Genomic DNA, 42683 nt, shown 5'->3' on the forward strand with positions numbered 1-42683 from the left:
GATGTAATGCGCTATAAGCGGTAATTCGTTAAAGCTCCGTATTAAGCATTGCCACGTATCATGGCCGTAACCCCGGTTCGGGTCAGCTCACGAATACCGTAAGGCTTCAACAGCTCGATCATGGCATCAATTTTTTCGGTATCACCAATGACCTGAACAATCAAGCTCGTCGTTCCAACATCAACTACGGCTGCTCTGAACGTTTCCACGACGCCCATAATTTCTGGCCGCTGAGGTGGTTCTGCCTTCACCTTTATCATCGCCAACTCCCGTGCAACCATCGGCTTGGAGCTAAGATCAATAACCTTGATGACATCAACCAGCTTGTAAAGCTGCTTCTCGATCTGCTCCAGATTGTTCTTATCTCCTATAGTCACAATGACCATACGAGATAATCCCGCTTCCTCCGATTGACCCACGGTAATGCTCTCAATGTTAAAGCCACGGCGACCGAACAGGCCGGACACACGCTGCAAAACGCCGGGATGATCATTTACCAGTACAGCAATGGTATTTTTAGTCGTCATTTTACTCGTCCCCCATCAGCATTTGATCAATCGTCGAACCTTGCGTCACCATCGGATATACATTCTCTTCCTTGCTGACCACAAACTCGACAACGACCGGTCCGGGTGTATCAAGCGCCTCCTGCCAAGCCCGACGTGCCTCTTCCTTATTCGTAGCACGCAGTCCTTTTACGCCATATGCCTCAGCCAGCTTCACAAAATCCGGGCTTCCGGCCAGATCAATATGGCTATAGCGATTGTCATAGATCAATTCCTGCCATTGTCGAACCATCCCCAGCACCTGATTGTTGATAATTACGATTTTGACCGGGATGTTATTGATTGCACAAATGGCCAGCTCCTGCGAACACATCTGCATGCCGCCGTCTCCGTTAATCGAGATAACCAGTCTGTCGGGATTTGCCATCTGAGCACCGATCGCGGAAGGGAAACCAAATCCCATCGTCCCCAGCCCACCGGATGTTACCCATGAGCGCGGCTGATTGAATTTATAATACTGCGCCGCCCACATTTGATGCTGACCCACGTCCGTCGTTACGATTGCGCCGCCTTTGGTCGTTTCATCCAGCAGCTCGACAACCCATTGTGGCTTAAGCACTGTATCCGAATCCTTATAAGAATAAGGCTTCTCATTTTTCCATTGTTGAATTTGTGCTCTCCACGCATCCGCTTGATTCGCACGTTTCACATCCTGGTTCAGCAATTCCAGTACCGCCTTCACATCCCCTACAATCGGAATATCTGTCGGTACGTTTTTGCCGATTTCAGCAGGATCAATATCAATATGAACGATTTTGGCGTGAGGAGCAAAGCCGTCCAGCTTGCCTGTCACCCGGTCATCAAAGCGGGCACCGATACAGATTAGCAAATCCGACTGTTGAATCGCCAGATTGGAGGTGTACGTTCCGTGCATCCCCGGCATTCCCGTCCACAATTCATGACCACTTGGGAAACCGCCCAATCCCAGCAATGTTGTCGTAATCGGAATTTCCGTTTTGCGAACAAACTCGTAAAGTGCCTCGTGTCCGCCGGAGTATACAACCCCGCCACCTGCCAGAATAAATGGGCGTTTTGCTTCAGCAATAGCCTGAGTCAGCTTGTCTAGCTGTATTTTGTTTGGCAATACCTTCGGGTTATAACCTCGCATGGTCACAGGTCCCGTTTGCGGAACAAATAGCGTTTGGGCTGCCGATATATCCTTCGGAATATCAATCAGTACCGGACCCTTGCGACCCGTGTTGGCAATATGGAATGCCTCATGAATGATTCGCGGCAGATCCTCTACATCTCTTACCAGATAGCTGTGCTTCGTAATCGGCATCGTGATTCCCGTAATATCGGCTTCCTGAAAAGCATCTGTGCCGATTAGAGAGGATATAACGTTGCCTGTGATGACCACTAACGGCACCGAATCCATAAAGGCCGTCGCAATACCAGTTACCAGATTAGTTGCTCCAGGTCCGGAAGTCGCGATACAGACGCCCACTTTACCGCTGGCACGTGCGTAACCATCCGCCGCATGAATGGCTCCTTGCTCGTGACGGGTGAGGACATGCTTGAAATCCTCAAAGCCGTACATGGCATCATAAATGTAAAGCACTGCACCACCGGGGTATCCGAAGACACAATCTACTCCCTCCAGCAACAGGCTACGGAGCAAAATTTCCGAACCTGTAATCACTTCAGGTTTCATCCACTTTTCACGTAATTCATCGGTTGACCGAACTTCAGGAATTTGTGCACTCATTGGTCATCCTCCTTTACAAAATTTACATACATCTGACATTTGTAAAAACAAAAAAACCTTCCATCCCTAGAACAGACTTGCTGTTACTGAGGGACGAAAGGCTATAGCTTCCGTGGTACCACCCGTATTTGCCCGATATTTCGCAATATCGAACCTTGGCAGGTACAGAAATCACAAGGGATCTCCATATCTGGCGTCTGTAACGTAGACCGTACGATTTTCCCTAATAGGTGATTCAGCGCACCGCTAAATATCATCGGGCCCAAATACTTTTCAGGAAAACAGCTCCAAGGTGAGCTCGTTAAAAAGGGATTTTGGTGAAGCTTGCAGCTAATGCCTCACTCTCTGAACAAAAGAGCCCTAATCACTTCGTCCTTTTCATTGCCGTTGAGTTCATGTCATTCTTTCAAATGTTTAGACACATTATATGTCCCCCATCTAGGATAGTCAATACCCAGATTTCATAAAAATTTATGTTTTTTCTCCGGGGTACCTCTGAATCGCACGCTTGCAAGAGGTATCCGCATATTATAAAAAAGACCACACGGCGAGACTGTGCGCACCTCCAAAGCTGCGTCTTGCCTGCTAAAAGGGTGGAAAAGGAGGCCCGCTTATGATCCGCAAACGCAGCGCCCAGGATGACAGCATGATCCTTCGCCTGATTGAGCAAGAGCTTGTTCCCCTATCGCATTTAAGCGCACAAGAAATGGACCAAATTCGTAAAGAATTACCCCGGCGCTTAAACCGGGGCATCACTTTTGTCGCTTGCAGGCCAGATAATGCGAAGCCTGTCGGCTTCATTCATGTTATGCTGCATGGAGAGCTGCTATATATTGATTTGATCGCAATCTCTTCGTCTTATCAAGGCCAGCGCTACGGAAAAAAACTGCTGGAGCATGCCGAGCAATACGGACGTCTACGACGCTGCAAGCGAGCAAAAGTCATGGTAGACGAAGACAATATCCGTGGAATCCGCTTTTATCTGCGCAACCAGTACCAAATGCTACGATACGTCTCCCTGAGCCGATGCCATGAACTTGAAAAGGCATTGTGAAAATGTACCTTCTACATCTCATAATCCCATTAGCCTAGAATACATTGGGGTAAGACGGATAACCTGATCCGGGGTATCCCCCATCTGTATATGGGCCGTACTGAGGGGCACCGTATCCCGGACCGCCATATCCTGGTCCCCCATAACCTGCTCCGTAACCGCCATATGCACCAATGTAAGGAGCCGTGCCGATGGCAAGCAAGTCAAACAGCACCAGGGGAATAATTGCCTTCGTCTTTACTTTTTTCTTACGGTTTGGCTGAAGAATCAGTCGGTTACCCGAAATGCGAATCAGCTTGCCGCTGACTTGGGAACCATCCTTGCGAGTAGCCAGAATGACTTTACCGACAAGCTTCTCCACCTGCTTTCTGGTTACTGCCTGTTTCATCGTATTTCCTCCTTCTTTCTCAACGAATGGACAGATTGAATGGCTCCTTGATAGCTCACCGCCACCACAAAACAGACTGGAGCTGACAGGGGCCGAGCGTCGTCCAATCTGCATAACACAGTCTATTCCATCCATGCCAGAAGCGTATGTTTAAATGCCTGCACAACCTAAAAAAATCCGGTACCTGCGAATGCAGATACCGGATTTGCGAACAAATACAATTTTCAGATTTCAATACAAACAGTGTTTAGCTGCCCATATACTATTAGCGATTGCTTGGATCATAGAGCTGACCCAAAGCAGCCGGAGCACGCGAACGCCCTACAGCCACTACCAGAACAATAATCGTCAGGAGATACGGCAGCATAAAAATAATTTCCTGGGGAATACTTTGCGACCATGCGAACAACTGCACATAGTTGCGAATGGCCTGAGAAAAGCCAAAAAACACAGCTGCGCCAAAAGCGCCGAGCGGATTCCATTTTCCGAAAATCATAGCGGCAATGGCAATATATCCTTGACCGGATACCGTATTATGCGAAAACATATTTGTCGTCGTCAAGGTGATCGTAGCTCCGCCAATACCAGCCAACGCACCGCTGATCATGACCCCGATATAACGCAGCCGATTTACCTTGATACCAACGGTATCCGCAGCGCCTGGATGCTCACCCACAGAACGCAACCGCAAGCCGAACGGCGTTTTATACAATGTAAAATATCCAATAATGACTAATAATATGGCCAAATAGGTCGTCGGATAGGCTTGGAAAAAGGCTTTTCCCAAAATCGGAATATCTACTAGATAGGGAATGGATATTTCGCTAAACCCCTGAATTCGCCCAGTATCGCCATCACCCTCAAATAAAAGCTTAACCATGTATAGCGTACTGCCTGCCGCCAAAAAGTTGATAACAATCCCGCTAATGACCTGATCGGCTTTAAACGTAATTGAGGCTACAGCATGAATCAACGAAACCAGAATACCGAATACCGCCGCCGACAGCACACCTACCCAAGCCGCAGAGGTTCCCCCCAGTCCTGCTTGTTCCGCATAAAATCCGCCTACACCCGCTGCAAACGCCCCGAACACCATAAGACCTTCCAGACCGAGGTTCGTTACACCGGATTTTTCCGAAAAAACTCCGCCGAGAGACGCAAATATAATCGCTGTCGCAAAAACGAGCGTTGTATGGATTAATTCACCAAGTGTTAACCAACTCATTTTACAACACCTTCTCTTTCTTCCGCTTGGAGTAGAGCGGCTTTACAACCCAACGTACAATTCCCTGGGCTGCAATAAAGAAAATAATCGAGCCGATGACAATCCGAATAATTTCGGGCGGCACATCCGCGCTAAAGCTCATCCCCGCAGAACCATACGTGAGCGTTCCGAACAAAACAGAGCCCAGCAGCACACCAAACGGATTATTCATCCCAATGAGCGCTACCGCGATACCATCAAAGCCGGTTCCCGGCGATCCTGCCATGACGGATTGATAATGGAATACACCCAGCACTTCAAAGGCACCCGCCAAGCCGGCAAAAACACCACTAATGAACATCGCTTTTACGATATTGCGATTCACACTCATACCTGCATAGCGGGATGCGTCCTGATTAAATCCGACAGCACGCAACTCGTAGCCTTGTTTGGTTTTCCACAAGAAAATATAGAAAAACACTGCTGCCAGCACAGCAATGACGGTTCCCCAATGAACCCGGGCATTTCCCATCATCTGTGACAGCCATTCAATCGAAATCGAAGCGGAAGGCAGAATATCCACGGAACGATTTTCACCTTCCATGAGTGCGAACTGGTTAATCACCAGGTTAGCCAAATACAGACCAATCCAGTTCATCATAATACAGGTGATAACCTCATTAACGCCACGCTTGGCCTTCAAATAGCCAGCAATTGCAGCCCATAGACCCCCGAATACCGCCCCGGCAATGATCGCCAGCGGCGCATGTATAATAGCAGGCAGTCCATGCAGCTTGATGCCCACAATCGAAGCAGCCGTCATACCCACCAGAAATTGACCTTCACCGCCGATATTAAACAATCCGGCACGAGCCGCAAAAGCAAATGCCAATCCTGTCAAAATCAGTGGAGTCATTTCACGGATAGCCTCACCAAAGTTGTATGAGTCTCCGTACACACGGCTAAATAGTGCAGAATATGCAACAATGGGATCGTAGCCGCCAATCAGCATCACGACAGCCCCCAGAAGAAGCCCCAAAATAATAGAGACCAGCGCCAGAACAAAGGAGTCTTTTGTAAATATTTTCAATAGGTTAGCCATTCTCTACTCCTTTCTTCACTGCACTTCCGGCCATCATCAATCCCAATTCCTGATCATTCGTTTCTTCCGGCAGCACTTCCCCGACAATCTTGCCTTCATACATGACAGCAATTCGGTCGGATACATTCATAATTTCATCCAACTCAAAGGAAATGAGCAATACTGCTTTGCCTTGATCCCGCTGGGCAATCAGTTGTTTCTGGACAAACTCAATCGCTCCAACATCCAACCCACGTGTAGGCTGGGCCGCAATGAGCAGGTCTGGGTTTTTATCGATTTCACGCGCAATGATTGCCTTTTGCTGATTACCGCCGGATAACGCTCTTGCCTTGGTATGAATATCCGGTGTTCTCACATCAAATTTCTCAATGAGACTTTTCGCCTGCTTATCAATAGCCTCTTTGTTCAAAAAGCCGTTTTTACTGTAAGGAGCCTGATAGTACGTCTCCAGAACCATGTTTTCGCTCATGGAAAAATCAAGTACCAACCCGTGCTTATGCCGATCCTCCGGGATATGCGAAACGCCTGCCTCTGAAATTTTACGTGGCGACTGATTCGTCATTTCTTGTCCGAGCAATCGGATGTGTCCGCCATCGACCTTACGTAGACCAGTCAAAGCTTCAATCAGCTCACTCTGTCCATTGCCATCCACTCCGGCGATTCCTAAAATCTCACCTGCCTTGACTTGCAGGTTCAGCTCATTGAGAACACTAATGCCATCCTTGTTTTTAGAGACCACTTGGCTCATTTCCAGCACGGTTTGTCCCGGCTGGGCAGCCTGCTTGTCCACTTTAAAGGACACACGGCGACCTACCATTTTCTCCGCCAGATCATTCGGCGTCGTTTCCGATGTCTTGACCGTGTTAATAACCTGACCCCGGCGAATAATCGTAACTGTATCTGCAATTTGCATGATTTCTTTAAGTTTATGAGTGATCAGAATAATCGACTTGCCTTCAGCTACCAGACGCTTCATAATGTCCAGCAGCTCAATAATTTCCTGTGGAGTCAGTACCGCTGTCGGCTCGTCAAAGATCAGGATATCTGCGCCACGATAAAGCGTTTTTATAATTTCCACACGTTGCTGCATACCGACAGATATATCTTCTATTTTGGCATTCGGATTCACCTGAAGGCCATACTGCTCAGACAATCGCTGTACTTCGGCGGCAGCCTTTTTATAATTGATTTTCAGACCTTTGCGTGGCTCCGAGCCCAGGACAATATTTTCGGTGACAGTAAACGGCTGCACGAGCTTAAAATGCTGATGCACCATGCCAATCCCCAAATCAATCGCCTTATTGGGGCTAGCAATCTGTACTGGTTTTCCACCGATTTCTATCGATCCTTCATCCGGCTGATACAGTCCGAAAAGAATATTCATAAGCGTAGATTTACCCGCACCATTCTCACCCAAAAGGGCATGAATTTCTCCCTTATGCAGCTTGATGCTGATGGAGTCGTTGGCAACGATGCCGGGGAATCGTTTTGTAATTTGCTTTAACTCAACGACGGGGGTCGCTGCATCCATGAGATCACCCTTATATACTTTATAGTATGTGCTCTAATGAGCTGATTTACCGTTATGATCTGTATAACTCCAGACGTAAGAACAAGGCTAGTCTTGTGAACCAGCCTTGTCGCCACCTTTATTCATCTTGCAAGCCAAATCTTATTTCGAAGGAACTGTAATTTCGCCCTTAATAATTTTTTGCTTGTATTGTTCTACGAGATCAAGCACGTCTTTAGGAACGTTTTTACTGGATGTATCTGCCAAGCCAATTCCGTTATCTTTCAGAGCCAGCGTTTCGATTCCGCCCTTAAATTTACCGTCGATAACTTCCTTGGATACGCGTTTTACGGCTTCATCCACACGTTTGACCATTGAAGTCAACGTTACGTCATCACCAAACTCAAGCGATTGGTCTTTATCTACACCGATAACCCATACTTGCTGACCTTGTTGCTTCCGTGCGAGCGCTTCGTTAAATACGCCTGTACCTGATCCGCCAGCTGCGTGAAAAATAATGTCCGCACCGCTGTTGTAGATCGTTGCAGCAGCTGCTTTACCCAGATCCGGCTTATCAAACGCACCTGTGTAGTTTACTTCCAATTTTGCATTTGGATTTACTGCTTTAATACCCGCTTCGAAGCCTTTTTCAAAACGTTTGATCAGCGGGCTATCTTGTCCACCCACAAAACCGATTTTGTTTGTTTTGGTGAGTTTACCAGCTACAACCCCCACCAGGAAGGAACCTTCATTTTCAGCAAAAACAACCGATTTTACATTAGGCACATCTACGACACTGTCGATGATCGCCAGATTTTTGTCCGGGTTGTCTTTCGCTACTTGTCCAATCGCATTTGCCAGATTAAAACCAATACCCCAAGTCAGGTTAAAACCACCCTTAACAAATTGGTTCAGGTTAGGAATATAATCTTGATCCGATTTACTTTGCAGGTATTTAGCCTTGGTACCTGTTTCTTTTTCAATGGCTTGCAATGCTTCCCATGCAGATTGGTTAAACGATTTGTCATTTACGCCACCTACATCTGTAACCATGCCAATTTGGACATTCGATGTTTTGGCAGAACCACCTGTATCTCCGCCGCTTGCGTTGGACGCGCCTTGATTTTTGCTACCGCAGCCTGCGAGAATGACCGAGATCGCTAGCAGCATAACCAAAGACATACTGAACATTTTCTTCATGCTGATACTGTTCCCCCTTAGTGTTAGATCCCTGGACTGTCTCTTTTTTCTGAAAATGGACACGTCGTCATACATGCCATTTACTGTCGAGACAGATCCTATAGAAGACTTACTTTAGAGATTATACAATTATGATCGCCTAAAATCCAGATGATTAATAACCTTGGGTCAATTTTTTTTGAAAATTGATTAATGTAAGCGCTACACCTATTGAAAAATCCATACATTCTGTCATCATGCGTCATGTTTATTCGTATTTTGAATGATTTGAACTTTTTTCATTTCGTTAAGTATGTACAAAAAAAGGCATCCCTACACAGCATACTGCTCGGGATACCTTTTCAACCACTTTCGCGGTTTCAACGTCTTCATTTCAATAATTAAGCGTTGATTTTGCCTTTAGCAACAGTTGCCAAAGAGTTGAACGCATTGATATCGTTGACTGCAAGATCAGCCAGGATTTTGCGGTTAATGTCCACACCAGCCAATTTCAGGCCGTGCATCAGTTTGCTGTAAGACAAACCGTTCAAACGAGCTGCTGCATTGATACGCACGATCCACAGTCTGCGGAAGTTACGTTTCGTCTGACGACGGTCACGGTATGCGTAAACAAGCGATTTCATTACCTGCTCGTTAGCTGTTTTAAAAATGCGGTGTTTGGAACCAAAATAACCTTTAGCAAGCTTCAATACTTTTTTATGACGACGACGAACGACGAATCCGCCCTTTACTCTTGCCATATCAAAAGACCTCCCAAATAATGTTTATGCTTAATTCATTGCCGTGCTGTGTGCTATTTCAGGTTAGCAAGACCTTGTTTCAGACGCTTAACGTCCCCAGGTGCCATCTCAGGGTTAGTACCCAGAACGCGTTTTGCACGTTTGGATTTGTGGGAAAGCAAGTGGTTTTTGTAAGCTTTGTAACGCATTACTTTACCAGTACCGGTAATCTTGAAGCGGCCTTTAAGGCTACTATGTGTTTTCATTTTAGGCATTGAACTTCCTCCTTAATTTGTCATTGACTCTTTGGAGCCAATATCATAATCATGCTGCGTCCTTCGAGCTTGGGTTGGCGCTCCACGGTACAAAGATCAGCAACTTCCACTTTCACACGCTCGAGAATTTTTTGACCCACATTAGCATGGGTAATTTCCCGACCGCGGAAACGAACGGAGCATTTCACCTTGTCCCCTTCATTCAGGAACTTAACCACATTGCGAAACTTGGTCTGGTAGTCATGCTCCTCGATGTTGGAACGGAACCATACCTCTTTGATGTCAACGATCTTCTGGTTTTTACGGGCTTCCTTTTCCTTCTTCTGTTGCTCATAGCGGAATTTTCCGTAATCCATAATCCGACACACGGGCGGCTTCGCTTGAGGCGCCACGTTCACGAGATCCAAGTTTGCGTCAATCGCCATTTGCAGAGCTTCACGAGTCGGTGTAATCCCGATTTGTTCCCCGTTAGCACCAACCAGACGTACTTCTCTCACTCGAATCTCATCATTGATCATATGTTCCTTACTAATAACCCTCCACCTCCAGAACCTGTTATTGTTGTATTGTGTTAAAGCACAAAAAAGGGATGACGACTATGCAGCCGACATCCCTGTCTGATACTCAATTCATCATGAAAGTTAAATTCACAAATCATTGGATCAAGACCAGCCGGCAATACCGGACAGGTGAGAAGTCGGACCTTCTACTTATAATCCATACTTTTCAATTAACATACTCGAACATCTTATCACGCAACTCATCAGAGTGTCAACACATTTATTCAAAGCAGTTGCCACTTAGGAGCTGCGATACACTCATGTCCTTCTGCACTTAGCCCTGCTTACTTTGAACTTCTTCCAGCCTAACGACACGCGTATGCTGGGTGTGGCTCCATTGCTTGTTGTTTTGCGTGAAGAACGCATAGAACGTAATCGGATACCACGAAATCAGATAGACAGGGAACAGCAGCAAATAAAGATACACTTTTTTGAACGTGACCTTCTCCAGAATCATCGCAATCACAAAGGTTGAAATGTTCAACCCAACTGCTATAACACCGGTCCAGGCCGGAAATTGCACATAGATATTTTCAATGTTAGGTCCCCCGAAGAACGCAATATCCACCCACATCGCTGCTGTCATCAAGAAAGTAAACAGTACGATATACACATTCAGACCATAGAGAGCCATATCGAATTTAATCAGACTTCTATGCTTGATGCTCTGCCACATCAGTGGGAAGAAATAACGGCGAGCGACTGTAAAGTGACCCTGCATCCAGCGCAGACGTTGTCTGGAGGAAGCTTTAAAAGTCAACGGCTTCTCGTCATATACCTTGGCATCATAATTGAATCTTGGATATACATTGCGTTGCGTACAGCGCATGGTAAACTCCAGATCCTCTACCAGACTCGTCGCGCCCCAGCCCATTTCCTTGAGCAGGTTCGTTTCAAAACACATGCCTGTACCACCAAGGAAGTTAGCCATGTTCAGGTTGTGACGTGACAGCTGCCACAGACGGTTGATGTACCAGTAAGATACTCCGTATGCCGCAGTAATCCATGAATCCTCAGGATTCTTCGTATCAATGTACCCCTGGATAACACGGGCACCTGTGCACAAGTCGTTGTTCATTTCACTTAAGAAATTCGTATGTGCCAAATTGTCAGCATCGAACATGACAATCGCATCATATTGACGTGGCAATGCCCACAATTCCTTGAGCATCCACTCAATGGCGTAGCCTTTACCACGCAAATTCGGATTCGTACGTTCACAAGCATTCATGCCGTGTGCGCGAACGATATCCGCCGTCTTGTCCGTACAGTTATCACAAATAACGAATACATCGTACAGTTCCTTAGGATAATCAAGCTGCTTCAAGTTCTCCATCAATGCTCCAACAACCTGTTCCTCGTTGTGGGCAGCGACCAAAATGGCAAATGATTTTTCCGGAGCCGCATGCTCTTTTCTTTTTTTGCGAACCAGACCGAACAAGGAGAATCCAAACTGATAGACCGCGATCAGCGCCAGAATAATCTGGAGCGTCACAAAAATGGCGTCTAACATAATCTCTTGTTACCCCCTTTTTATACCCCTTAAAAATCTTGCGTTTGTTTGTTTTCTATCTCTGTAGCGCAAGTTGCGGCGTTTTGGGCGCCTTTTTTTGTAGTTTTTGACCCGACCCTTGCTTTTCTCATTGACTGTGCGCAGTCCCCTTTTGGCTGACACAGGAACGCCATTACGATTTTCGTTGGTTTTCAATCTTTTGTCAAAGCCTATAAACCGTTCTCAGCAGCAAAAAAACACGACAAACTCCCGTTTGAACCAGGAATACGACGCTGATCCTTTCATACATGACGGTAGGTCTTATTTTCATCCATTTGCTAACTTTTTATTTCTTTAGTCCCTCCTTATTTGTGGTCCATTTAACAGCCACTTCTAAATACTCTATCGTATTAGACGAATGAACGCAAAGAAAGTTATACAATTCAACTTATACTCCATTAACATTTTTCTGTAGAATTGAACCAGATAAGTTGTAATTCTTGAAATGAGCAGCGTTTAAAAATATGATGAGAGTAAGAGAATAATGACTTATCACCTGATTCTGTCCAAGTGATTCAAAATATTTGCCGACCAACCCGGCACGGCAACCGGAGGAAACCAAATGCAACGTCTAGTCGTAAAACTTGTAAATTTGGAGCAGCAGTTGTTCAAATGGATCAACGGACGCTTACACAATCGTTTTTTGAACTTCTGGCTTTATTATCTTACACATCTGGGGGGAGCGACCTTTACAATCACCTCTACACTGCTTGTATGGCTGCTCGCTCCGCTTCCATGGAAGGAATCCGGTATGAAGGGGGCCATCGCGCTTGGAGTCAGCCACATCCCTGTAGCCATCGCCAAAAAGCTGTACCCGCGGATTCGTCCGTACCTGGCACTGCCAGATACGAATACGTTCCGTAATCCCTTGTCCGATCATTCTTTTCCTTCCGGGCATACAACCGCTATTTTTTCAGTAACCGTTCCTTTTATGCTACAGTCCCCCATGCTAATACTGCTATTGCTGCCCGTCGCGCTGATTGTGGGTTTTTCCCGAATTTACCTGGGGCTCCACTATCCTACGGACGTACTCGCAGGGGCGGTCATCGGCACATCAGCAGCAATAGGAACGGTTGCATTCTGGCCTTAAAGCCGATATGGTATGATTGAGAACATCCCAGCAGGAACAGGTGAAATGAGAGTGGCTAAAAAACGAGTGTTATTATTATCGGAAGGTTTCGGTGCCGGACATACTCAAGCTGCGTACGCGCTCTCAAGCAGCTTGCGCAAGCTTTCTCCGAATGTGCAGACCAGAGTGCTGGAATTAGGGAGCTTTTTGAATCCGAGAATGGCTCCACTCATTATTACAGCGTATAAGAAGACTGTCATATCGCAGCCTCGCCTGATCGGAATGGTTTACCGTCATCAGTATAAAAAATCATTAAACCGTCTTACAACGCTCGCTTTGCACCGTCTGTTCTACACACAGACCCGAAACATTCTTCGGCAGCTTCGTCCTGATTTGGTGGTATGCACTCATCCCATCCCAAGTGCAGTGATTTCACGTTTGAAGCGCTTGGGTGTACATGTTCCACTCTGTACCGTCATTACAGACTACGATGCTCATGGAACGTGGATCAGTCCCGAGGTGGATCGGTACTTTGTTTCTACGCCTGAAGTCATGCGTAAGCTGCGCACACGCGGAGTGCCTATGTCGAAAATTCAAGTAACGGGTATTCCGGTTCATCCGAATTTCTGGGAACATCCGGGGCACGACGAAATACGGGACCAATTCGGTCTTAAGCCGATTCCCACCGTACTCGTTATGGGCGGCGGCTGGGGTCTGATGAACGACGAAGTCATCCATCGCTCGCTTACACACTGGAGAGAAAACATTCAATTTATTTTTTGTCTGGGTCATAATGATAAAATTCGTCGTAAAATGCAGCTGGATTCCCTCTTCAATCATCCGAACATTCAAATTTTCGGATTTACGCGGGAAATCGACAAATTAATGGAGGTATCGAATCTGCTCATTACCAAGCCCGGCGGAATGACATGCACCGAGGGGCTGGCAAAAGGGATTCCGATGTTGTTTCACAAACCTCTCCCCGGACAGGAAGAAGAAAATTGTCAATACTTTACGGCTCAAGGCTTCGGAGAACCGATTACTTCGCTGGATGTTGTCGTTAAATGGATGAACCGGCTGTTACACGAATTTCCGGAAATCGTTCGCAAGCGACAGGATCACGTTCATAATGTAGCGCGATATTATCCTCTTCAGAGTGCACAGAGTATTTTGGATATACTGGAACCAAACAGGGTGCTTTCCTAAAAAGGAAGCACCCTGTTTTTTTATTTATTTCCCATACTTCTCAAGACGCATTTTTTCATACTCTTCCAATGCATATTTGCCAATCAACACCTCGACACGATGGATGTTCATGCCTTTGCCCATAAATTTATGCTCATACTCAGTCATGACATGCTCTTCGTTGATACCATCACGATGAAGGTTCAATGATATGTTCGTCATTTGCAGACCACTATCAGCAAACGAATTCAGCGAGAACTCAAACAGCGTCTCTGAATCGGTTTTGAAATGAATTTGCCCCTTGCTATTTAAAAGTTGCCGGTACTTGTCCAAAAAGCGCGGATGCGTCAAGCGACGACGCGCATGCTTGGCTTTAGGCCACGGATCGCTAAAATTTAAATAAATGCGTTCAATTTCCCCAGGTTCAAAAACATTTTCAATCTGTTCAATGTTCGCCAGCGCCAATTTGATATTAGGCGGCGTATCCACCTCTGTATCACTCCAGGCCAGTCGCGACTTTTCCGCTGCGCGACGCACCAGTTCATCATACATATCAAAGCCAATATAGTTGATTTCCGGATTCCGATAGCTCATTTGACTGATGAACCGACCTTTGCCCATACCGAATTCCACATGAATCGGACGATCATTGCCAAAAAGTTGCTGCCACTTTCCTTTATACTGTCCCGGCTCCAAGATCACCAGGTCCTGTTGCTCTTCCAGACTTTCCCGTATTCCTTTTCTTCCGCGTAAACGCATGTTACTCCTCCATATACTCTGTTATCAAGGAAAAAGGAATCTCACCCCCGCTTGAAGATACGGAAATGAAATTCCTTTTTCAATATATTTGGATTGGGGTCCAACTAATTTAATTGTTCATAGTCTACCCCATCAGCAGGTAAAAAATCAATTGTCTTTTGGCAAGCGGCTCTGATTTTTTGACGTGCGGCCGTTCCAATCTGGCGGTCTTGCCCAAAACGGACACCAGTCAGCGCCAGTGCCTCGTCAAAGGTTAACTCAACAGTAACTTTATCCATACGCGTTTTGTCCTGCGTATTCATAAAAGATCACCTCACGGGTTATTAGTGATGGAACCGACGTGCATTTACCCTAAAGCAGGCGATAGAAGCAGCATAGCTGCCCTGAAAAATAATCATTAGCCGATGGTTAACTTTTATTTTCAGGATCGAAAACAGTCCTTTTATAGTATGTCTGGTACCGCTTACAATATAACACATGGTGTAACCTTTTTCAATCCTCAATCCAATAAAATCCGCACTTTCTCTTGCCTTTCGCTCTCAAGTGATTCCCAATTCCGACTGATTTTTGTTACAATAGGGTGATCGCAAAAAAAAGGAGTACACCCATGAAAACAGATTTGTTGCCTGCTTCTATCCTGTGGGGAGATAAACGGTTCCATACGTGGAATTACGAAATGCGCGAGCAATTTCAAAATAAAGTGTTCAAAGTCATGCTGGATGCAGGCTTTACCTGTCCGAACCGGGATGGTTCCATTGCCAAAGGAGGCTGCACCTTTTGCAGCGCACGGGGATCTGGTGACTTTGCCGGACGCCGTCGGGACGATCTCGTCACCCAATTCAATACGATTCGGGACCGTCAGCATCTAAAATGGCCAAACGCCCAATATATCGGCTATTTTCAAGCCTATACGAATACGTATGCCCCGGTTGAGGAGCTGCGCGAATACTTCGAGGTCATTCTGGAGCAGCCCGGTGTTGTCGGTCTGTCTATCGCTACGCGTCCCGATTGCCTGCCTGACGATGTCGTAGATTACCTTGCCGAGCTAAACGAGCGCACATACCTGTGGATCGAAATGGGCCTGCAAACCGTCCATGAATCCACCTCGGAGCTGATTAACCGCGCCCATGACACTCAATGCTATCTGGATGCGGTGGAAAAGCTGCGCAAGCGCAATATCCGTGTGTGCGCACACATTATTTACGGACTGCCGCAGGAAACACATGAAATGATGCTGGACACAGGTCGTGCAGTGGCGGCTATGGATGTACAGGGCATCAAAATCCACCTGCTGCATCTCATGCGCAAAACGCCGATGGTCAAGCAGTATGAAGCCGGATTGCTTCGCTTTCTGGAAAAGGATGAATACGTCAAGCTGATCGTCGATACGCTGGAATTTTTGCCGCCCGAAATGATCGTTCATCGGTTGACCGGGGATGCACCACGCGATTTGCTGCTGGGACCCATGTGGTCGCTCAAAAAATGGGAAGTGCTTAACGCTATTGACGATGAGCTAAAATCACGTGAAACGTGGCAAGGCAAGTATTGGAGGCAGCCTTAAATGGGCTTCCTGTCTGTACTGAGCTATGCTCATCAATTGGTAGCTGCGCGAGTCCAGCCGGGCGATGCGGCTATAGATGCCACAGTCGGCACCGGAGCGGATACGCTGTTCCTGGCTAAGGCTGCCGGAAGACGGGGACGTGTCTATGGCTTCGATATCCAGCAGGAGGCGTTGCAGCTCGCTCGTCGTCGGCTGGACGAAGACGAATCCCCCTCACTGGCGGAGGTATCGCTATTACTGCAAGGTCATGAGCAGATGCGGGAAGCCGTTCCCGACAAGCTGCATGGCAAAGTAGCCGCGGTCATGTTTAACCTCGGCTACTTGCCCTCCGAAGGCGCTGATCCATCTGTTATTACGCATACCGACAGTACACTCGCCGCTCTTGATGCGGCACTGTATCTGCTGCAACCACGCGGTATTCTGACAGCCGTACTGTATCCGGGGCACGCCGGAGGCGGCGAGGAAGCCGAAGCTGTCCTTCAATGGGCCTCCGCCCTCCCGGTATCCAGTGGTCAAAGCATTATTTACCGCCAATTACAACGAGCTACTTCGCCTTACGTAGTGGCGGTTGAAAAGAAATAATGTCGCATATTCAGGTTATGAGCGGCTTTTTTAGCCGCCTTACATATATCTTTTTTGAGCGTCGTACGGGCTATTCACCCCAGTTTTATTGCCCCAGCGGCATGTTTCTGGTCGCACTCATTACTCATTATGGAGGAGAGAAATTATGCTAAAGCCATACCCGCTGCAATTTCAACCTGAGTTCAAAGAGAGAGTTTGGGGAGGACGAGCCTTGGAGCAATTCGGTTTAACCCCGCCGGAAGGGCATATTGGGGAAGGATGGATGATTGCCGATCATCCAAATGGAACCACAATGGTCATCAATGGCGAGCTGGCTGGCAAGGGGCTGGATGAAATTCGCGAAACCTACGGGCAGGACTGGCTCGGGGCCAAGGGCGTATCGGAAAAAGGCGGACGTTTTCCGCTTCTGATCAAGCTGCTGGATTGCAATGACGATCTGTCCGTGCAAGTGCATCCGACAGATGATTATGCAGGACTTCCAGCCGGAGAGCTGGGAAAAACCGAAATGTGGTATGTGCTTGATGCCAAACCGGATGCCAAAATTATTTACGGTTTGACCGAGGGCGTGACTCGGGACAGCCTGCGTACCGCTCTTGAGAGCGGAGACATCCTGGGCAGCTTGCGTCAGGTTCCTGTTGAGGCAGGCGACACATTCTTCATCCCTGCTGGAACCGTACATGCGTTGTGTGCAGGCGTTGTTGTTGCTGAAATTCAGCAAAATTCAGATACCACCTATCGGTTATATGACTACAACCGTCCTGGTCTGGATGGCAAGCCCCGTGAGCTGCATATCGAGGATTCCCTCAATGTGACCTCTTACGAGGGGGCTGGTGCAACAACAATGAAGACAGGCGGTCTACAGCCGGGTGAATGGCTTCAACTCGCAGCCTGTGATTATTTTGTCGTGGAAAAGGGTATCGTAGAGGGAAGCTGGGCGCTTTCCACAACCGATGACAGCTTTACCATTCTCGTGATTTGCGAAGGCAGTGGTACATTAACGTGGGACAATCATTCATCGTCTCTGTCCTGCAAAGCTGGAGATTGCTTCCTGCTCCCCGCTAATCTGGGTGGTTACACGCTGAATGACGGAATGACTGTCCTTAGATCTTATCTTCCTTAAAGCTTAAAGGGTGTGTTGTCTAACTTATGCTGGAATATACCTTCACCATCGCTGAAAATGACGGAACGGATCTTTTTGTCTACCGTTGGCTACCGGATCAGCATACGCCCGTGCGGGGAATCGTTCAGATTTCGCACGGGATGTGCGAGACATCCTACCGCTATACTGGCTTGGCTGAGAAGCTTACAGCTTCTGGCTATGGTGTATATGCCAACGATCATATCGGCCACGGACGTACCGCCGGTGATTCTGATAAGCTTGGCATGCCAGGGGCGAATGCATTCCAACGAATGGCAAGCGGTATGCTGGATCTGGGCGAAATTGCGGCCAAGGAGTTTCCGGATCAGCCTCGTTTTTTGCTCGGTCACAGTATGGGATCCTTTTTAACTCAGAAAATCATGTATGATGATAAGCAGCAGTATCACGGGTTTATTTTATCGGGAACGAACGGGCGGCGTGGTCTGCTGAAACTTGGAGAACAAGTTGCCCTGATGCAAGCCAAACTGCAAGGAATGGATCACCGCAGCATACTGCTCAACGCTATGGTCTTCGGCGGGTTTAATCGAGCCTTTCGTCCGGTGCGTACAGCGTTTGACTGGTTATCCCGCGATCCCGATGAAGTAGACCAATTCGTGCATGATCCGTTATGTGGTGCCATCTGCACGACAGGCTTTTTCCTTGATTTTTTCCGGCTTTTACAGGAAATTCATTGGCCCTCCTCACTCGAAAAAATCAATCCCAAGCTGCCAATTTATATTTTTGCTGGGGATCGTGATCCGGTGGGGTTGTTCGGTAAGGGTGTTCTATCGCTGGTGGATATGTACAGAAGTTTGAAGATTCAGGATGTAGAATATCGTCTCTATCCTGACGGCCGACATGAGATGCTGCATGAAACGAACCGCAACGAGGTCATGACCGATATCGTGGATTGGCTGGATTGTCATGTCAACACAGCAGCGACCTCCGTTTCTGTTATGTCTGGAGGCTCTGAAACATCCGGTTAATCCGCATTGTCCAGGTCCTCCTCGCTGGAATAAAAAAGGGAACCTTCAAAACCACGATTACAGTGGACTTGAGGGTTCCTTTTATTACCATGCATTCCGTTCTCTTAGAGAAGTAATATGAGCTATATTGATCACCCCCCAGTGAACGCAACACAACCACCCACCGTTCATGCAGCCCTTCCAGCAATCGCAGAGAAGGCTCCAGCGGAAGCTCCCTTGCATCCGGTATTTCGGCCCAACGCCCCTCATCATATGGATTAATCGTGGGTGTATCCTCTGTTAGCGCCAGCTTGAAGCGAATATAACCGTTCATATGACTGTCTGCCAAATGATGGACAACCTGCCTAACCGTCCAGCCTCCTTCGCGATAAGGCGTGTTCAACTGTTGCTCGTCCAGCCCTTCGACCGCCTGACGAAGCTGAGAAGGCAGTTCAGCAATATCTTGAGTCCATGCCACAAGCTGTTCTTCTGTAATCATATCCGGAACGACAAATGGCCCAATCGGGTAGCGCAAATCATGATCCAAAACAGTCCCCCACCCTTCTTTCGCATCTGAGTACCTACTACCTGTAATCTTATGTTATAACGATGCAGGAAAAAAAGCAGACCCACAAGAGCCTGCTTCTTCATAGACGTAAAAATTTATTACATCTGTTAATTTATTTTATCCTTCCAGCAACAGCGATTCCGGATCTTCCAGCAATTCTTTGACCGTTACCAGGAAGCGAACCGCTTCGCTACCATCAATAATCCGGTGATCGTAGGACAACGCGATATACATCATCGGACGATTTTCCATACGTTCCTCGTCAATGGCAATCGGGCGAAGCTGGATTTTATGCATTCCCAAAATACCCACTTGCGGTGTATTCAGGATCGGCGTAGACAGCAGGGAACCGAAAATACCTCCATTGGTAATGGTAAAGGTTCCACCTTGCAGATCTGCCAAAGAAAGCGAATTGGAACGTGCTTTGCCAGCCAAATCTGCAATGCTCTTCTCGATTTCGGCAAAGCCGAGACGATCAGCATCCCGTACAACGGGTACGACCAGCCCTTCCTTCGCAGATACAGCAATCCCGATATCATAGTATTTTTTCAGTACGATATCATCGCCGTTAATTTCCGCATTTACAGTAGGGAAACGCTTGAGCGCACCGACCACTGCCTTCGTAAAGAAGGACATAAAGCCCAGCCCAACATCGTGCTTCTCCTTGAACTTATCTTTGCGGCGTTTGCGAACATCAAGGATTGCGGTCATATCCACTTCATTAAAGGTTGTAAGCATAGCGGCCGTTTGCTGTGCCTCAACGAGACGTTTGGCAATGGTCGCTCTGCGGCGGGACATGCGCTGACGTTCTACCGGCTTGCTGTACTCTGTCTGAGATGGAGATGCAGCAGGCTTATTCGCAGCGGGAGAAGCAGGTGCAGGTGATACAGCACGCGAAGCATCGACGCTGTTCGCATGCGTTTTAACGTCCTCCTGGAATACGCGTCCCAATGGGTCCTTCCCCTGTACCTGCTCCAGATCAATTCCGCGCTCACGCGCCAGCTTCCGGGCAGAGGGAGATGCCATCTGACCGTTGCCGTCACCATTGGATGTAACAGGCTGTGCAGCCTGTTCCGCCGCTGACTTGCCACCGCCTGCTGTGGAAGCAGGCGAAGCGGCTACACGCGTTGCCTCCAGCGCTTGGGTCGCTGCTGCTTCTCCGGCACTGGATGATCCTGCGCTAACGCTCCCACTGCCGCTTCCGATTAAGCCTACAGCTTCACCAATAACCACCGTTTCCCCTTCCTGACGAAGGATTTTCTGGACTACACCAGCTTCCTCTGCGCTAATTTCCAGATTGACCTTATCGGTTTCCAGCTCCAGTAGAACATCTCCCTGCCCTACGGAATCCCCTTCCTTCACAAGCCATTTGGAGATTGATCCTTCCGTGATGGATTCTCCCATTGCCGGCACTAAAATATCGCTCACAGCCGCTACCTCCCAAGTGTAATATTGTTTTTGGAATCCTGCTTCAACGCTGATTGAATAATTCGCTGCTGCTCTAGGCTGTGTACTTGCTGATAACCGCTCGCTGGACTGGAACGATCCGGTCTGCCCGCATAGCGGATTTCCGCTCCTTGCGGCACAACATTCCGCAGACGAGGCTCAATGTAACTCCAGGCACCCATGTTTTTCGGCTCTTCCTGTGCCCATACGAATTCCTTAACATGCTGGAAGCGGCTGAAAATATTCCGAATTTCCTCTTCCGGGAAAGGATACAACTGCTCAACACGAATAATGCGCAAACGGTCCTCCGCTTCATCCTTGTTCTTCTCCAACGCTTCTTCCAGATCAATGGCAATCTTGCCACTGCACAGTACAATCCGTTCTACACGATCCGGGCGTGCACCCAATCCGGGCTGCTCCAGCACGGGACGGAATGTTCCTTCGCTGAACTCGGAAACAGGCGAAGCGACACGATTGTTACGAATGAGACTCTTCGGTGACATCATCACAAGCGGACGAGCTTCCTCACTCTCGCTTAATGCAGCCTGACGGCGCAGCAGATGGAAATACTGCGAGGCACTGCTCAAGTTAGCGACAGTCCAGTTATTTTGTGCAGACAGTTGGAGGAATCGTTCCAGACGTGCGCTTGTATGCTCCGGTCCTTGCCCTTCACTACCATGCGGCAACAGCATTACCAGACTGGATTTCTGTCTCCATTTGGCGCGGCCAGCGGAAATGAACTGATCGAAAATAACCTGCGCACAGTTGGCAAAATCACCGAATTGCGCTTCCCAAATCACTAACGTTTCAGGAGAGTACACGTTATAGCCATACTCAAAGCCAAGGACAGACGCCTCAGACAACGGGCTGTTATGAATACTGAACGAAGCACGTGCTTCCGGCAATGTGTGCAAAGGACAATGCGTATTGCCCGTTTCAGGCTCATGCAACACGAGGTTACGGTGAGCAAACGTTGCCCGCTCCGCATCCTGACCCGTCATACGGATCGGTTTGCCATCTGCCAGAATCGTAGCCAGAGCCAGCGTTTCCGCCAAGCTCCAATCCACCTTTTCACCTTCGTTCAGAGCCGTTTTTCTACGCTGTAAAATACGATCCAGCTTCGGATATACCTGGAAGGCTTTTGGCCATTTCAGCAGGTTTTCATTAATCTGACGCAGCTTTTTCAACTCTACAGCCGTACGAACCACAGAATCCTGACCCCGTTTTGCCTTGGAAGGAGCAATTGCAGGCTCCTCTTCCGGGTTATTCTTCACATGCTCATGCGCTTCCTTAAGTCGATTTTGTACCTTTTCGATAAGTCCAGTATTAAACGCTTCATCCACGATTCCTTGCTTAATCAATTTTTGAGCGTACAATTTGCTAACCGTTGGATGGTTTTTCACCTTGCTGTATACCAGCGGTTGCGTTGTTTCTGGATCATCGGATTCATTATGACCATAACGACGATAGCCGATCAGATCAATCAGGAAATCCTTCTTGAAACGGTTGCGGTATTCGCCTGCCATTCGAGCTGCTGCAATACACGCCTCAGGATTATCCGCGTTCACGTGTACGATCGGAATTTCATAGCCTTTGGCCAGATCGCTTGCATAGCGGGTCGAACGTGAATCCACGCTTTCCGTTGTAAAGCCCAGACGATTGTTAACAATAATATGAACCGAGCCGCCATTACGGAAGCCGCGCAAATTCGTGAAATTGAGTGATTCGGCCACAATGCCTTCACCTGGAAAAGCTGCATCGCCATGCATGATAATCGTTGCCGCCTTGCTGACATCCAGCTTCGGATAGCCTGCTTCACTGCGATCCTCCTGCGCTGCGCGGGAAAAGCCCTGCACGACCGGGTTCACGTATTCCAGATGACTCGGGTTATTCGCCAATGTCAGACGGGCCTGTACCGCTTCCCCATCCTTTACAAAACGATTGGCACCCAGATGATATTTTACATCTCCGGTCCAGCCATAATTAATCCCTGTCGAGCCTTCCGACGGAATCATATCCTTATTCGGAGAATGATGAAATTCAGAGAAAATCTTGCTGTAAGGCTTGCCCAGTACATGGGCCAGTACATTCAGACGACCACGATGCGCCATCCCCATCAGCACGTGGCTCGCACCTGCATTCGTCGTAAGACGGATAATCTCGTCGAGTACGGGTACAAGGACATCATTACCTTCGATGGAAAAACGTTTCTGTCCGACAAACGTTTTATGCAAAAACTCTTCGAACTGCTCCACCTCTACCAACCTGCCTAGCAACGCCTTGCGTTCCTGTGTGGTGAGTGGTTTGGAGGACCAGCCGGATTCAGCATAGCCGTTCAGCCAGCGGCGTTCCTCCTCGTTATGAATGTGACTAAATTCATAGGCAATCGGGCCTGTGTATGCTACACGTAAGCGTTGGATAGCCTCCCAGCCGTTAAGTGTTCCAGCAGGAGCGTTATCCCATATTAAAGAGGCCGGAAAAGCCTTTAGGTCCTGTTCAGTTAAACCGTAGGATGCCGGATCAAGCAAGCGTGTATCCTGCTCGGCATCCAGTCCCAGCGGGTCTATTTGTGCAGCCAAATGTCCGTATTCACGGATGTTCCACACCATTTTCCCGGCTGTAACCGCTTTCTGTAATGTGTTCGAATCAAGATGTCCCTGAGCGCTTGCCGGGGGGCCTTGCAATTTGTAGTCTATCATGGAAGCAGCCGAGTATTCGGATTGCGGCGGCTCACCCCATTGATCAAACAGCTCGCGGTAAGCCGGATCAACTGTTCCGGGGTCCGCTACATACTTTTCATACTGGTCCTGCACATAACCTAAATTAGGTCCATAATAACTCTGCCAAGGTACCTGTCTGCTGCTCTCTTCCATTGTCATCTCGTTCCCTCCGTCAAATTTTGAAATTCATAGCTGGACGGAAATCATTTTCATTTCAGTTTTCGCAAAATTCTCAATTTAAGTTGTTCACAATATGCTCACATTATATGAAATCCTTCGTCAAAAGTCGAATTTCACAGTTCCTATCCTTCCTCCATTGTATAAACTTTTCCGTCAATGAGCATTTCCTTTTTCTCAACATACCAATGCGTAAATTAGATCAATCGGGTTATTTGGTATGAAAACAAGCGCCAGAGGCGGGTTTGTCCCCCAGCCTTGGCGCTTTTATCGTACAAATCATAGTATGAGGAACCGAATTGGGCAGTTTGCAGACGACTGTACATTCCACCCGCCGCCATTTGAATTAGAATCGGAGTACCTATCATATGTCCTTCACATCCATTTATCTAAAAATCACGTAATTGATCAAAAAGCTCAAACAACTGATCTCTGTCAACCAGAGTATTCCTTGACTCACCAAGCTGCTGCTCCACTTGATCCAACCCGGCACGTCGATCCATTTTGTATTCCGTCACCAGCGATTTTAATGTTGCATTCACTGTATTGATGTCCATTTGTTCATCCAGTGCTCGTACAGTCGCCCGCATTTTTTATACAGTTGGGCGGCTTTTTTGGCATTGGCTACTGTGATCTGCTCGCGTCCACGGAATGGGGCTGGCAGTTGGACCCGATTGGCCTGAGAACGGTTTTGAAAGAATTGTATGATCGTTATCAATTGCCTTTGTTTGTGGTAGAAAATGGGCTGGGAGCCAAGGATACTGTCGAAGAATACGGCTCCATTATAGATGATTACCGGATTGACTATTTCAGACAGCATATTGAACAACTAAAAGAAGCTATCCTGGATGGCGTTGAGGTGATGGGCTATACCAGTTGGGGAGCAATTGATATCATCAGTACATCCACTTCAGAAATGTCCAAACGCTACGGATTTATTTATGTGGATCAGGACGACGAAGACCACGGAACCCTTAACCGCAAAAAGAAGAAAAGCTTCGACTGGTATAAAAAAGTAATCGCCACAAATGGCGAGGATTTAGCCTAATTTAGATTAGAGACTGCCCCCCATTTGTGAGTCATGAATCAAACACCTGGCAAGTTAACCAGCCAGTCGTCGGATATCAACCGACGGCTGGTTATTTAGTTTATGTTGCGCCTCATGCTACGCCAAACGAGTTTAAAAACAACTCCCCAACCCAACCTATATGATTACCTTTTACAGCAGAGTTTTTTAAAAGACAGATGGTCCGATACGATGCAAACTCAAATTTTAATATGACATTAAAGTCACTTTTCTGTACAAAATTCCTACCTTTCACTATTATTTTAATTAGGCATCTAAAAAACCGCTTTGAAAGCGAAAGGGATGGGACTGTGACTGGATTAAAACAAGTACTCAGAAACAAGAATTATGTCAGGCTTTTCCTGGCAACGTTCGCCTCACAAATGGGAGGAATTATTGGGGTTACTGCATTCATGTTTTATTTGTTGAAACGGTTTACGAATCAGCCATACTATGCAACGCTTGCCGAATTAATGTATTCGCTCCCGATGCTGGCAGTATTTCTCATGGTTGGAGTGCTGGCAGATCGGATGGACCGACAAAAAATTGCTGTTAATTGTGACTGGATCAGCGCTTTTTTATCCTTATGCTTACTTATTTTTGTTTGGGTTGATTCGATTCCTTTGATATTTGCCTGCCTCTTCATCCGTAGTGCTGCCTCCAAATTTTTTTTCCCAGCTGAAAGTGCCATTATACAGGGAATATTAAACAAAGAGGATTACACCATTGCAGCAGGCCTCAATCAAATGATGGGGAGTCTATTCATGTTGTTTGGAGGAACTCTGGGGGCCGTCATTTATTGGCATTTTGGAATTACTGGAGCGATCCTCATTGATGCTGTTTCTTTTATTGTGTCTGCACTGCTCATTCGTTCCTGCAAAATTCCAAAGGAAGTACGCCTTCCGAACGGGGCACATCAATTTAAACAATTAAAAATCAAATTGGTCATGCACGACTTTAAACAAGGGTTTCTTTACATATTACGCAACAAACTATTGATTTGGTTGGTTTCAGGATTTTTTATGTTCGGTATTTTGAATGGTGGATTTAGCGTTTTACCGATGTTTATTCTTAAATATAAGCTAGCTCCAGGCAACTATGAGCAGTATATGGTATGGACAGGTATTATTTTTGGAGCTGGTGTGTTGCTTGGTACCTTAATCGCTTCTCTTATCTCCGCCAAGCTAAAGCTACACCAAATGATTGCTGCGGGAGTTCTGGTAGCCGGAATGGGTATGTGTACTCTTGGGTTTGTGAATCACCTCTATGTATTTATGATTATCAACTTTGTCATTGCACTCATACTTCCGTTCATTAATATTGGCATAGGAGGATGGCTGCCTTGTATTGTAGATCCTCAAATGATGGGACGTGTGCAAGGTTTAATTAATCCGCTAATGATGCTGTCCCAATCTCTTACATTGGGTTTCATTGCTGTAAGCTTTCCTTCATTTATTCCAATTGAAGTCTTATTTTTATTAGTCGGGGTCTGTACCGTTATTGTAGGAATATATTACACTATTGTGCTCCCCCGTTATGCTGATTACGGCACTTCTTCTAACGCCCTTCAGGAATCTTTATAGGCAGATTAAAAGAGTTCTAAGTTGAATTGCCACTTCTGTCTCCATATCCAGTGCAGAGGTGGCTTCATCATAGCTCCCCTCAAATGCTCCACAAGCACGTACATTTTGGTAGATACAAAAAACGGAGATCATAGGAGCTAACCATGCAAAGCAAAAAAGTGTTAATACCCGCAGCATTACTTCTTTTAATACAGTTAAGCGTTCCTGTCAGTTGTACCTTTGCACAGAATAACCTTGTCATAGATCAAGAAACGAAAGAGAGAATCAAAGAACAATATGACTTGGAAGAACCTCTGTCACCTATATTAGAGCAGCAGCAAAACATTTTATTCGGAGGTGATTGGGGCTTTAGTCCTTCTGCCGATGCCGCGATGCTGGAATTGATCATATGGATTCGGAATCCGCTCATTTTCATCAGTCAACAACTGGTACATTCACTGAAATCATAAGCCGTTTTCTATTCGGTAAGTTCCATGATATAGAGCATAAGGGTCATTTATTTTGTAGTAAGTTGTCTGCCACTTGGGGTCACTTCATCCTTCTTATTGAAAAGGTTTAATTCAATGGGTCCCCTCCCATGTAGCCACAGCAGTTCATCGAATAAAAATGTCAGTCCATCCTTGGCGCGTAAGCGTTCGATGATCTCCGTGACAACTTGCATAACTTCCCCTTGTACACCCTCCTCCGCTCTCTCCGTCCAGGTAAAGATGCGTATGATATGATTGCTCCACCTTCTTCACATGGCACAAACACAGTGTGCCATTCTCGAGGTAAAAGAAGTATTGATGGTCATAAAGAACCCCTTCGCATATCTCATACATATGAGGTGAATCATACGGCCCCTGAACCATGGGATACCCGTTCCAATCCCATTACCCATCCTGTCATAAATCCTCGCTCCATTCGTCTATTCATTTATCCAATGATATTAAAGACTAAAGAATTCATTAAAATATTTAAAACGTTGTTATGAGCATTACTACTTATTGTATTTGTGTTAATATCCTTTCTTCTACAGATGGTTTGTTCTAAACTAGGTGTCTGGACGATAATTTATTGCTAATTGTAAAACGTTTTGGTACGATAAGCATATTACTACAACGTTCACAAATAACATCCCAATAAACTCAATGCACATTACAGTGTTACTTTTATTGTTTTCAGTATATATTTGACAGCGTATATTGTCAATACTTCGATGTTATTTTTTAACACTATAGAATGCATTTAGCTGGAGGAAAATATGATAAAGATTCATCTTTCCCGTATTATGGGCGAAAAACGAGTAAATATTGCCGAGCTTTCCCGCATGACTGGATTACATAGAAACGGAATCACCAAACTTTACAACGAAGAAACAGACGGTGTGAAATTTGATACGCTAGATAAAATTTGTAAAGCTCTAGACTGCCATGTTCAAGATGTAATTGAGTATGTAGAGAATGAGGCAGATTTGTAGAGTGGACTGGAACAAAAAGATATTGTTTCTATTACAGGGATTAATCGAAATACGGTTAAAGCTTTGGCCTCCAACGCAAACGCCCGGATTGACTTTCCAACCTTGAATACACTTTGTAGAACCCTTGGCGTACTCCCTGGTGAACTAATCGAATACTTGCCGGAAGACGACGAAGAGAGCCGTTAATTTGCTTACGGCTCTTTGTTCTTTACAAGCTAGATGAATGTGTACTTATAAATGCTAGATGCCCCCTGTTACAATTCCAAATACGAGCCACTACTTAGTAGGTTCATCGTCTATCCCTACCTATTCAGTGGTTTTAGATGTAAACTCTCCACATATGATAAAATCATCTTCCATTTCAAAGATTCCCTCCTACTTCCCTATCTTATTTCGAAGCAAAATTCACGGTGACACCACCTGATACCAAAATCATTAATAGATCCATAAAATATTGCTGTGGTGAAAATCTATAGTACGTCTCTTTTTGATCCCACTCTTCCTCGTATCTTTCCAAAAAGTAATGCGCGTTTTGCCAATGGATCGTGAACGGTCTCATAGCTCCAAACCCTCCACAGAGACAGTCTGATATACTGTCCAAGCTAAATCCATAGTACCCTCCGGGTCCATTAATCGCTTCACCAAGTGCTATAAAAAATGTTGTAAAATCCAATATGTATTCGCCGTTTAAAGTGTAGACTTCTCCTCGTTTATCCAACCTGTGAGAATGATTAGACGCAGAATGTATCCTAGTCACGTTTAGCCACCCGGCCTTGTTCTTCTTTAGAGAAGCCTTGCCATATATTATTTTCAAGCGGCTGAGTTCCCTTTAAATACTTCCATAATCTTAATTCCCCAGGGGAAGGCTTAGTTTCAAGTATACCCGTTAACTCCAGATTGAAGTTTCCTTTATTATAATCCAGTTTATGGATTATGTAGGATTCAGAAAGGTGATAATAATAGCTTCCAATCCCTTTTTCTTCATCATTTAAAATAGCAATGTACAAGTTGTATACAGATTGTTTTGTCTTCGTTATGTTTTCTATGAAGCCTTCATTAAATACAAATTGTTCAAAAATCACCTTTTCATACGTTTCAACGATGATATCACCCGTTAAGCCAACCACATCTCTACAATAGCCAACTGTAAGCCCACTTTCATCGTCAATGACAGCAAATCTATATTTCATATCACACCTCTTTTTGTCTAAATTTCCTTAAAATAAAAGTGGGCTATAGATTATATCTTGGAGTTAATCCATAAACAATTCCCCTCATTACAAAAAGACGAAAAGAATCCTTAAAGTAAAAATATTTTAATCGCTGTATAATTAAACCCTTCACTTTATCCATTGATTTTATATAAACAAAATGTTATATTGTCTACAAAATAAACAAAATTTAATCGAGGTGTTTATTAAAATGGATCATTCCGAGCTATTTTGGAATGCTGGAGTTGAGGAACTGAAGCGTGGATATATCCGTCAGGGGGAGCAGGTGGTTTGTCTACTGGACGGACAGCGCTACGAACAGGGAATCATATATCAGGATCGAGGGGTATTTTATGACGCGGAGCGGTATATGCGTCTTCATATTGAGCGGACGTACGGTTCGGTCTTTGACTATTTGATCGGCCTGGACAAAAAGCTGACTGGACTGACGGATCATCAGAATGGATTGCTCCAGTTATTTTATCAAGGCATGGGCGATGCGGATATTCAAAAGGAAACCGGAATCGGCAGCGCATCTACCATACGCAATCATCGCTTTGGTCTCAAAGAAAAGGAACGTCAGGCCAAGGTATTTCTCACCTTAATGGAGCTGTTAAAGGAGAAAGACCGTCACGCTCCCACTATCGTCGAAGTACCGGTACGGGCACGGATGATGGATGAACGCTACAACATTACCGAAGACGAAAGACAAAAGGTTTTGGCAAAGTATTTTCCAGATGGTACACAGGGTCGCCTGAAAACCTTCAAAATGCAGGAAAAGCATAAATTGATTGTACTGCGTGAAATTGCGGGACGTTTTGAGATAGGACGGACGTATCATGAGAAGGATATTAATGCTATTTTACAGGAAGTGTATGACGATTATGTCACGTTACGAAGATATATGATTGAATATAGTCTACTGGATCGCAAGCCGGATGGCAGTGAATATAGGTTGAAGGAATCTTGAGGCGCGATACTTGAAAACGAAGGAGAACTCAACATGAATCGAAGAAAAGAACTGGTGCAGCAGTATATGGAGATCAAGACAGAGGCCGGAATCTACTGCATTCGCAATACACACAACGGGAAAATTTTTGTCGCTGGCACACCAAATTTAAAATCACTGAACGGTCGTCGGTTTGAACTACAAATGGGAACTTGTCAGAACCAACAACTGCAACAGGAATGGAATGAATATGGCGAAGAAGCATTTGAGTTTGAGGTGTTGGAGCTTTTGAAGAAAAAAGATTCGGAATTCTTCGATGTCAAGGATGCACTGGCCAAGCTGGAGCAGACCTGGCTTGATCGGCTTCAGCCTTACGGAGAAAAAGGATATTTGTAAAATTACCAATACGTACAAGTGCCCTTCTTGGGTAAACCACTTTTGAGCAATAACCGTCTGGAGCCTTCGTTATCTGGATCAATGAAGGCTTCGATACGGTGAACCTGCGGCAAATGAAATCCATAATGAATCACTGCCTTCATCGCTTCTGACATCAGGCACTGTCGCCAGTATTCGGATGCCGGCTGAAGATACTAATTCATCAGCCACCAGCCGATTCCGACCATCACCCCATTGATTAAAAATAATAAAATACATGCCTTCCACTTATTTATTCCACTTATTTGAAAAAATCCACTCACCGTACTACGACACATATACACCGTAAACAGCAAATTCCACACAATACGCATACCGTACTTTACGTAATATAGGGCAGGACTTAGATGCACGCCCCCCAACATTGGAGGTACATCCGGAATAAACAAGATCGCACACGCATAACGCATCGTTTCATATGTAAAATAAAATACAGCCAGCCACCAGGCCCACTTCTTACCAAATAACATGCCGACACCGGCAGTTGCCCCTGACAAACCGAGCAAAGCGATGAACCCTTGAAACATCCCCCTGCAAATTCCCAACAACGTAGAAGCCTCATTCAACGCATTAAGTGTCAACAGCTGTGTCACCAGCAGAAGAGCTCCATTAAAAATCAGTAAAATGGCTGCAATACTTACACCCAAAGGCCGTTCAAGAACCATGTTCGTTACATAATCCTCTACTTCTTTTTTCGTATACAGATCCGACACTTCTTCTACTCTCCTAACCCAATCATATACTTCCCCATTTATGGACGAATACAATAACAGTGTGTTTTCGCCTCATTCAGATATATCGGCATTTAGGAATATATGGTTTAGATCGTTAATAGAATCCCAAATAGAGTAATATCAATCCTTATAATACCATTCCAAGATGAACTCTGACAAATATATATTATGAATGTAATCGTGTTATTTTCGTGGCTTCATAACCTTTAGATGACTGGATATGCTCTACTCGATAACCAGCCTGGATATCCAAAAGCTTTTCCATAAAAGGAAGGTACGGACTGTAAATAAAGCTTCCTCCCGGCCGGATTGCCCTAAGCAATTCCATATATTTGTGGGCGTATTCATGAATATTGCCGTCCGATTTCAAATGATGATGTATAAAATGATTGGAGAACGCCATATGAGAGATAATCGTTCCCCATGCGCCTTCCTTGAAGGTTGTCTCCAGCCAACCGATCTGTTCCATAAGCCTCGATGCCAAGCGAACGCAAATAGCCGACCAGCCGTGCCTCTGCTCCGCAGCCTACATCAAGAACAGGCTCCTGCAAACGAGCAATGTCCAATCCTAGCAGCTTTGCCTGCAATTCAGGCGTATATTCCTCACAAGGTGGCCCCATCAGGGCGTTCCCCTCATGCATATAAAACAAACTCCGATGCTGATTATAGAGTATTTGACCGTCAATGAGTCTGTTCAACTGGGCAACCGACATTAGCGTTTCCTCCCGTGGCTCAAGTTAAATGAAGTTCTTATTTGGCCAACGAATGCTCAAACTGCTCGCACAACTTGATGATATCCTCTACTCTCGCCAAGGACGTAAGCCAATGCTGCGGAATCTCCCCAAGCCCATAATAAATTCCCGCTAAGCGCGTCCCCAATACATAGATAGACCCAAATACCGTGCTTTATGTTACTCACGCCTGTCCTCTCCTGCTTCTGCTCGGAACGTTAAAGCCCTACCCTAGCCGGAACAGAGCCATCTTTGGGTAGGGCCGCTTATTTTCTAAGTATACCATGCGTATGGAAATAGCGTTTTATGGTGAAGTATTCGTCCGTACATAAGAGGATAAAGGGATATTCAGCTCACGGACACCCTGGGCTACCAGACGGGCTATTTGCTCCGCCCCGTACTCCTGAAAATGCGTATCGTCCTTCACCCCATCAGGGAACGCAGGGTAAACTCCCGGCTCCAGATGTAAAAATAACGGAATTGTCCCTTCCGGACCAAGCGTATTATAATATGCCACACTTAACTGGCTTAGATCAACCAGTGCAACGCCTGTCTCGGATGCCGTTTCCTTCATGGCCTGCACGTATTCCGGAAAACTGATTCGATAGGAAGCACTTGCGGCGTCATAATCCCTGCGTCCAACAGGAGTTATCAGCACAGGTGTGGCCCCGCGCTGTGTCGCTCCCTGAATGTAGGTTTTCAAATAGACTTTATAATCCGCTGGGGAAACATAACGCTCTTGGTTGTTGATTGCCGCATCATTATGACCAAACTGAATAAGCAAATAATCACCCGGTCGGATGGTCCGCAAAATATCGTCCAGCCTTCCTTGTATAAGGAAAGTCTTCGTGCTTCGTCCACCAATAGAACGGTTCACAAAAGTCGTCTCGTCTGTAAAAAACGGCGCAAGCATCTGTCCCCAACCAGCCTGAGGCTTCATAGAGGCTTTATAGGTTTGGACCGTGGAATCCCCCGCAAGATATACGGAAGGATGCTCACTTTGCGTTCGAGTCTCTTTTGGCGTAATAACCAGCGCGTTAATCTTCGGATCATTTCCCGAGAAATACAATTCCAGCTGACCATCGATGAGAGCAAGCTCAAATGTGGCCTCGACAAATTGCCCTGCTGTTTTGGCGGTAGGCTCCACCTTGACGATGGACTCGGCCTTTACCGTAATATCTGTGCTTCCGTCTGTATCCCCGGCGATCAGGGAAAGTGTATAATCCGCAGGCGGCAAGTTGACAACAAAGGATGATCCCTGAACACGAACGAAATCCGAACGAATAGCGTCATTTCCACCACGATCCTTTTCTTTCACCTTGGAAAGATCGGTAAATCCATAGCCTCGTTCAGGCGTGTATGCATCATTGGCGGTGACCTGAGTGTAGCCCTCAGCTAAGCTTCCCGGGCCAAAGTCAAAACGAAGAGGCCCCGTGAGTTGTTTATCGGCCAATGCCTGCCCCGGAACAATTATGGTCGCAAGCACCAAGCTGAACCCTGCGCATAATCCAATCATTTTACCCAACAACCTGTGACGCTTTCCCTTTTGTCTCAAGCGCAACCCTCACTTCTCAGATTATTTGAATGACTCGTCATTGTCTATACGTGTAGTGATGCCTGCCAGCCTTCTATATCCTTGGTCCAACGCCCAGGATACCGCAATACCCACCGTGTACCGAACCAGATCGGCAGTCAGGAACCCTTTTCCCAACACCAGCCCGCCCAATGTCGTCGCCCGGATACTATTAATCCAGGGAGCCTGGTACATCTGACTGAACTCAATGGCGAAACAAAACAGCAAGCTGCCCCACAGCGCTACAGACAACCGACGATCCACCCACAACATCCTCAGTCCAAAGTAAATCATGCACGCCCACAAGCCATCCCCAAAATGATTGGCAACGAATTCAGGCAGCCGGGAGGAAAAGGTCCGGCTTCCCAAGCCCAACAGGATAGCGACCAGCACCGCAGCCAGATACACAGCTCGGGCCTTCCAGCGGAATTTCACACCTGTGTTCCGATTCTTCTTCCAGTCGACGTCGACGCTTTTACGAGTTCTTCTCATGCTAAATCACCTGACCTAACGCTGGAAAAGCTTCGCCAAGCTGCTGGAATCTCGTCGAGTATCCCCTGAGGTTAGCGCTTGCAAGAATGCTGATATTCCTGCTGATGTCATATTGTATGCACACTAACCTGTCTGTATTTTTCATGATCCAATTCATCATACGAGCCTCCACAATATCGTACAAATGCAATTCATCCACACTCTCCCGCATCGCTTCATTGACCATCGCCCCATCACCCCACTGTGGAGCGCGAATCGTCAACCGTTCTGTCTGGAATTGCTCCGGGAATAAGAATAAGATGGGGCTGGGCTGATCCGTCTTATTCTTACTCATGATGCTCCCTCCCCCATATTCCCCGAATAGCTGGCATGATCCAGCCAACCGATGATTTCGCGCAAACTGCCAATCCTGCAATCCGGTACAATGCCCGTTTCCTGCCACGGCATAAAGCCCTCCAGCCAGATTGTATGCAATCCTGCGCTTTGAGCACCGCGAATATCATTTGTCGGGTGATCGCCTACATACCAGACGTTGCCTGGGTCTGTTATCCCAAGCTCGTTTAACGCCAACTCAAATATGCGAGGATTTGGCTTCTCGACGTGGACGCCTCCCGAAACGATAATCGAATCAAAATAGTCCTTCAGCATCACACGGTTGATCTTTGCTTGCTGCGTGCGGAGAGAGCCATTGGTGATGATGCCAAGCTTCAAGCCCCGCGACCGCAGCTCGGATAGCACTTCCTTAGCTCCGTCCATCAGTACCGTAAACTTATGAAATTCACCATACCAAAAGCCCAGTATTTCCTGTACCGTCGTATCCGAATTTTTCAGTTCCAAATCTGCATGCAGCTCCGTATACAGCTCCCTTTTGTCACGGTATCCATCCTGATCCGCCAGGCGTATGTGCTCGACTATTGCTGCCCTGCTCGCCGGATCCTCCGCCACAATGAAGCGTTCCACAAAATGCTCCGTATATGCCGCAAACGCCTGTTTACGATGAATCAGCGTATTATCCAGATCAAAAATGACCGCTTCTATGGACATCCCGAACTCCCTTCTTCCGGTTCCTCATACCGATGAGTTGGAAACAAATTGAACAACTCCGATCCCCAAAAGCAAGAAAATAACGGAAAAGAAAATGATAAGCAATGTTTTCAGTATTCTTCCGGAAGTCGACCTGTGTTCCAGCTTCGCCTCGATCTGGGTCAGTCTGTCCTTGATGTCTTCCAAATCCTGTTCCACCTTCACGCCATTTCTCCCCTTTCTTCGTTCTAATATAACGGTTCAAAATACTTGAAAAATGAAATAGTCTCTTCCAGATCCTGCTCATTTTCGTAAATGTCCATGAGCTTTCCCAATTCAATACCAAAATCCACATAGGCGTTGGCTTTAGCTGTAACGATATGTCTGTCTCTCCCCCCATTCGGGAGTCCAGAATACATGTTGCTCCACATCGAAAATCATGCCTTCCAGCGGCCAGTTGTATCCTGGTATTCCATTCGAATCTATCTGTGTTGTCTCAGTTCCTTCCAAAAATATGTACTTCTTACTAGTGTAATCTAACAGGAAAGGAAATCCAAGACCCATTCGTATTGAGTTGCCGAATAAGCTTGGATTACATAAGTCCCTCTTGGGTCAGAAAATATAACTTCTATACTTGCTGTCCATTCACCTGAATATCCACAGCTACCTGCTGTCCCAGCCATTCCTGCATACGATTCCACGAAAAACACTGCTCCATGTGAAATACACCATGAGGAAGCTCAGAACGGTATAGCGCCAGCGCTGCAAAGACAGCTGCCTTGGCGGTTAAATCGGACTGATGATGTCCCCTTAGTTGGCATTCGACTTTCGTTTCCTTGCCATGGAGGGTTCCTCGCGCGTCTACCTTGACCGCCACGGCGTTCCCTCCCAGATGCAGCTTGCTAAAACTGCGAACCATTGCGCTACGCACGGATTGCTGTCGGAGTAAACCCGATATCCCTGTGGTCCGAAGCCCTGCCAGAAGCCGGGTAGTTAACCGGGAATCGAAGCAAAGACGTGTGCTGACCGTAGGAATTCCGAGCGTACGTGGAAGTGTATGCTGATCGGAAAAAGGAAAACGATATGCGCGATGGCGTCCCACACCTGCGCCGAAATCTGCCACTCGCCCGTCACTGAAGCTTTTTCGAATCACCGGGCGCCCCTGCTCCATAACCTCCAAATCCGTATGAATCTGATCCACTGTCCATTCAATGGCAGCCTGACCATGTTCGTCTCCCAAGCCCAGCATCAGAGAAATGTTCAACTCATCCGTCTGATCCATAAGCTGCGTCGCTTGCAGTGCCAACAGATTCGTCAGCCCCGGGGCCAATCCCACACTTAGCAGGGCAGTCGCCTGATAAGCTCGTGCCTCCTGATGGCACCGCTCCACCTGACTCAAGAAGGCTGCATTTGCGGTAATATCCATATAATGTACGCCATGCTGAAGGCAGGCACGTACCAGGTCTGTATTTTCCTGATCCAGACACATGATAACGATCTTGGCCTGCTTTAAAATCGACGGGGCTATCGGCTCATGAATATTAAGCTGTAAAGGCAGCACCTTGCCACCCGATTGCTTGCTAAATTCAGTGGCACGTTCCATACTGCGTCCTGCGGCAAACACCTTGCCGGGAAATATTTCACTTAGTTCCGTGCATAAAATTTTTCCGACATGACCATATCCGCCAATGATGATAATGCTATCCTTTGTCATGAGTAGCTTCTCCCCCTTTAACTGCAAACCACCCATTCACTAAAAAAGCGCCAAAATACCGGGTGATATGGGTAAAGCCTGCATCTACCAGCATTTCCTGTATTGCCGTATTGGACACCGGGTCTGACTCACGGCCAATGGAAGCAGCGAATCGCTCCCAATCCTCCAGGGGAATGCCCTGGTCCAGCATATGACTTTTCCACGCCTGCATTTGAATGGAAAAGGCAGACTCCTGTGGATTTCCATTGATGGAGGCCAGGCAAAAAGGCGCGCCCGGTTTGAGACGAGCAGATATCTGTTGTAGCAATGCCCGTTTACTCTCCAAGCTGTGAAGAAAATGAAGCACCAGCAGGCAGGTGGCAGCATCATAAATCGGCTCCGTGTGTGATGCTTCGGTCTGTTGTCCAGACTGCTCCTTAGGCTGTTCTTGGAGTTGTTCTCCGGGCAGCTCTTCCAACGTGCCTGTGACAAATGATATTTTTGACCTTATGCCCGCTTGCCCCACACGCTGACGTGCCAAATCCAGCATGCGTTCAGATGGATCAACTGCCGCAAAAGACCATGCCGCATGTTGTCCTCCGAGTGTAATCAGCTCCTGACCGCCGCCAGCACCGATAATCAGTACATTCGGATCTGCGGTCTGCGTGCTGGCCTGAGCTTCAAGCTGTGCGGTTAACAAGCGGTCCGTCATCTCATACAGATGAGCATATCCCGGTATTTTTAAAGCAATTGTGTCCGGGTACTTGCTTGCATTCGGATCGTTCCAGCTCATAGGCTGGTTAGGAATCGTATGTTCAGGGCCTGTATGACGGCTGTTGCTATATTCCATATATAGTTCCCTCCAAAATCGAACAGCTGGAAAAAGATGCGACTGGCCTTGCATTTAGCCTTGATCTTCCCCTAGCATTCGTATATTGTTGATTTAATCAAGAATCATTCTCAATTATAACGACTATACGTATATCCACCATCCCATAGATGTGGGATTTACTTCGATACAATGTTACGAAACTCCAGCTTTTCACGATGGGAGCAATGTATGAGCGCACAATATACACAATTTTCACAGCTAAAGGATGCTCGACAGCAAATCATTCGACTGGGAGAAAAAGCCCCTTCATCACAAGCATACAAACATGCGCTAATCGACCGCTTACGTACTCAGGTTTCGTTCGATGCGGCGTGTTGTACCTCGGTTGATCCGCATACGCTGCTTTCCACAGGGGCATTCACCGAATCAGGCGTGGATGACATTCATTACAAGCTGTTAGAGTACGAATATCTGCGCAATGATGTGATGAAATACGAGCTGTTGGTGCGGGAGGGGCAGTCCATAGCGTCTCTCAACGGAGCTACGCAAGGTGAACCGGGTCGGAGCGCACGCTACAGGGATGTTTTGCAGCCTGCCGGATTCGGGGATGAGCTACGTGTTCCATTAATGTACAAAGGGAGCTGTTGGGGATTTCTCACGTTGTTTCGCCTTCATACGGAGCCGGTATTCAGCGAGGAAGAGCAGCAGCTTCTTGAAGCCTTAGCACCGTCTATAGCCTACCATTTGCGTCAGGCCAGTGTGGGCTTATCTCCAGACTCCGCTATAATAATGGAAAATAATATGGAGCCAGGGGTTCTGGTGCTTTCTGGCAAGCTGGAGCCGATTTCCTCCAATCCAACGGCAGACCAGTGGCTCAAGTTGCTTCGGCAGCAGGAAGGCATTAACGAAAATAGCCTTCCCGCGCCCGTTCGGGCAGTATGCTTTCGCGCACTATCCACAGCCCTTCCGGGAGCTTCGACTACTTCCGCTTCACCAGCCAAACTATGTATACCCGCCGCAGACGCAGGAACCCCGTGGGCAACACTCAGAGCCACCCTTCTTCAAAGCGGGCAAAGTAAAGATGAAAAACAGCTTGCCGTATGGTTTGAGCCTGCTAAAGCATCTGAAATGCTGCCGCTCATGGCCGAGATGTTTGCATGGTCCGAGCGGGAAAGACAGCTTGTCCGGCTCATTGTTCAAGGCTTTTCAACTCGAGAGCTGGCAAGCGCACTTCATATTTCAGCCTACACGGTACAGGATCATCTGAAAGCGATTTTCTTAAAAACAGGTGTAAGCAGCCGCCGTGAGCTGGTATGGAAGGTATACTCCAGATTCAACTAATTTTAACCCGCCTATTCCACCATAATACATGCCAAAGAGACAGATAACCCGATTAAGGATCATCTGTCTTTGCATGTTTGCTCTATTTGGACGCAAGAGTCTTATTGCTTCGAAGAGGTTTTCGTATCATCGTAGGACACAGGTGAAGGCTTCGCAATCCATTCGTCAGCCTCTGGCTCGATATCCACGCCGTTTTCCAGCTTGTTTTTCTCCATCAAGGAATCCCCGTCCTCGTTCTTCTTGTTGCGGATTTTCGCCTCGTCTTGAGTGTGGTCGTTCATGTTGATTCCTCCTTTTTGACTTCATCTGATTGATGTACCTTAATCAACATTCCCCATTGCCATCCTGTGCAAACCTCTACATAACAGTACAGCCTTATTGAAACACCTTATTTATCATCCACATTCCACTCTCTATAAAACTGCTCCAAATACATCTCCATCCATTGATGCCGGACAGCCGCCAGTTCTTTAGCATAAGCTGTATTCATTAAATCCTTGAGCTTTAACAGCTTTTCGTAAAAATGGTATATGGCACTTTTCCCCGCAGCACGATACTCATGCTGTGAAAAATCCTTGTCCGGGTGGTGCATCATGCTGCCTTTGGAGCCTGCATACATAAAAGTCCTCGCAATGCCAATCGCTCCAAGGGCATCCAGCCGATCTGCATCCTGCACAACCTGACCTTCCAACGTATCCATAGGTGGATTTTGTCCACCGTTGTAGGACATCGTACCGATAATATTCATCACATGCGTAATCACGCCCGGATCACTTACATGCAGACCCAGCCACTGCTCCACTTTGTCCAGTCCCGCTTGTTTGGAGTCGTTTAATTTTTCATCCGCTACATCATGCAGTAGCGCTGCCAGTTCACAAATAAACGTATCTGCGCCCTCTTGAGCAGCAATTACGAGAGACAGCTTTCTCACCCGGTCAATATGCCACCAATCGTGACCACTATGGTCATGCTCCAACTGCTGCTGTACAAAGGGTTCTGCCTTTTGAATAATATCTGCTAAAATAGCTTTCTGTTGCTCCGTTCGTTTCTCCATAAGTCACCTTCTGCTTTCAGAAGTTCTTTTGCGTTTTGCCTATCCTATCTCTATCCTATTAAACTTATTGAGATATCTTACTCCACGACACCAAGCTCGCGGTTTTTTTCCTTGAAGCGGCTGTTGTGGGAAGATACATAGGCCACTTTATCTGCTGCGGGATCAATGTACAGCTTGGCGCTATTCAGCGCAAGGGCAGCATCCGTGAACGTACCCGCAATCAGATACAGCTTGCTTCCGTACTCGACAAAATCGCCTGCACCGAAAACCCCCGGCAGATTCGTTTCCAGCTTTTCACTCACTCTGGCATGCCACTCACCCATATCCAGTCCCCAATCCCGAAGCGGGCCGAAGTCCGATTTCAGACCATGGTTTACAATGATCGCATCGACGTTCAGTACCTGTGCTTCACCCGTCTCTACATGACTGATCGTCACTTGTTCAATCGTCTCGCCATTATTACTATGTAGCTGGCTCACCGCGTAAGGTGTGAGGACATGCACCGAAGATTCTTTCATGCGGACTATATTTTTCTCATGACCGCCAAAATGCTCACGCCGATGGACTACCGTCACACTTGCAGCAATAGATTCCAGCTCATTCGCCCAATCCACAGCCGAGTCGCCTCCTCCGGAAATCAGGACATGCTTGCCTCGAAACGGCTCCAACTCTTGCACAGTATAATGCAAGTTTGTAACCTCATAGCGGTCAGCTCCTTCAATCTCCAGCTTGGCCATTTTGAGAATGCCATAGCCTACTGCCAGCACCACCGTACGTGTCCAATGCTGCTCCCCTGTCGCAGAGGTCAATAGGAAGGTGCCATCCTCTTGCCGATCCAAACCTGTGATCTGCTGTCCCAGCACAATCGTAGGCTCGAACGTCAGCGCCTGCTGCTCTAGCTGATCAATCAGCTTTTCACATAATATCGGCGTGACACCTCCAACATCCCAAATCATCTTCTCCGGGTAAATGCGCATCCGTCCGCCCAGTTCATGCTTGGCTTCGATCAGCTTGGTCTTCATATCTCTCATTCCGCTGTAAAATGCGGTATACATACCGGCAGGACCACCGCCGATTATCGTTACATCATATAATTCCAAGGACTCTGTCACTCTGCAACTCTCCCTACCTTAGCGTGATATGTCTGCTCCTATTATAAGTGATAATAATTATCAATATCAATTAAGAATTAAAAACATATCCGATTCGGAGGTTTTTGTGACCTTGGAACTACATTTTTATACGGTATATATGGCTGTTGTTTCTCTCATTTTCCTGAGGTATTCAGGGATTGCTGCACTATAGCACGTAACTCCTTCTCATTAAGTCCTGTCTGTACAAATTGAAAACAGCGATCTGCTAATCTCTGTGCGCGGTCTATGATCTGACCCAGATGATAACCGTATGCTCCACCACATGGTAAACATTGTACATATCTAGTTTCAATAAAGCACATAAGTCAGTCTGCCGTTATCCAGATTATTTGCTATGTTTCAGATGAATCAACAGGCTTCGTACTACTATTATTTTCGTGAAAAGGAAGCATAACCATGGTTTCAAAACGATAATCAGAAAGCGAAATATGAAAAAAGCCTTCATACTTTTCAACTATATGTTGGATATTAACTAGCCCTATGCCATGAAAATCAGAATCGTCTTCTACATGGGGCTTCTTAGGTATCTCCGTAGTCTTCAAGCAAGTATTCGTTACATGAATAAATAGCGAATGGGCGTCAGACCATATTTGCAAATAAATAGACCTCTCTTCCTTATCAGGAACCAGATCAACCGCTTCAATAGCATTGTCTAGAATATTGCCGATCACTACACACAAATCATAACGATCCAAGCGAATATCTTCACTGTTAATACGGATATCGTGTTTAAAGTTCATTCCTTTATCGTTAGCAATATTGAGCGCGTGACTAACCAAGGCATCAATGACAAGATTTCCCGTAGCAATCCGTAAACAAGCTGAATTTATATCTTCCAAAGTTGTATTAATATTTGTTATTGCTTCGTCGAATTGTTGCTCCATTATGCAAACCCGGATGTACACCAACTGTTTTTTAGTATCATGTATGATTCTTTTAATTCTATTAAATGAGTGTTTCGTTCTTACATAACTGTTACCCCACAATTCTATATGCTTTTGTAACTGGTGCTTTTCATTCTTCAATCTAACCATTTCAATCATTTTGTCGTATACAAAGATGATCATAATATCAATAGTTAGAATACCACAGCCTGATAGAACATAGAGTACATCGTTTTCTACTTGGTGAAATAAGGTATTTAAAATAAATAGACTTATTATGAAAATGAGTACAATGTTTAAATAGTAAACTATACTAACACGCCTGTTGATTAACCATAATAAGTAATTTAATTAATAAAACCAGAGGTACTCTGAAGAAGAACGCGCTGAATTTGAATCAGCCATTCAACAGGTAGGTTTTGAAGAAGAAATAGACGGGAAAAACGCGCAAAGGAAAGAAC

At 46.4% G+C, this 42683-nt stretch carries 49 protein-coding genes and 3 pseudogenes; 15 read left to right on the forward strand and 37 right to left on the reverse strand.

Annotated features, from left to right (window positions below; all coding sequences use genetic code 11):
• Positions 1–41: 41 nt before the first annotated feature.
• Together ilvN and ilvB are read right to left on the reverse strand one after the other, a co-directional pair.
• The gene (gene ilvN, locus ACIFQM_RS19285) at positions 42–527 is read right to left on the reverse strand and encodes an acetolactate synthase small subunit (RefSeq protein ID WP_430040946.1); all 486 of its coding nucleotides are present in this window, start codon (positions 525–527) and stop codon (positions 42–44) included.
• Position 528: 1 nt separating this feature from the next.
• Positions 529–2274, reverse strand: coding sequence for a biosynthetic-type acetolactate synthase large subunit (gene ilvB / locus ACIFQM_RS19290; protein ID WP_430040945.1), 1746 nt, complete (start codon positions 2272–2274; stop codon positions 529–531).
• 613 nt (positions 2275–2887) lie between these two features.
• Here ilvB and ACIFQM_RS19295 point away from each other — a divergent pair.
• Positions 2888–3328 (forward strand): GNAT family N-acetyltransferase, encoded by a 441-nt coding sequence (locus ACIFQM_RS19295; protein WP_430040944.1) that lies wholly within the window; start codon positions 2888–2890, stop codon positions 3326–3328.
• A gap of 34 nt (positions 3329–3362) precedes the next feature.
• On the opposite strand, the gene ACIFQM_RS19300 is transcribed toward ACIFQM_RS19295, so the two are convergent.
• The 9 genes from ACIFQM_RS19300 to ACIFQM_RS19340 all read right to left on the reverse strand — a co-directional run bounded on the left by ACIFQM_RS19300 (position 3363) and on the right by ACIFQM_RS19340 (position 11799).
• Entirely contained in the window at positions 3363–3716 is a 354-nt protein-coding gene (locus ACIFQM_RS19300) for a hypothetical protein (protein ID WP_430040943.1), read from the reverse strand.
• Between the two features lie 265 nt (positions 3717–3981).
• Positions 3982–4941, reverse strand: a complete 960-nt coding sequence (locus tag ACIFQM_RS19305; RefSeq protein ID WP_430040942.1) for an ABC transporter permease — start codon at positions 4939–4941, stop codon at positions 3982–3984.
• 1 nt (position 4942) lies between these two features.
• Positions 4943–6022: an ABC transporter permease gene (locus ACIFQM_RS19310; RefSeq protein WP_430040941.1), complete on the reverse strand. Its 1080-nt coding sequence runs from the start codon at positions 6020–6022 to the stop codon at positions 4943–4945.
• The gene (locus ACIFQM_RS19315) at positions 6015–7553 is read right to left on the reverse strand and encodes an ABC transporter ATP-binding protein (RefSeq protein WP_430040940.1); all 1539 of its coding nucleotides are present in this window, start codon (positions 7551–7553) and stop codon (positions 6015–6017) included. The genes ACIFQM_RS19310 and ACIFQM_RS19315 overlap by 8 nt, the downstream gene beginning before the upstream one ends.
• A gap of 141 nt (positions 7554–7694) precedes the next feature.
• Positions 7695–8732 carry a BMP family lipoprotein gene (locus ACIFQM_RS19320; protein WP_430040939.1) on the reverse strand — a complete coding sequence of 346 codons (1038 nt, stop codon included), beginning with the start codon at positions 8730–8732 and terminating at the stop codon, positions 7695–7697.
• A gap of 380 nt (positions 8733–9112) precedes the next feature.
• Positions 9113–9472: a 50S ribosomal protein L20 gene (gene rplT / locus ACIFQM_RS19325; protein WP_007429517.1), complete on the reverse strand. Its 360-nt coding sequence runs from the start codon at positions 9470–9472 to the stop codon at positions 9113–9115.
• Positions 9473–9525: 53 nt separating this feature from the next.
• Positions 9526–9726, reverse strand: a complete 201-nt coding sequence (gene rpmI / locus ACIFQM_RS19330) for a 50S ribosomal protein L35 (RefSeq protein WP_013309379.1) — start codon at positions 9724–9726, stop codon at positions 9526–9528.
• 20 nt (positions 9727–9746) lie between these two features.
• Positions 9747–10244, reverse strand: a complete 498-nt coding sequence (infC, locus tag ACIFQM_RS19335) for a translation initiation factor IF-3 (protein WP_014280557.1) — start codon at positions 10242–10244, stop codon at positions 9747–9749.
• A 316-nt stretch (positions 10245–10560) separates the two neighbouring features.
• Positions 10561–11799: a glycosyltransferase family 2 protein gene (locus tag ACIFQM_RS19340; RefSeq protein ID WP_430040938.1), complete on the reverse strand. Its 1239-nt coding sequence runs from the start codon at positions 11797–11799 to the stop codon at positions 10561–10563.
• 601 nt (positions 11800–12400) lie between these two features.
• Here ACIFQM_RS19340 and ACIFQM_RS19345 point away from each other — a divergent pair.
• Complete coding sequence (locus ACIFQM_RS19345) at positions 12401–12928, forward strand: phosphatase PAP2 family protein (protein ID WP_283655212.1); 528 nt, start codon at positions 12401–12403, stop codon at positions 12926–12928.
• Positions 12929–12979: 51 nt separating this feature from the next.
• A complete protein-coding gene (locus ACIFQM_RS19350) occupies positions 12980–14113 on the forward strand; it encodes an MGDG synthase family glycosyltransferase (RefSeq protein WP_430041036.1) in 1134 nt (377 codons plus the stop codon).
• A 24-nt stretch (positions 14114–14137) separates the two neighbouring features.
• Here ACIFQM_RS19350 and trmB read toward each other — a convergent pair whose 3' ends face one another.
• Together trmB and ACIFQM_RS19360 are read right to left on the reverse strand one after the other, a co-directional pair.
• Positions 14138–14851, reverse strand: a complete 714-nt coding sequence (gene trmB, locus ACIFQM_RS19355; RefSeq protein ID WP_430040937.1) for a tRNA (guanosine(46)-N7)-methyltransferase TrmB — start codon at positions 14849–14851, stop codon at positions 14138–14140.
• Between the two features lie 104 nt (positions 14852–14955).
• A complete protein-coding gene (locus ACIFQM_RS19360) occupies positions 14956–15153 on the reverse strand; it encodes a hypothetical protein (protein WP_430040936.1) in 198 nt (65 codons plus the stop codon).
• A gap of 305 nt (positions 15154–15458) precedes the next feature.
• Between ACIFQM_RS19360 and ACIFQM_RS19365 the strand changes: the two genes are divergently transcribed.
• The 4 genes from ACIFQM_RS19365 to ACIFQM_RS19380 all read left to right on the forward strand — a co-directional run bounded on the left by ACIFQM_RS19365 (position 15459) and on the right by ACIFQM_RS19380 (position 19118).
• Entirely contained in the window at positions 15459–16412 is a 954-nt protein-coding gene (locus tag ACIFQM_RS19365; RefSeq protein WP_430040935.1) for a TIGR01212 family radical SAM protein, read from the forward strand.
• Positions 16413–16994, forward strand: a complete 582-nt coding sequence (locus ACIFQM_RS19370; RefSeq protein WP_430040934.1) for a class I SAM-dependent methyltransferase — start codon at positions 16413–16415, stop codon at positions 16992–16994. It abuts the gene before it with no gap.
• 145 nt (positions 16995–17139) lie between these two features.
• Positions 17140–18114, forward strand: a complete 975-nt coding sequence (locus tag ACIFQM_RS19375; protein ID WP_430040933.1) for a type I phosphomannose isomerase catalytic subunit — start codon at positions 17140–17142, stop codon at positions 18112–18114.
• A gap of 26 nt (positions 18115–18140) precedes the next feature.
• On the forward strand, positions 18141–19118 hold the full coding sequence (locus ACIFQM_RS19380) for an alpha/beta fold hydrolase (protein WP_430040932.1): 978 nt from the start codon (positions 18141–18143) through the stop codon (positions 19116–19118).
• On the opposite strand, the gene ACIFQM_RS19385 is transcribed toward ACIFQM_RS19380, so the two are convergent.
• The 5 genes from ACIFQM_RS19385 to ACIFQM_RS19405 all read right to left on the reverse strand — a co-directional run bounded on the left by ACIFQM_RS19385 (position 19087) and on the right by ACIFQM_RS19405 (position 24565).
• Entirely contained in the window at positions 19087–19644 is a 558-nt protein-coding gene (locus ACIFQM_RS19385; protein ID WP_430040931.1) for a YfiT family bacillithiol transferase, read from the reverse strand. The genes ACIFQM_RS19380 and ACIFQM_RS19385 overlap by 32 nt on opposite strands.
• Positions 19645–19782: 138 nt before the next feature.
• The gene (gene odhB / locus ACIFQM_RS19390; RefSeq protein WP_430040930.1) at positions 19783–21093 is read right to left on the reverse strand and encodes a 2-oxoglutarate dehydrogenase complex dihydrolipoyllysine-residue succinyltransferase; all 1311 of its coding nucleotides are present in this window, start codon (positions 21091–21093) and stop codon (positions 19783–19785) included.
• Positions 21094–21098: 5 nt separating this feature from the next.
• On the reverse strand, positions 21099–23990 hold the full coding sequence (locus tag ACIFQM_RS19395; RefSeq protein ID WP_430040929.1) for a 2-oxoglutarate dehydrogenase E1 component: 2892 nt from the start codon (positions 23988–23990) through the stop codon (positions 21099–21101).
• A gap of 215 nt (positions 23991–24205) precedes the next feature.
• Positions 24206–24376, reverse strand: coding sequence for a hypothetical protein (locus ACIFQM_RS19400; RefSeq protein WP_430040928.1), 171 nt, complete (start codon positions 24374–24376; stop codon positions 24206–24208).
• Between the two features lie 21 nt (positions 24377–24397).
• Positions 24398–24565 carry a hypothetical protein gene (locus tag ACIFQM_RS19405; protein ID WP_430040927.1) on the reverse strand — a complete coding sequence of 56 codons (168 nt, stop codon included), beginning with the start codon at positions 24563–24565 and terminating at the stop codon, positions 24398–24400.
• A gap of 80 nt (positions 24566–24645) precedes the next feature.
• On the opposite strand from ACIFQM_RS19405, the pseudogene ACIFQM_RS19410 reads away from it, so the two are divergent.
• The 3 genes and pseudogenes from ACIFQM_RS19410 to ACIFQM_RS19420 all read left to right on the forward strand — a co-directional run.
• Positions 24646–25056 (forward strand): annotated as a pseudogene (locus ACIFQM_RS19410) (family 1 glycosylhydrolase); the annotation flags it as partial.
• 329 nt (positions 25057–25385) lie between these two features.
• Positions 25386–26657, forward strand: a complete 1272-nt coding sequence (locus ACIFQM_RS19415; RefSeq protein ID WP_430041035.1) for an MFS transporter — start codon at positions 25386–25388, stop codon at positions 26655–26657.
• A gap of 143 nt (positions 26658–26800) precedes the next feature.
• A complete protein-coding gene (locus ACIFQM_RS19420) occupies positions 26801–27106 on the forward strand; it encodes a hypothetical protein (RefSeq protein ID WP_430040926.1) in 306 nt (101 codons plus the stop codon).
• Between the two features lie 47 nt (positions 27107–27153).
• On the opposite strand, the pseudogene ACIFQM_RS19425 reads toward ACIFQM_RS19420, so the two are convergent.
• A pseudogene (locus tag ACIFQM_RS19425) lies at positions 27154–27545 on the reverse strand (hypothetical protein).
• A gap of 355 nt (positions 27546–27900) precedes the next feature.
• Here ACIFQM_RS19425 and ACIFQM_RS19430 point away from each other — a divergent pair.
• A complete protein-coding gene (locus ACIFQM_RS19430) occupies positions 27901–28116 on the forward strand; it encodes a helix-turn-helix domain-containing protein (protein ID WP_430065987.1) in 216 nt (71 codons plus the stop codon).
• A gap of 21 nt (positions 28117–28137) precedes the next feature.
• Positions 28138–28302 (forward strand): helix-turn-helix domain-containing protein, encoded by a 165-nt coding sequence (locus ACIFQM_RS19435; protein WP_430045891.1) that lies wholly within the window; start codon positions 28138–28140, stop codon positions 28300–28302.
• Between the two features lie 202 nt (positions 28303–28504).
• Here the strand turns inward: ACIFQM_RS19435 and ACIFQM_RS19440 are convergent, their stop codons facing one another.
• Both ACIFQM_RS19440 and ACIFQM_RS19445 read right to left on the reverse strand, forming a co-directional pair.
• Positions 28505–28873, reverse strand: coding sequence for a barstar family protein (locus tag ACIFQM_RS19440; protein ID WP_430065989.1), 369 nt, complete (start codon positions 28871–28873; stop codon positions 28505–28507).
• The gene (locus ACIFQM_RS19445) at positions 28866–29306 is read right to left on the reverse strand and encodes a hypothetical protein (RefSeq protein WP_430065991.1); all 441 of its coding nucleotides are present in this window, start codon (positions 29304–29306) and stop codon (positions 28866–28868) included. Before ACIFQM_RS19445 ends, ACIFQM_RS19440 begins: the two co-directional genes overlap by 8 nt.
• 232 nt (positions 29307–29538) lie before the next feature.
• Between ACIFQM_RS19445 and ACIFQM_RS19450 the strand changes: the two genes are divergently transcribed.
• Positions 29539–30297, forward strand: coding sequence for a DUF2087 domain-containing protein (locus ACIFQM_RS19450; RefSeq protein WP_430040924.1), 759 nt, complete (start codon positions 29539–29541; stop codon positions 30295–30297).
• Positions 30298–30330: 33 nt separating this feature from the next.
• Entirely contained in the window at positions 30331–30672 is a 342-nt protein-coding gene (locus ACIFQM_RS19455) for a GIY-YIG nuclease family protein (RefSeq protein WP_430040923.1), read from the forward strand.
• A 2-nt stretch (positions 30673–30674) separates the two neighbouring features.
• Here the strand turns inward: ACIFQM_RS19455 and ACIFQM_RS19460 are convergent, their stop codons facing one another.
• The 12 genes and pseudogenes from ACIFQM_RS19460 to ACIFQM_RS19515 form a co-directional block, all read right to left on the reverse strand.
• A complete protein-coding gene (locus tag ACIFQM_RS19460; RefSeq protein WP_430040922.1) occupies positions 30675–30827 on the reverse strand; it encodes a GNAT family N-acetyltransferase in 153 nt (50 codons plus the stop codon).
• A gap of 39 nt (positions 30828–30866) precedes the next feature.
• Positions 30867–31424, reverse strand: a complete 558-nt coding sequence (locus tag ACIFQM_RS19465) for a hypothetical protein (RefSeq protein ID WP_430045877.1) — start codon at positions 31422–31424, stop codon at positions 30867–30869.
• Positions 31425–31789: 365 nt separating this feature from the next.
• On the reverse strand, positions 31790–32158 hold the full coding sequence (locus ACIFQM_RS19470; RefSeq protein ID WP_430040920.1) for a hypothetical protein: 369 nt from the start codon (positions 32156–32158) through the stop codon (positions 31790–31792).
• Positions 32159–32214: 56 nt separating this feature from the next.
• Positions 32215–32364: a hypothetical protein gene (locus ACIFQM_RS19475; RefSeq protein ID WP_430040919.1), complete on the reverse strand. Its 150-nt coding sequence runs from the start codon at positions 32362–32364 to the stop codon at positions 32215–32217.
• Positions 32365–32480: 116 nt separating this feature from the next.
• On the reverse strand, positions 32481–33692 hold the full coding sequence (locus ACIFQM_RS19480; protein ID WP_430045893.1) for a rhamnogalacturonan acetylesterase: 1212 nt from the start codon (positions 33690–33692) through the stop codon (positions 32481–32483).
• A gap of 60 nt (positions 33693–33752) precedes the next feature.
• Positions 33753–34241 carry a DUF2809 domain-containing protein gene (locus ACIFQM_RS19485; RefSeq protein ID WP_430040918.1) on the reverse strand — a complete coding sequence of 163 codons (489 nt, stop codon included), beginning with the start codon at positions 34239–34241 and terminating at the stop codon, positions 33753–33755.
• Positions 34242–34428: 187 nt separating this feature from the next.
• A pseudogene (locus tag ACIFQM_RS19490) lies at positions 34429–34575 on the reverse strand (GNAT family N-acetyltransferase); the annotation flags it as partial.
• Positions 34572–35285 carry an HAD family hydrolase gene (locus ACIFQM_RS19495; protein ID WP_430040917.1) on the reverse strand — a complete coding sequence of 238 codons (714 nt, stop codon included), beginning with the start codon at positions 35283–35285 and terminating at the stop codon, positions 34572–34574. The gene ACIFQM_RS19495 and the pseudogene ACIFQM_RS19490, both read right to left, overlap by 4 nt.
• A 24-nt stretch (positions 35286–35309) precedes the next feature.
• Positions 35310–35489 carry a hypothetical protein gene (locus tag ACIFQM_RS19500; RefSeq protein ID WP_430045879.1) on the reverse strand — a complete coding sequence of 60 codons (180 nt, stop codon included), beginning with the start codon at positions 35487–35489 and terminating at the stop codon, positions 35310–35312.
• Positions 35490–35512: 23 nt separating this feature from the next.
• Positions 35513–35695 carry a hypothetical protein gene (locus tag ACIFQM_RS19505; RefSeq protein ID WP_430045881.1) on the reverse strand — a complete coding sequence of 61 codons (183 nt, stop codon included), beginning with the start codon at positions 35693–35695 and terminating at the stop codon, positions 35513–35515.
• Between the two features lie 197 nt (positions 35696–35892).
• Positions 35893–36978, reverse strand: a complete 1086-nt coding sequence (locus tag ACIFQM_RS19510; RefSeq protein ID WP_430040915.1) for a saccharopine dehydrogenase family protein — start codon at positions 36976–36978, stop codon at positions 35893–35895.
• Positions 36965–37807 carry a class I SAM-dependent methyltransferase gene (locus ACIFQM_RS19515; RefSeq protein ID WP_430040914.1) on the reverse strand — a complete coding sequence of 281 codons (843 nt, stop codon included), beginning with the start codon at positions 37805–37807 and terminating at the stop codon, positions 36965–36967. The genes ACIFQM_RS19510 and ACIFQM_RS19515 overlap by 14 nt, the downstream gene beginning before the upstream one ends.
• 210 nt (positions 37808–38017) lie before the next feature.
• On the opposite strand from ACIFQM_RS19515, the gene ACIFQM_RS19520 reads away from it, so the two are divergent.
• A complete protein-coding gene (locus tag ACIFQM_RS19520; RefSeq protein WP_430065993.1) occupies positions 38018–39130 on the forward strand; it encodes a LuxR C-terminal-related transcriptional regulator in 1113 nt (370 codons plus the stop codon).
• A gap of 101 nt (positions 39131–39231) precedes the next feature.
• Here ACIFQM_RS19520 and ACIFQM_RS19525 read toward each other — a convergent pair whose 3' ends face one another.
• The 4 genes from ACIFQM_RS19525 to ACIFQM_RS19540 form a co-directional block, all read right to left on the reverse strand.
• Positions 39232–39411, reverse strand: a complete 180-nt coding sequence (locus ACIFQM_RS19525; RefSeq protein ID WP_430045887.1) for a hypothetical protein — start codon at positions 39409–39411, stop codon at positions 39232–39234.
• Between the two features lie 107 nt (positions 39412–39518).
• Positions 39519–40184, reverse strand: coding sequence for an HD domain-containing protein (locus tag ACIFQM_RS19530; protein WP_430045889.1), 666 nt, complete (start codon positions 40182–40184; stop codon positions 39519–39521).
• 77 nt (positions 40185–40261) lie between these two features.
• Positions 40262–41296: an NAD(P)/FAD-dependent oxidoreductase gene (locus ACIFQM_RS19535; protein WP_430040911.1), complete on the reverse strand. Its 1035-nt coding sequence runs from the start codon at positions 41294–41296 to the stop codon at positions 40262–40264.
• A 374-nt stretch (positions 41297–41670) separates the two neighbouring features.
• The gene (locus tag ACIFQM_RS19540) at positions 41671–42222 is read right to left on the reverse strand and encodes an ATP-binding protein (protein ID WP_430065995.1); all 552 of its coding nucleotides are present in this window, start codon (positions 42220–42222) and stop codon (positions 41671–41673) included.
• Positions 42223–42683: the final 461 nt, after the last annotated feature.

Source organism: Paenibacillus sp. NRS-1782, from assembly GCF_050467685.1.
Lineage (GTDB): Bacteria > Bacillota > Bacilli > Paenibacillales > Paenibacillaceae > Paenibacillus > Paenibacillus terrae_A.

What these genes read in the sequence shown, in the direction of transcription:
- ACIFQM_RS19375 (WP_430040933.1), top strand. Translation starts at nt 17,140, where the DNA reads ATGCTAAAGCCATACCCGCTGCAATTTCAACCTGAGTTCAAAGAGAGA.
- ACIFQM_RS19530 (WP_430045889.1), bottom strand. Translation starts at nt 40,184, where the DNA reads ATGGAGAAACGAACGGAGCAACAGAAAGCTATTTTAGCAGATATTATT.
- ACIFQM_RS19480 (WP_430045893.1), bottom strand. Translation starts at nt 33,692, where the DNA reads ATGATTGGATTATGCGCAGGGTTCAGCTTGGTGCTTGCGACCATAATT.
- ACIFQM_RS19445 (WP_430065991.1), bottom strand. Translation starts at nt 29,306, where the DNA reads ATGAAATATAGATTTGCTGTCATTGACGATGAAAGTGGGCTTACAGTT.
- ACIFQM_RS19510 (WP_430040915.1), bottom strand. Translation starts at nt 36,978, where the DNA reads ATGACAAAGGATAGCATTATCATCATTGGCGGATATGGTCATGTCGGA.
- infC (WP_014280557.1), bottom strand. Translation starts at nt 10,244, where the DNA reads ATGATCAATGATGAGATTCGAGTGAGAGAAGTACGTCTGGTTGGTGCT.
- ACIFQM_RS19340 (WP_430040938.1), bottom strand. Translation starts at nt 11,799, where the DNA reads ATGTTAGACGCCATTTTTGTGACGCTCCAGATTATTCTGGCGCTGATC.
- ACIFQM_RS19395 (WP_430040929.1), bottom strand. Translation starts at nt 23,990, where the DNA reads ATGACAATGGAAGAGAGCAGCAGACAGGTACCTTGGCAGAGTTATTAT.
- ACIFQM_RS19305 (WP_430040942.1), bottom strand. Translation starts at nt 4,941, where the DNA reads ATGAGTTGGTTAACACTTGGTGAATTAATCCATACAACGCTCGTTTTT.
- ACIFQM_RS19460 (WP_430040922.1), bottom strand. Translation starts at nt 30,827, where the DNA reads ATGTCAGAAGCGATGAAGGCAGTGATTCATTATGGATTTCATTTGCCG.
- ACIFQM_RS19420 (WP_430040926.1), top strand. Translation starts at nt 26,801, where the DNA reads ATGCAAAGCAAAAAAGTGTTAATACCCGCAGCATTACTTCTTTTAATA.
- ACIFQM_RS19400 (WP_430040928.1), bottom strand. Translation starts at nt 24,376, where the DNA reads ATGATAGGTACTCCGATTCTAATTCAAATGGCGGCGGGTGGAATGTAC.
- ACIFQM_RS19485 (WP_430040918.1), bottom strand. Translation starts at nt 34,241, where the DNA reads ATGAGAAGAACTCGTAAAAGCGTCGACGTCGACTGGAAGAAGAATCGG.
- rpmI (WP_013309379.1), bottom strand. Translation starts at nt 9,726, where the DNA reads ATGCCTAAAATGAAAACACATAGTAGCCTTAAAGGCCGCTTCAAGATT.
- ACIFQM_RS19525 (WP_430045887.1), bottom strand. Translation starts at nt 39,411, where the DNA reads ATGAACGACCACACTCAAGACGAGGCGAAAATCCGCAACAAGAAGAAC.
- ACIFQM_RS19515 (WP_430040914.1), bottom strand. Translation starts at nt 37,807, where the DNA reads ATGGAATATAGCAACAGCCGTCATACAGGCCCTGAACATACGATTCCT.
- ACIFQM_RS19365 (WP_430040935.1), top strand. Translation starts at nt 15,459, where the DNA reads ATGAAAACAGATTTGTTGCCTGCTTCTATCCTGTGGGGAGATAAACGG.
- ilvB (WP_430040945.1), bottom strand. Translation starts at nt 2,274, where the DNA reads ATGAGTGCACAAATTCCTGAAGTTCGGTCAACCGATGAATTACGTGAA.
- ACIFQM_RS19380 (WP_430040932.1), top strand. Translation starts at nt 18,141, where the DNA reads ATGCTGGAATATACCTTCACCATCGCTGAAAATGACGGAACGGATCTT.
- ACIFQM_RS19470 (WP_430040920.1), bottom strand. Translation starts at nt 32,158, where the DNA reads ATGTCGGTTGCCCAGTTGAACAGACTCATTGACGGTCAAATACTCTAT.
- ACIFQM_RS19505 (WP_430045881.1), bottom strand. Translation starts at nt 35,695, where the DNA reads ATGTGGAGCAACATGTATTCTGGACTCCCGAATGGGGGGAGAGACAGA.
- trmB (WP_430040937.1), bottom strand. Translation starts at nt 14,851, where the DNA reads ATGCGTTTACGCGGAAGAAAAGGAATACGGGAAAGTCTGGAAGAGCAA.
- ACIFQM_RS19320 (WP_430040939.1), bottom strand. Translation starts at nt 8,732, where the DNA reads ATGAAGAAAATGTTCAGTATGTCTTTGGTTATGCTGCTAGCGATCTCG.
- ACIFQM_RS19370 (WP_430040934.1), top strand. Translation starts at nt 16,413, where the DNA reads ATGGGCTTCCTGTCTGTACTGAGCTATGCTCATCAATTGGTAGCTGCG.
- ACIFQM_RS19495 (WP_430040917.1), bottom strand. Translation starts at nt 35,285, where the DNA reads ATGTCCATAGAAGCGGTCATTTTTGATCTGGATAATACGCTGATTCAT.
- ACIFQM_RS19430 (WP_430065987.1), top strand. Translation starts at nt 27,901, where the DNA reads ATGATAAAGATTCATCTTTCCCGTATTATGGGCGAAAAACGAGTAAAT.
- ACIFQM_RS19345 (WP_283655212.1), top strand. Translation starts at nt 12,401, where the DNA reads ATGCAACGTCTAGTCGTAAAACTTGTAAATTTGGAGCAGCAGTTGTTC.
- ACIFQM_RS19520 (WP_430065993.1), top strand. Translation starts at nt 38,018, where the DNA reads ATGAGCGCACAATATACACAATTTTCACAGCTAAAGGATGCTCGACAG.
- ACIFQM_RS19450 (WP_430040924.1), top strand. Translation starts at nt 29,539, where the DNA reads ATGGATCATTCCGAGCTATTTTGGAATGCTGGAGTTGAGGAACTGAAG.
- ilvN (WP_430040946.1), bottom strand. Translation starts at nt 527, where the DNA reads ATGACGACTAAAAATACCATTGCTGTACTGGTAAATGATCATCCCGGC.
- ACIFQM_RS19315 (WP_430040940.1), bottom strand. Translation starts at nt 7,553, where the DNA reads ATGGATGCAGCGACCCCCGTCGTTGAGTTAAAGCAAATTACAAAACGA.
- ACIFQM_RS19300 (WP_430040943.1), bottom strand. Translation starts at nt 3,716, where the DNA reads ATGAAACAGGCAGTAACCAGAAAGCAGGTGGAGAAGCTTGTCGGTAAA.
- ACIFQM_RS19540 (WP_430065995.1), bottom strand. Translation starts at nt 42,222, where the DNA reads ATGGAGCAACAATTCGACGAAGCAATAACAAATATTAATACAACTTTG.
- ACIFQM_RS19405 (WP_430040927.1), bottom strand. Translation starts at nt 24,565, where the DNA reads ATGGACATCAATACAGTGAATGCAACATTAAAATCGCTGGTGACGGAA.
- ACIFQM_RS19455 (WP_430040923.1), top strand. Translation starts at nt 30,331, where the DNA reads ATGAATCGAAGAAAAGAACTGGTGCAGCAGTATATGGAGATCAAGACA.
- ACIFQM_RS19295 (WP_430040944.1), top strand. Translation starts at nt 2,888, where the DNA reads ATGATCCGCAAACGCAGCGCCCAGGATGACAGCATGATCCTTCGCCTG.
- ACIFQM_RS19310 (WP_430040941.1), bottom strand. Translation starts at nt 6,022, where the DNA reads ATGGCTAACCTATTGAAAATATTTACAAAAGACTCCTTTGTTCTGGCG.
- ACIFQM_RS19360 (WP_430040936.1), bottom strand. Translation starts at nt 15,153, where the DNA reads ATGAATACGCAGGACAAAACGCGTATGGATAAAGTTACTGTTGAGTTA.
- rplT (WP_007429517.1), bottom strand. Translation starts at nt 9,472, where the DNA reads ATGGCAAGAGTAAAGGGCGGATTCGTCGTTCGTCGTCGTCATAAAAAA.